This window comes from Sorangium sp. So ce836 (assembly GCF_028553905.1).
Classification (GTDB): domain Bacteria; phylum Myxococcota_A; class Polyangia; order Polyangiales; family Polyangiaceae; genus Sorangium; species Sorangium cellulosum_D.
The window spans coordinates 11,438,546-11,494,531 of sequence record NZ_CP102233.1 but is presented as its reverse complement, the minus strand read 5'-3'; the positions used below and the strand labels follow the sequence as shown (position 1 = coordinate 11,494,531).

The following is a 55,986-nucleotide window of genomic DNA, read 5'->3' as shown; positions in this document are numbered from 1 at the left end:
GTCTTTTGGGATAGGCTGCCGGCCGCAGGAGACGCAATATGATTTATCCCTCTCGCCGGTCTCCACATTGCTTGGTCGGCATGGTCGCTCTGCTGCTGTCGCTGCCGGGCTGCGCCCTCGACGCGAGGGGCACACGCCAGCCAGCGCGAGCCGAGCCTCGACCGGAGCAACCCGCCGAGGAGCCCGCCGGAGACATCGGTGAAGCCCCCGCCGAGGCGCCGGTGGACGCGCCCGCCGAAGACCCCGTCGAGGTCCCTGAAGAGGAGCCCGCGGAAGAACCCGTCGACGAGCCCGCGGAGGAGCCGGCCGCGCTGTGCGACGCGGCGGATCCGTCGCTGATCGCGTGCTTCGCGTTCGAGGGGGACCCCGGCGACGGCTCGCTGCATCGCTTCAAGCCGGAGCAGGCGAAGAACTTGAGTTACGAGCCCGGCAAGGGCGGCCAGGCGCTCCGGGTGACGCGGGGGAGCCGCCTCCGATTCCGCCACGACGCCGCGTGGACCGCCCCGGCGATGACCATCGATGTCTGGATCAACCCGGCCTCCCTGCCGAAGAGCGGGCGATACGCCGTGATCGACAGCGGCGGGAAGCCCTCGATCTTCCTGATGCCGAGCGGGGAGATCCGCTGCACCATGGGGGTCGAGCGGAACGTGCCTTATCCCATCGTTCCCGGGACGTGGACGCACATCGCGTGTCTCTCCGACGGCCAGACGCAGCGCCTCTACGTGAACGGCGTCGAGATCGACCGGAGCTCCTCCGGCGCGGTGCTCGCCTCGGGCGAACAGCCCATCTTCATCGGCTCGGAAGAGCCCTCGGGCGGAGACGAGTTCGACGGCCTGCTCGACAGCCTCCGCATCTTTGGCCGCACGCTCGCGCCCGAGGAGATCTGCGCGGCCGCCGGCGGCAACGCCTGCTGAGCGGCGCGGGCCGCGCGCCCGGGGGGAGCAGCGGCGCGGGGAGCAGCGTCGATGGGGGGAGCAGCGGCCCGCGCCCGCGGACCGAGGTGCCGAGCCCCGGCCGATGAGTGGCCAGGGCCGGACGAGCGGCGTTTCGGCCGACAGCGGTTGCGGCGCGCCCTGGCGAGCGGTTGCGGCCAGGGCGGCCAGGAGAGCGCGCTGGGCGCGAGGGGTAGAGGAGGGAGGGGCGAGGGAAGGAGGAGAGAGACGCCTCAGAAGGCGGCGTCGCGGAGCTTCGCCTTATACTCCGCCTTGTACAGATCGTGGCAGGACTTGCAGCTCGCCTTGGCGCCGTCGATGTCGCCCTTCTTGGCCTTCTCCGCGCCGTCCTTCGAGATGGCGACCCACTTGGGCATCCCGGGCGGCGGCTTCGACGCGACGTATTCCAGCGCCGACGCGATCTTTGCGCCGTCGCCGCTCGTGGTCGCGGACTGCATGACCGTCTTCATCCAGCCCTGCATCGGACAGGCCTTCTGTCCCTTTGCACCGCAACCGAAATCCTTCCCCTCGGCAACAGAAGCGGGGACATCCGCAGCCCCACCCGCGGCCCACGCAGCGCCCGCAAAGCCAATGCCGACGGTCATCAACACGGCACTCATCAGCTTCATGCTCATCGACATCCGACGTCTCCTGTCAGGTAAGGGCAAGCTCCGCCCATTCATCGCAGCTCCATGGCTGGATGTCAATACACACCCTAGCCGCCGAGCGAGCCTGCGAACACCAACGGGGCGCAGACGAGGTCAGGGGGCAAAAACTTCAATCGCCGATCGAGTTCGCAAGCACCACCGGTGCAGATAACGCCTCTGGGGGAAAACTTCATCCATGACGTTCGCCGCGCCATCTCACCCAGGCCGTCAGCGCGGCGCGATTGTGAAATATTTTGCTAAACATGCAACCGTCGCGGCGGCGCCCGCGGGTGCGCCCGGCCGCCGCCCTCGATGCACTCGAGGCGCCTGCTCGAGAGGTCGCCGAGCGGCGGTACCGCCCGGAGGGCGCGTCCGAGCGCTCCGGTGAGCTCGTCCGCCAGGGGCGGCCAGGGGGCCGTCCGCGACGCGGAGCGCGGTCCAGGGCGCCGACGGAGGCCGGCCCGCCAACGAGCAGGCACGCAACAGGTTGAGGTGACGCCAACGAGCAGGCACGCAACCAGGTTGAGGTGACGCAACCAGGTTGAGGTGACGGAGGTGACGCGACGTTGAGGTGACGCGTGGACCGTGCATGAAAAATTCGCTGCAGCTGGAACCTGCGGCCGCCGCCGGCGCGCGCGTCCCTGCCGCCGAGCGGAGCACCAGGAGGTGGATGGCCCCCGCGCGGCGCCGCCGGCGATCCAGCAGCAGCCCCGGCGACCGCTCACCGGCGCTTTTATTGGAAAACCGTGCCACACGAACGGAATGCCGCCTCCCGGGCGCGCGCTCCTCGCGACGAGGGCGTCTCGCGACATGGCGCGAGGTCACCCGACTCCGTCGCGTTCGCAGCGCGATGGCGCCGTCCACGGGACGCGACGGCGGGAAGGTAGGGAGAAAACCCGAATCATCGTCTCGCCTTCCCACCTGGGTAAGCGACCTCTCTGGCCAATGACCGCTTCACCCTGGCTGTGATCGCGGGAGGAACCATGAGCTGTCTTACGTAACGAGGCGCACCGGGGTCGTGATGACGCTCCGCGCCGGGCAGACGCGCTGACTCCGCATGTCGGTCGCTCGCCCACCCGCCATCGCGAAAGCAGGAATGCCCTACAGCGAAGCGAGCCTCGCGCGTGATATCGCTGGATCCACGGCCGCTGATGCGCGTGGGAGAGATCGTCGACGAGCGGTTCGAGATCGAGGGCCTCGCCGGCTCGGGTGGGATGGGCCACGTCTACCGGGCGCGCGACCTGGCGAGCGGCGACACGGTGGCTCTCAAGGTGCTTCGCCGCGCCGGCAAGGGCGAGCAGCGCCGCTTCTCCTGCGAGGTGGAGGCGCTCTCGGCGCTGCGCGTCCCCGGTGTGGTCCGGTACATCGCTCACGGCCTCACGGCCGGCGGCAAGCCGTATCTGGTGATGGAGTGGCTCTCCGGCGAGACGCTCGCCGAGCGCATGGTGCAGCGGGGGCTCACCGCCGCCGAGAGCGTCGATGTGGTCGCGCGGGTCGCCGGGACGCTCGGCGCCCTCCACCGGCAGGGCGTCGTGCACCGCGATCTCAAGCCGAGCAACCTGCTCCTCGCCGACGGGCGGCTCGACCGGGTGATGGTGCTCGATTTCGGGATCGCGCGCTTCCGCTTCGACCAGCAGATCACGATGCCGGGCACCGTCCTCGGGACCCCGGAGTACATGGCGCCCGAGCAGGCGCGCGGCGAGCGGAGCGTCGACGCCCGCGCCGACGTGTTCGCGCTCGGCTGCGTGCTCTTCAAGTGCCTCACCGGGCGCGCCGCGTTCCAGGGCGTCGGCGCGCTCGCCGTGCTGGTCAAGGTGCTCCTCGACGAGCCGCCGCACCTCCGCGAGCTCCGCCCCGAGCTGCCGGAGCCGCTCGACGCGCTGGTCGCCAGCATGCTCGCGAAGCAGCCGGACCATCGGCCGCGCGACGGCGCGGCCGTGGCCGAGGCGCTCGGCGCGATCGATCTCCGCAGCGCCGGCGCGGCGGCCGGGGGCGAGCCCGCCGCGCCGGTGCGCGTGCTGGAGCTCACGAGCAGCGAGCGGCGCGTCACGTGCCTCGTGCTCGCGCACGAGCGCTCGGAGCCCGACGAGGAGACGCGCTCGCACGAGGAGGAGCAGGCGCGGGCCCTGGAGCGCGCCGAGGAGGTGCGCGCGCTCGCGTCGCGCTACCAGGGCCAGATCGAGCTCATCGACGCGCGCTCGCCGCTCGTGGTGCTGACGAGCGCCGAGGCGGCCACCGATCTCGCGGCGCAGGCGGCCCGCTGCGCGCTCGCGCTGCGCGCGCTGCTCGGCGGCGCGCCGGTCTCGCTCGTCACGGGGCGGGCGGAGCTCACGTCGCGCATCCCGATGGGGGAGCTCATCGACCGGGCGGTGCAGCTGCTGCCCGCGCGGGGCGAGCCGGCGCCCGCGGCCGCGGTGCGCATCGACGACGTGACGGCCGGGCTGCTCGGCGGGCGGTTCGAGACGAGCTGCGAGGGGGGCGCGCGCTTCCTGCACGGGGCGCGCGACGACCACAAGGTGGCGACCGCGCCGGCGCTGCTGGGCAAGCCGGTGGCGTGCGTCGGGCGGGAGCGGGAGCTCGCGGTGCTGACCGCGGAGCTCGACCGGAGCATCGAGGAGTCGACCGCGGGCGCGATGCTGGTGGTCGCGGCGGCGGGGATGGGCAAATCGCGCCTGCGGCAGGAGTTCCTCGCCAAGGTGTCGGCGCGCGGCGCGAGCGGCGAGCGCGGGGCCGACGGCGCGAACGGCGCCCACGGCCCCAGCGGAGCCCACGGCCGCGACGGCGCCCACGGTCCCAGCGGAGCCCACGGCGGAAGCGCAGCGCAGGTGGAGGTGTGGTTCGGGCAGGGCGACCCGATGAGCTCGGGCTCGGCGTTCGGGCTGCTCTCGCGCGCGCTGCGGGGCGTGATGGGCATCGTCGACGGCGAGCCGCTCGAGGAGCGGCGGCGCAAGGTGCGGGCGCGGGTCGAGCGCCACCCTGAGCTCGACGTGGGGCGGGTCAGCGCCTTCCTCGGCGAGCTCGTGGGCGCGCCGTTCCCGGACGACGACATCCAGGTCGGCGCCGCGCGGCGCAACCGGCTGCTGATGGGCGATCAGCTGCGGCTGTCGTGGGAGGAGTTCATCCGGGCCGAGTGCGCGAAGCAGCCGGTGATGCTCATCCTCGAGGACCTCCAGTGGGGCGACCTGCCCACGCTGACGATGGTGGAGGCGGCGCTCCGGAGCCTGAAGGACCTGCCGTTCCTCGTGCTCGGGCTGGGGCGCCCCGAGGTGCACGAGATCTTCCCCGCGCTCGCGAAGGGGAGGTTCGGCAACCAGCTGATGCTGCCGCCGCTCACGCGGCGGGCGAGCGAGCGGCTCGTGCGCGCGGCGCTCGGCGACGAGGTGCGCGCGGAGCTCGTGGCCACGCTGGTGGACCGGGCCGACGGCAACCCGTTCTACCTCGAAGAGCAGGTCCGGGCGGTGGCGGCCGGCCACGGCGCGGACCTGCCCGAGACGGTGCTGGCGATGGTGCAGGCGCGCATCGAGGCGCTCGACGCGGACGCGCGGCGCGTGCTGCGGGCGGCGAGCGTCTTCGGCCAGGCGTTCTGGCCGAGCGGGGTGAGCGCGCTGCTCGGCGGCGCCGGGGTCACGCGCTGGCTCTCCGAGCTGGAGAAGCGCGAGGTGATCCACCGGCGCGGCCCCGGGCGGCTGCGGGGCGAGGTCGAGTACCGCTTCCGCCACGCGCTCGTGCGCGAGGCGGCGTACGGCATGCTGACCGAGGCCGACCGGCGGCTCGGCCACGCGCTGGCGGGCGACTGGCTGGAGGGCGCGGGCGAGCCCGACGCCATGGCGCTCGCCGAGCACTTCGAGCGCGGCGCCGTGCCCGCGCGCGCCGCGGCGGCGTACCTGCGCGCGGCGCAGCACGCCCTGGAGGGCAACGATCTCGGCGCGGCGATCGCGCGGGCCGAGCGCGGGCTCGCGTGCGCGCCGGAGCCCGCGGTGGTGGGGGCGCTCCGGCTGATCCAGGCCGAGGCGCACGTGTGGCGGGGCGACCTCGCGCTCGCCGAGGAGCGGGGCACGGCGGCGGTGGAGCACCTCACCCCCGGGTCGGCGCCGTGGTTCACAGCCGTCGCGCAGGTGGTCGCGCCGGCGAGCAAGCTGGGCGGCTTCGACCGCGTGGAGCGCTGGATGGGCGCGGCGATCGGCGCGCCCGCGCTCCCGGGCGCGGAGAGCGCGAGGAGCACGTGCCTCTGCGCGGGCGCCTCGACGCTGGCCTTCGCCGGGCGGCCCGCGGTGGTCGACGCGCTCATCGCGGAGGTGGAGCGGGCGCTCTCCGACGGCGCGTCGACCGGCGCCGGGACGGGCGCCGAGGTGGTCGCGGGGCTCCATCAGGCGCGCGCCTTCCGCGCCATGAGCGGGGGCGATCCCGGCGCCTGCGCCACCGGCCTGGAGGCCGCGCTCGCGGCGTTCGAGCAGGTCGGCGACCGGCGCAACGCGTGCATGACCCGCGCGAACCTGGGCTACTGCTACGGCGAGCTCGGCGACTTCGGCGGCGCCGAGGCGGCGCTCCGCTCCGTGATGGAGGCCGCGGAGCGGATGGGCCTCCACGAGGTGGCGGCGGCGGCGCAGGCCAGCCTCGGGCAGGTCCTCGCCTACCGCGGCAGGCTCGCCGAGGCGCGGGCCGTCGAGGAGGCGGCCCTCGCGTCGAGCCAGCGGCTCGGCGACCCGCGCGCCGAGGTGGTGTCGCGCTCCTACCTGGCGAAGATCGCCCTGCTCGCCGGCGATTTCGCGGGCGCGGAGCGCGAGGCGCGCCACGCCGAGGCGCTGGAGAGCGCGTCGCCGCTGCGCGTCGCGGCCACGGCGATCCGCGCCCGGGCGCTGATCGGGCTGGGGCGCGCGGCCGAGGCGCTCGCGGCCGCCGGCGAGGCCCTGGCGGCGCTCGAGTCGCTCGGCGGGCTCGAGGAGGGCGAGTCGATGATCCGGCTGGTCCACGCCGAGGCGTTCTCCGCGGTCGGCGACGCGGCCCGGGCCGCGGAGGCCATCTCCTCGGCGCGCGACAGGCTGCTCGGCCGGGCCGAGAGCGTCCGCGACCCCGAGTGGCGCAGGCGCTTTCTCTCCCACGTCCCGGACAACGCCCGCACCCTGGAGCTCGCGGCGCAGTGGGTCGGGGCGGGTCGGAACTGAGCGCAGCTGAACGGAACTACGCGGAACTACGCGGAACTGCGCGGAACTACGCTCAACTGCGCTCAACTGCGCTCAAACAAGCGCCGCTTTCCTACGGGTGAATCTGCACGGGACGTCGATTTAAGGGCTGACAGACGACGTGAATCGCCGTACGATGTCCATAGACGTGGAGAGTTCCCGGTCGTCGTTGGGTTGAGCGACGGCCGGAGGGCGTGCTGCGATCGGGGAGCGTGAGCGCTCCCCTTGGCCCGCTACCGAGGTCTCATCACGTGAACATCAAAGCGGTACTTGGATGCGCTGGCGTCCTTCTCGTGGCGAATGGCTGCGTCGCGCCCGAGCTGGCGTTTGAAGAGGATGGTGAAACAGAGCAGCTCGGCTCGAGCGCTGACGCGATCGAGAGCGGCAATGCGCTGAGCTACAATGCGCTGAGCTACAACGCGCTCAGCTACAATGCGCTGAGCTACAACGCGCTCAGCTACAACGCGTTGAGGCCGGAGGCGGCCTCCGCCCTCAGGGCTCCCGGCGTGGGCGGCGATCTCTTTCGGACGCTGGTGAAGTACACGGTCAGCTGCGCCTTCAACGAGTCCCAGTCGTTCCGCTTCTCGTGGACCGACGCCGCGGGCGCGATCCACAACGAGGTCTACCCCGGGCACCTCGGCCTCGCCGACAGGTGGGACAGGCGCCCGCTCGACGAGGACGGCAAGCAGATGGTCTCCGCGTGCCTCGCGGCCCACACGAACCGTTACGGCGTATCGGTCCTCATCTCGATGCGCTCCCCGCAGAACCCGCTGCGCCACGAGGTCGAGTCGGGCGAGCTCGCCGAGTACCCGCATGTCGAGGGCGCCTTCTGGGGGAACCTCTTCGCGAAGACGCCCTACCTGAGCGCCTGTTACAACGACGCGAACGTCGGTGTCGCGCGCGCGGCGCGGCGCGACTGCGCCGCCGGCCACCCGGGCGCGGACGGGGATCTCGAGGGCTGCGGGATGATCGAGATCGTCGGGAGCTGCCAGGACACCTGCGGGAAGCTCCACCGGCCCGGACAGTATTACAAGCACTGCGATGATCCGGAGTCGGGCAAGACGCGGTATGTGATCACCACCGGGCTGAGGTGACTCCCGCCGTCGCGACGAGAGGGCGGTCGCGACGGATGGCGCGGGCGGCGTCGCCGGGCGAAGATGCGCGGCCATGGAGATCCATCAGGTCCGGTACTTCCTGGCGGTGACCGAGACGCGCAGCTTCACGCGCGCGGCCGAGCGGTGCGCGGTCTCGCAACCCGCGCTCACGGCCGCCATCAAGAAGCTCGAGGAGGAGCTCGGCGGGCCGCTCATCCTGCGCGAGCGCGGCGGCGCCAAGCTCACCGCGCTGGGGCAGGGCGTGCTGCCGCGGTTTCTGCGGCTGCGGGACGAGCTGCAGGCCGTGCAGGTGCTCGCGGAGAACCACCGGCGCCTCAAGCAGGTGCCGCTCCGGGTGGGCATCCTCTGCACCATCGGGCCCGCGCGGCTCGCGGGCTCGCTGGCGGCGTTCCGCGCGGAGGCGCCGGGGGTGGAGCTGGAGATCGCGGTGACCACGCAGGGCGAGCTCCTGCGGCGGCTGGAGGAGGCCGAGGTCGACGTCATCGTCTCGAACCTCGGCGACGCTGTCCCGGACTGGTGCGTGGTGGCGCCGCTCTACGAGGAGCGCTACGTCGTGGTCCTCCCGCCCGGCCACCGCCTGACCGCGCGCGACGGCGTGCGGATCGAGGATTTGCACGGCGAGCCCTACCTCGATCGGCTTGCCTGCGAGATGCGCGAGCAGGTCGCGGGCGCGTGCGCCGCGCGGCGCGTGGACCTGTATGCGGCATACCGGACCGATCGGGAGGACTGGGTCCAGAGCCTGGTGCACGCGGGGCTGGGCTTCGCCTTCATGCCGGAGCACTCGCTGCTCCTGGCGGAGGCGTCGCAGCGCCCGCTCGTGGACCCCGCCCTGAGGCGCACCATCGCGCTGGTGCGCTCGGGCGATCGCACGCCGGCGCCGGTCTTGCAGCTCTTCTGGGACGCGCTGCTGGCGCGCGCTGCCCGGCCGCGGCCGGTCAAACCTTCGCGGCGATGATGTCGACGTGCTCGATGACGGGCGCAGCGGCGAGCAGCTCCGGCGCCTTGGCCATGAGCGCGGCCGCGATGCGGCCCTCGAGGTGCTCCTTGCGCCCCACCTCGTCCGCGAAGGTGTCGAAGACGCCGAACGTCGACGGCCCGATGCGCAGCGCGAACCAGTGCACCGTCCGCGGCTCCTCGGCCGCGAGGCCGACGGCGGAGCGGAGGAGCGCCTCGACCTCGGCCTCCTTGCCGGGCCTGGCCTCGATGCGGGCCAGGAGGGAGAGTGTCACGGCCTTGGTGGGGTGAGCGGTCATGGGATCCTCCTCTTCGGCGGCGCACGGCGCGCCGCGCTTCGGTGAGGAGAGATATAACGGCGCGTCTCCGTCCGACCATTCGATGCTCTGGATGGATCCATCAGCGCCGTGGATGGTGCTCCCGGCCATCCCGCGCCGGCCACCGCCGGACGGCGCCTCCGCCACCTCCGGCGTACGCGCCGGAACCACAGCCCGGGATGCGCCAGCGCTGCAGTACATCGTCGATGGTCGCCGTGTGCCGGGCGATGGAGTCGATGTCCAGCATGACGGCGACTCGATGCATGCATATCGTGAGGGATTACCAGTGAGGGGATTACGGCGCTGCCGTGCGCGACGCGATCACTCCTGCGCTCAGAGCGACCCGTGACGCTCGCAGCGCACCCGCCGGAGGAGCGCGTCGCGCTCCGCGGCGTGCTCTCCGCGACCACGACGCTCGCGGTGCTCGTGCAGGAGACGGCATGCCGAGAGCTGCCCCTCGGTGGTCCCGAGCTCGAGCATCGCTCGCGCGCGCTCGAGCCTCGGGTCGATCCGAGCGTGCTCCGCGCCGGTGCCTCCCCGGGACGACCTCTCGGCTGCGGCGGATGCCGCGCGGGCCGTCGTGGAGCTGCCCTGAGGGGCGGATACGACGGAGGCCGTGACGGCCTCTCGCCCGATCGCGCTCTCGGGCCCTCCCGGCCCCACGCCGCGCGCGTCAGCAGGCCCTGCCGGGATCTCGATCGCGGGCTGTGCGCGTCCCGAGGCGGCGAGCAAGGGCGCTTCGGCGGAGCCAGCCGCCGGGCCGGGCCAGGCGGCGCCCGCCCCGAGCACGAGCGCCGCTGCCGCCGCCCCATGCAGCTTGAATCGGCCAAGCCCGCGCAAGGCGTCGTGAAGCCAGGTACCGGAGAAGAACGGCACCAGGCACGGCACTGTGGCCTGCCCGCGCCACCGCTGCTCTGCCTGCCAGCGCGCCCTCTCCTGCTCGACGCTATCCCATGCGGCGGTGAGCCGTGACTTGACGGTGTTCTCCGAGAGCGCGTGCGCCAAGGCGATCTCGGCGAGCGTCCGGCCCAGGAGCTCGTGCTCGATGAAGACCGTGCGGCGCGCGTCGTCGAGCTTGTCGATGAAGCGCCAGAGGACGAAAGCTCGCTGGCGGGCGATCACCGAGGCTTCCGGGCCCGGCCGCTCGTCCGAAGGCTCCTCGTCCTGGAGCGGCGCGATCACCTCTTCCCGGCGGCGCGCTCGCCGCCGGCTGGTGCGCGCCTCATTTCTGACGATCTGGTCCGCATACGCCGCGGCGTCCCTCGCCAGGCCGACGCGCGCGCGGTTCTCCAGGATGCGAAGCCACGCCTGCTGGACGACGTCGTCGATGTCCTGAGCCGGCACGCGCATGGCGCGCGCGAGCCGGCGAAAGCGATCCGAACCGAGCGGACAAGGGGCTGTGACGTCCAGGCTCGTCGAGGTGGTCACGTCCATGCACGTCCAGATGCTTCAGGCCCGAAAACGGGTGACCCGATCGACCGGCGCGACGAGGAACGGTGCGCGAAGGTGCGCCCACACGGGGGTGACGATCGGGCGGCGTCTCGGTGGAATACGTTACGAGCGTGGCGTCGGATTTGTCATGCAAAGCGGAGCGCTCGGCGTGCAAGCGCGGTTGCTGGGCAGGCGGCTTCGTCGGTAGAGTCGGCCGCATGATGCGCTTGCGCTCGGTCGTGGGCGGGATTTGCTTTCTCGTCGCGCTGGGCAGCGGCGTCGGGCTCGCGCGCGCGGAGCCGGAGCCCGAGGGGTCGAGGGCGGCGGAGAGCGCGGCGACGAACGCGCACCAGCAGGCCCGGCGTGCCTTCTTCGCGCGGCGGTGGGCCGAGGCGGAGGCGAGCTTCGAGGCCGTCCTGGCGGTGCCCGGCGCGGCCTGGATGCCCGCGGCGCAGCGGGCCGAGGTGCTCGGGTATCTGGGGCTCTGCGAGCTGGAGCAGGGCAAGCACCGGGAGGCCGCCGAGCACCTCGGGCAGAGCCTCGAGCACGACGCCGCCCTGGATCAGGCGCTCCTTCGCAGGTTCACGCGCGCGTTCAACGGGGCCGTCGAGCGCGTCGGGAGGATCTACGTGGCGGCCTCCCCGCCGGACGCCGAGCTCCTCGTGGACGGGAAGCCCATCGGCACGGGCGCCGCGGCCCACGAGCTGTTCGTCGAGCCGGGGGCGTACACGCTCCGGGCCCGGCTGTCGGGCTATGGGGAGGCCTCGCAACGGGTCGAGGTCGCTGCGGGGTTGACGGTCGGCGCGGCGCTGCAGCTCGCGCGCGCGGCCGATGCGCCCGCGCGCGCACCGGATCCGGTCGCGGCGCGGAGCGCACCGGCCGCGCCGGCGGCCCCGCCGGACGCGCCGCCGGCGGCGCCGGGGCCGTGGGCGTCGTGGCCGGGGGCGCTGCGGATCGCGGGGATCGCCGTCGCGGCGGCCACCGTGTCGACGGGGGCGGTGTTCATGCTCCGGGCGAACCGCCTCGACGGGAGCCTCGACGAGCGCATCGACGGCCTCCACCGGGATCCGGCGTGGACCTCGGGCGCGTGCAGCGCAGCGCCGCAGCCCTCGGCGTGCCCGGAGCTCCGCCGCATGCGGGAGCAGCGCGATCTGTCCGGCGCCGTCGGAACGGCCCTCGTCGCGACGGGGGCCGTGGTCGGCGCGGTGACCGCCGCGTCGTTCTTCGTGGACTTCTCGTGGCTGCGATCGACGCCGGCGCGGAGCGGTTTTCAGGTCGTCCCGGCGATGGCGGCGCAGCAGGTCGGCCTGGTGGCGGTGGGGGTGTGGTGAGGGGCTTGGAGACCGGCATGGATGGCGAGGCGAGCGTGAGGCGGGCCAGGGCGGCGCGGAGGGCCGCGGTGTCGCTCGCGATCGCCGCGCTGGGCGCGTGCGGCGGGAGCGTGGTCTCGGGGTGCATGTACCTGGGGAACCACTGCTGGGAAGAGCAGACCTGCGACGAGCCCGCCCCCCCGGCGCCGCCGCCCGCGGCCTCGCCGTGCGACGGCGATCCAGGGAGGGCGCCGGCGCTGGACGCCTGCGGGGTGTTCGTGCGCGCGCAGGGCGACGACCGCAACTCGGGTACGCGGGAGAGGCCCGTGAAGACCTTGCGGCGCGCCATCGTGCTCGCCGCGGGCGGGCGGCGCGACGGGGAGGCGCCGACCCGGCGCGTGTACGCGTGCGGCGAGACGTTCGAGGAGGCGGTCGTGCTGCCCTCGGGCGTGGACCTCTGTGGAGGGGGCCGCTGCGCCGACGGGGACTGGTCGTTCGGGGGGCCGGACCAGCTGACCACCATCGCCCCGGGGCCGGCGGGGGTTCCGGTCCGGGTCCTCGACGGGGGAGGGGCGAGGTCGACGGTGTTCGGGGTCCGGGTCGTGGCCGCCGAAGGGTCGGCGAGCGACGGGAAGTCGTCGATCGGGATGATCTTGAGCCAGGGGGCGAAGCTCCGGGTGGTGGAGAGCCGGATCCACGCGGCCGACGGGAGGGACGGGGAGCCGGGCGAGGACGCTCCGCGCATCCGGGCGAAAGACGGGGAGTACGGGAATGACGGGGTGAACGCGTGCACGGAAGACGTCGCGACGGGCGCCCCCCCGGTGGTCACCGAGTGCGATGGGGGTATCGAGTCCATCGGCGGACAGGGGGGCGATGGGTACGTCGAGGAAGGTGGCGACGGCGAGCCGGGCGCGCCTTTCTCGGCGGCGAATCCGATGTCCGGCGAGGGGGGGCTCGGCGCGGGCAGCGGCGAGTGCGAGGCCGGAACGGAGGGCGCGGACGGTGAGCCCGGCCGGCATGGCCCCAGTGCGAGCGGCCTCGGCAGCCTCGACGCGACCGGGTGGGTGGGCGTTCGAGGCGCCGATGGCGCCCCCGGGGGCATCGGCCGGGGCGGCGGGGGCGGCGGCGGGAGTCGATCGAGGGTCGGCATGATCCAGTGCCGTCCCGGAGCGCCTCGGGGCGGCGCTGCCGGCGGCTCCGGGGGCAGCGGCGGCTGCGGTGGAAAGGCGGGCCAGGGAGGGGGCTACGGGGGCTCGAGCATCGGGATCGTGGCGCTGGGGGGCGCCGAGATCACGGTCGAGGCCAGTACGGTGGTGACCGGCCGAGGTGGCAATGGCGGGGCCGGCGGGACAGGCCAGCTGGGTGGCAGGGGCGCGGCGGGTGGCGACGGTGGGAACTATCTAAACTATACGGCTTGGCATGCATGCGACGGCGGCGACGGCGGCGACGGCGGCAAAGGCGGCAACGGTGGGGGTGGCCTGGGTGGACATTCGATCGGCGTCGCCACCGTCGGTGTCACAAAGGTGAGCTTTGAACGAGGTGCGGAGTTCTGGCTCGGGGGTGCTGGCAACGGCGGCCCCGGGGGAGGTGTCCGCGAGGACGAGGGCGGGGGTGAGCACGGCAAATCGGAAACCTGGGTCGTGTTCGCTGCGGCGGCCCAGGCCGAGGAGCCACCGCGATGAAGATTCCCACGCACGGCGCACGACATCGAGAGGCACCATGAGGATGGTTGAAGCCCAACGACTGCTTCTGCTGGTGCCGCTCGCGGCGGCGGCGTGCGGGATCGATCTCGGTCCCTATGAGGACGAGGAGCGCCCTCCGCCGTGCGGCGGCGCGACGTCGTGCGCGCCTGCTCCTCCGCCGGAGTCGGTCTGTCGCGCGTACCTCACCGCCGACCAGGCGGAGGCCGGCTGCGGCGTGTTCGTCCACTTTTTCGTGGGCGACGATGCCCATCCCGGCACGCGGGACGCGCCGGTGCGGACCCTGCCGCGCGGCATCGAGCTCGCGCGCACGGGGAGCGGGCGCGTGTTCTTCTGCGGCGCGCATGACGGCGAGATCAAGCTGCCCTCCGGCGTCGATATCGTGGGGGGCTTCAACTGCTTGAACGACTGGAAGCGGGGGACCGCGATCCCCGGTACCCGCGACCTCAACGATGCAATCCTCCAGACGACGCGCAAGGGGATCATCGCGCTGACCATCGAGCCCGCGAGCCCCGGCGACACAGGGGCCGCCGACGGCGTGTCCACGCTCGCCGACGTCCGATTGGACAGCGGAAACGAGGTCGGGCTCTTCGTTCGGTCCGGTACCGCCGTGGAGATCGTTCGTGGCGGGATCGAGGGGAATTACAGCTTCAGGACGGAGGGCGGGGAGGACGCGCCGCAGTTTCCGGTGGCGCCCGACGGCGCGGACGGCAATGGCGGTGTGGAGGGCTGCGCCGCGACCCCCGCGGCCGGCGGGGCGCCGGTGACGAGCCCATGCGAGGACGGCGCCGTGTCGATGGGCGGCAAGGGAGGCGACGGCGGGATCGCCAGAGGCGGCGACGGCGGCGACGGTGCGCCCGCGCCGAGCCCCGATCCCGAGGATCCCTATCCCCGGGGTGCCGGGGGCATCGGAGACGGCGGCGATGGCCGCTGCGGGGACGGGGAGCAGGGGCGAAGCGGCGCGCCGGGCGTCGACGGGGCGCCGGGCCAGGGCATCGGGCGTCTCGGCGAGGAGGGCTGGATAGGCGCCCGGGCCGGGGACGGACGCAGGGGGGCGCCGGGCCAGGGGGGCGGCGGCGGCGGCGGTCTTCGCGGGAGTGCCGCCCTCTGCGGCGCGGCCTCCCGATCGGGGCCGTCCGGAGGCTCGGGCGGCGGCGGCGGCTGCGGCGGCAAGGGCGGGAAGGGCGGCGGCAATGGCACGCCGAGCATCGGGATCCTCGCGCTCCACGCCAAGGTCACGGTGCGCGACAGCCGGATCGTCACGGCTCCGGCCATGCCTGGCGCGGACGGCGGGGAGCCTCGGAGCGGCGGCCGCGGGGGGCGCGGCGGGGGCGGCGCCTACTCGCCCAATGGGTACGACCGCGCGTGCAACGGCGGCGCCGGCGGCTTGGGGGGCCCGGGCGGTTATGGCGGCGGCGGGCGCGGCGGGGACTCCATCGGCATCGCCCACCTCGACGATACCGAGATCGTGCTGGAGAACGTCACGTTCGAGCTCGGCGAGCCCGGCAAGGGCGGCATCGGCAACCCCGCGGATCCCGCGACGTGGGGCGAGGACGGCATCGCGGTCGAGACATTGCGCTTCCCGGAGTGAGCCGCACGCACCGCCTGGGCGCGCGCGTCCAGCACGCGGGCCAGGGGCGGGCGCTCGGATAGAGCGACGCCCTCGATTCCTGGACGAGGCGGATCGGTTCCTGGACGAGGCGGATCGGTTCCTGGACGAGGCGGATCGGTTCCTGGACGGGGCGGATCGGTTCCTGGACGGGGCGGATCGGTTCCTGGACGGGGCGGATCGGTTCCTGGACGGGGCGGATCGGTTCCTGGACGGGGCGGATCGGTTCCTGGACGGGGCGGATCGGTTCCTGGACGAGGTGGATCGGTTCCTGGACGCCGCCGCGAGATTCCTGGACACCATCGCTGGATTCCTTCGTCGCTCCTTCACATTGCCACGCTCGCCAACTTCTTGCTTTGCTCGCGCCACCCCGTCTCGACCTCTTGTCGCTCCTCGCGAACGTCGTTAACCGAGGAACGCTCGGGGAGGACGTCACTCCCCATGAACAACCCTCTCGGTACATCAGGAGATTCCGATGCCCAAAGCCAAGACCGATCTGGACCTGTGGATGAACGAGGCGCTCGCCGCTCCGGGGAACGGCGAGCTCTCCCTCTCCGTGCCCCTTCACGTGCTGTTTGGCGAGGCGGTCGACGTCGCGAGGTTCCACAAGACCTACTGGAAGCCGGAGCTGAAGGACGGAAAGGTGGTGCGCCGCGGCCTCGAAATGGCCGCGAGCAAGAAGAAGAGCGCAAACACCCTGACCGCGAAGACCGGCGAGGAGATCCTCTCGCTCCAGCGCGCCGCCGTGGAGGCGGGCACGCGCTACCTGCTCGCCGTGGACCCGAAGAAGGCGAGCCCCTTCGAGCGCGGGCAGGTCGTCCTCGACGAGATCACAGCGACGCTCGAATGGCTGTTCGACGACGGCGTCGAGGACGAGAACGACAGGAGGCTCGCCAAGCTCGGACAGGCCCACGCGGACGACCCCGCCACCGCCGACGCGCTCGCGCTGGCCCTCGACGACTACGCCGCCCTCGCGGCGCCCCACCGCGAGGCGATGAACGGCCTCGGCGGGTTCGACGCGGCCATGCTCGACGAGGCCAAGGAGCTCGCGGCCGCGCTCCGGGCGCACGTCACCCAGAGCGCCGGGCTCGGTGAAAAGGCGCGCGACGCGCTCGTCCTCCGCAACAAGGTGATCGGGCTCCTGAACGCGCGGATATCGACGGTGCGCGCGGCGGCGCGGTTCGTGTTCCGGGACCGGCCGGACATCGTGCGCGAGTCGACGAGCGCCTACGAGCGGCGGCGCCGGGCCGAGGCCAAGCGCCGCGCGACGAAGGCCGACGCGCCCGTGCCCCTGTGAGCCCGACCTGAGCCGCCGTAACACCGCCTCGTCCCGCGCGCGCCCGGCGGCGTTAGCGATGTGACGGTCCCGCCGAGAACCGCCAGATTTCCTGTACTTCCGTGCTGGTACCTCTCTTGCTTGCGCCTCGAGCACGGCGGGCGAGCACCCGCGAGCATGGCGCGCTCGCCGGAAACGACGTGGGTCGTCCACCCACGCTGCGTGGAGAGCGAGGAGCACCAATGAAAATATCCGCAATGGTTTCCACCCTCGTCGCGGTGTCCCTGTGCGCCGGGGTGGCGTTCGCCGAGGGCAGCCGCGCTCCGCGCGAGCCGCGGCACCTCCAGGTCCTCAGGTCGCGCGGCGACCTGGTCGATCGGGTCTATCACCACCGCGCGCCGCGGGAGCAGGCCGCCGGGCGGCACGCGCGCGCCGAGCGCCCCGAGCCGGTCCGCGTCGCCCGTGGGCATGCGCAGGAGCGGATCCGCTGCTCGGACACCGGCGTGGACTGCCCCTCCCGCGCGGCGATCCACAGGAGCCGCGCGGAGGCGCGCGCCGATGCGGCGGGGCGCAGGGCGGCGCAGCCGTCGCCGCTCAGGAGCAAGGCCGAGTCGCGCATGCGCTGCAGCGACGCGGGGGAGTGCTCCGCCTCGAGCGCCGGGGCGCGCCGCGCCTGGGCCGGTCGGTCGGCCGGGGCGCCGGCCGCGCAGGGGAAGGAGCGCGCGGCCGCGCCGCGGGACGCCGCGCAGCGGCAGAGCCCCCGCATGGCCTGCAACGAGGGCGAGGAGTGCGCCATGTCCAGCAAGGAGGCGGCGAAGTTCTGGGCCGCCCAGTCCATCAAGGCGGGCACCAAGTCCCCGAGCCAGATCGCCTCGGAGCGGTCCGAGCGGGCGCGCCGGGTCGCCGAGCGGCAGCGCGAGCGCGACGCGCAGCGCGCGACGAGCGACGCCGCCGCGAAGTGAGCCCTCCGTCAGGCCGTGCGGCCGGGCGTCATGCCCCGCCGCCGGCCGCTCGCCGCCATAGGCCGTCGCGGCGCGCGGCCCGACCCTCGCGCTCCAGCTTGATCAGGTGCGCCTCGAGGCTCAGCCGCGCGATCGGCCAGGCGAGGGGCGCCGTGTCCGCGTAGGCGACCGGCAGGAGCGCCTCGAGCGACGCGCCGCCCTCGCCGGCCGCCGCCTCGAGCGCCTCGAGCACCCGCTGCTCGCGCATGTGCCGGTGCGCGACGTAGCGCCGGAACAGCGCCTCGGGCGCGTCGATCGGCTCGCCGTGCGCCGGCAGGGCGACCCGGGCGCCGAGCGCCGCGAGCCGCTCGAGCTGCGCGAGGTACTCCGCCATGTCGCCCTCTCGGGGGTCGATCAGGATGGTCCCCACGCCGGCCACCATGTCGCCGCAGACCAGGATGCCCTGCGCCTCGTCGAGGAAGCAGAGGTGATCCGGCGCGTGCCCCGGCGTGTGGAGCACGCGCAGCGCCGTCGGCGCCGGCCCGTCGAGCCGCACGACCTCCCCGTCCGAGAGGCGGCGCGCGACCGGGACGCCAGGCAGGCGCGGCGCCGCCTCGGCGTGCGCCCAGATCGGCACCCCGAGCTCGGCCGCGAAGAAGCGCGCGCCCCCCACATGGTCGGCGTGGTGGTGGGTCACCGCGATCGCCACGATCGACCGCCCCTGGCCGGCGAGGCCGCGCGCCCACGCGAGCCACGCGCGGCGCTCGTCCTCGTACGGCGTGGCCGGCTCGACGAGCAGCACCTCGCGGCCGCCGAGCGCGTAGCTGTTCGTGTGGGTCGCCGGCGGCAGCGTCGGCGTGCGCGCGGCGAACGCCTCCGCGCCCGCCGCGATGGCCCGCGGCCGGATCACCGCTCCACGACGACCGCGAGCGCCTCGCCGCCGCCGATGCAGAGCGTGGCGAGCCCGCGCTTCGCGCCCCGATCCTTCATCGCGAAGAGCAGCGTGGTCAGGATGCGCGCCCCGCTCGCGCCGATCGGGTGGCCGAGCGCGACCGCGCCGCCGCGGACGTTGACCCGCTGGGCGTCGATCCCGGCGAGCTTGTTCACGGCGAGCGCCACCACCGCGAACGCCTCGTTCACCTCGTAGAGGTCGATCTGGTCCGTCGTCAGGCCGAGCTTCTTCGTGGTGTTCGCGATCGCCGCGGCCGGCGCCGTGGTGAACCACTCGGGCGCCTGCGCGGCGCCGCCGTAGCCGACGATCCGCGCGAGCGGCGTGAGCTTGTGCTCCTTCACGGCCCGCTCGCTCGCCAGGACGAGCGCGCTCGCGCCGTCGTTGATCGACGAGGCGTTGGCCGCGGTGATCGTCCCGTCCTTCTGGAAGGCGGGCTTCAGCGACGCGAACTTCTCGGGCTTGCCGGCCGGCGGGCCCTCGTCGTCCTTCACGACCACCGCGTCGCCCTTCTTCTGCGGGACGGAGACCGGCGCGATCTCCGCGGCGAAGAGCCCCTCGCGCTGCGCCGCGAGCGCCCGGCGGAAGCTCTCCCTCGCGTACTCGTCCTGCGCCTCGCGCGAGAAGCCGTGCTCCTTGGCGCACGCCTCGCCCGCCGTGCCCATGTGGAAGTTGCCGTACGGGTCCCAGAGGCCGTCGTGGATCATCCCGTCCACGAGCTTGCCGTCGCCCATGCGGTAGCCGGAGCGCGCCTGCGGGAGGTAGTAAGGCACGTTCGACATCGACTCCATGCCGCCGGCGACCACCACGTCGGCGTCGCCGAGCGCCACCGTCTTCGCGCCGAAGATGACCGCCTGGAGCCCCGAGCCGCACACCTTGCTCACCGTGGTGGCCGGGACCTTGCTCGGGATGCCGGCATAGATGGCGGCCTGCCGGGCCGGAGCCTGCCCGATGCCGGCGGACAGGACATTGCCCAGGAAGACCTCCCCGACGGCGTCGGGGGAGAGGCTCGCCCGCTCGAGGGCCGCCCGGATGGCGACCTCGCCCAGGCGCGGGGCGGGCAAGGGCGAGAGCGCTCCCTGGAACGCGCCGATCGGCGTCCGGGCCGCTGCCACGATGTACACGGGGACGGGTAGGGTCATGATCTCCTCCGGCGGCGCTGGTGTCGTCTCGTTCGACGTCGCGTTCGACGACGCGCGATGACGCGGTCCGGCGCGTCGTGCGAACGTGCCTGTTGGTACCTCGGCTGCCGCTCTGCGGCAAGCCGGCCCAGGGCGCTCCTCCGCCGCGCCCCCAGGCGGCGTTCGCATCGTCACATCGGTTCGTCCTCCGCCACCCTCCGCCGCCCTCCGCGCTCCCCGCCGGCGCGCTCCCCGCCGGCCGGGCTCTTCCCTCCGTCGTCGACGCCGCGGGAAATCCGGAAAGCCGCGAAGTCGACGTGGCCGGCCTCATGCAGAGAGCCCGGCATGGTCGAGACGGTGTGCTCGGAAGCGTCGGGCCGCATCGGCACAGCGCGCCTCGCGGCGCTGCTCGACGAGCTCGACGCGCGAAACGTCGACAACGTGGCGCGCACGGAGAGCTACCTGGAGCTCTACGCGCTCACCCGCGCCCATCCGCCGGATCTGCCCTGGCTGCTCATGGCGCACCTCGTGTCGCGCAACGCAGGCGCCCTGATGACCGAGATCGCGGCGGCCCTGGACCGCGGCGACGGCGCGATCGCCCCGTCGGCGCTGCGGGAGAGCTTCCTCTTCCTGGAGCGCGCCAATCACCTCATCTTCTTCGACGCCTGGTATCATGTGCTCCACCACCTGCTCGGGCAGAGCGCCGAGCTCCGGCCGGGCCGGTGCTCGCAGTTCGTCCGCGACGCGTGGGCCAGGCACGAGGCCGCGCGGGGGGCCGGCCAGCCGCACCTCGCGCTCGAGCGCGCCCTCGTGCGAGATCTCGTGACCAACGAGCAGAACGTCATCGAGCGCCGCGTCGTGCACCACCCCCGGTTCTCCAACGCGCGGGCGCTCCTCGCGCTCGCCGAGGCGCTGGGGCAGGAGACCCCGGTCGTGCTGCCGTGCGCGCGGGCGCCGATCCGGGTCGGCGGCTTCGCGTTCCTCGACCGGCGCATCGCCGCCGGGATGCGCATCTACGGCGCCATGGCGGACCGCGCCGCGCGCGACGCGATGTACGAGTGGGCGCGGCGGCACCCGCACGACGGCTCGTGGGCGCCGTGGGGCGGCCCGCCGCGGCCGCGGCTCCGGGAGGCGTGGCCCGCGCCGGCCGTGCGGGCGCTCTGGGACGGAATTCACGCGCCGCCCGAGCCGGACCCGGGCTGGCCCTGACGCCCGCGCCTCGGGGGCCGAGGCCTCGCCGACTCGCCGCCTCGGACCGGCCGCGGGCGCGGCCCCGGGGCAGCTCTGTGGTGCGCCGGCGACGTCGCGTGTATCGTGCCCGCCGCGGGGCCGGAGGGGGTCAGTCCCCCCTGCGCCCGATCAGACAAGGAGCGAGCGAGCGATGGTGAATGTAGGCGACCGTGCCCCGGATTTCTCCCTCGAAAGCGACAGCGGCAAGAAGGTAGGCCTCGCGGATTTCCCGGGCAAGACGGTCGTCCTCTACTTCTATCCGAAGGACGACACGCCCGGCTGCACGCGGGAGGCCCAGGCCTTCTCCGCCGGGCTCGACGCGTTCGCCGAGGCCGGCGCCGTCGTGCTCGGCGTCTCCCGCGACTCCGTCGCTCGCCACCGGAAGTTCAGGGACAAATACGATCTCGGGGTGACGCTCCTCAGCGATCCGGACCTCGTCGCGCACAACGCCTACGGCGCCTACGGCGAGAAGACGATGTACGGCAAGAAGGTGACGGGCACGATCCGGAGCACGTTCATCATCGGCCCCGACCGCGAGGTGAAGCACGTCTTCAGCGCCGTGAAGGTCGACGGCCACGCCGACGCCGTGCTCGCGCTCGTGCGCGGCGGCGACGCGCACGAGGCGCCGCCCGCGCCCGCGCGCCGCGGCGCCACGAAGGGCGCGGCCGCGAACGGCGCCGCCAAGGCGCCCGCGAAGAAGGCCGCCGAAAAGGCGCCCGCGAAGAAGGCCGCCGAAAAGGCGCCCGCAAAGCCCGCTGCCAAGCCCCGATGACGCGCCGCCCGGCGCGGGCGGGGACACGAGGGCGGGGATGTGCGATGAAATATCAATAAACTTGCCAGTTTACCGCCTTCATGCGAGCTGCCCTCCGGGCAGGCGCGATCGCGACCGTCGGACAATGACGTAGCGATTGGCGGCCTGTGGGACGGCGATCGCCTGATTGATGAGGTCGCGACGGCTTCCCGCGCGGCGTCCGCCGCGCGCGCCAAGCTGGACGGGCCCCGCGCTTCGTGAAAGAATCTTGCTCCGTTGCTTGCAGATCGATGAAATTACCACGACACCAGGGCTCATCTCTCGATCCGCTTCGCATCAGGTGGAGCGATGAGCGCTGGAGCGAGGGAGCAAGAGAATGATGTTGAAGCATCCGATGCTACGGACTTTCACGTTGCTGAGCTGCCTGTGCGCCATCGCCGCCTGCGGCGACGACGATCCGCCGCCGCCCCCGCCGGCCAGCAATGACGGCGGCGGAGGCGGCGGAGGGGGCGACGGCGGCGCCGGCGGCGTGGTGATCGAGACGTGGGAGCTCGACCGCGACAAGCCGCTGTCGAAGGTCGAGCCGGAGTTCGAGCAGTCGGCGCACCCGCTCGAGCCGATCGACGCCCTGTCCCGCCTGAAGGCCCCGCTCCCCACGAACGCCACCTGGATGAACTTCGTGCTCGGCGCCGGCGATCAGCGGATCAACGCCGCGCCGTACGACCTCAAGGCGCTCGGACAGGGGCTGTCGATCGCCCGGCCGGACGTCGCGGTGGCGAGCAAGGCTGTCACGACGGCGGACGTCTCGCACCTCGGCCTCAGCGCGCGCGAGGCCTTCTCCGGCCACGCGGTCACGTCGTCCGACCTGCTCTCGGTCACCGTGGAGTGGAAGGCGCAGGGCGGCACCATGACCGCGCCCATCGTCTACGGGATGCCCTATGTCACGACCACCTACGCCGGGCTCCGCCCGTCCGTGCGCGCCGGCGACGGCGTGGCGATCACCTCGGTGAACGGCGAGTCGACGAGCCCGACCGAGGTCACGGGCGATCGATTCGAGATCTCGCTCAACAACGGTCAGACGTGGGTCCTCTACGCGTTCCCCGAGATCACCCTCGAGTGGGACGCGCTCTCCATGGTGGCGCGCGCGCCGTACGAGGGCTCGCTCCGCCTCGCGCTCGTGCCGGGGCCGAACGCGGAGGTCGAGCTCGACAAGCACGCCGCCGTCATCCCGGTCGGCGGCGACGTCGAGGCGACGGTCACCGAGGACACCGCCTCGGTGCGCTTCGTCTGGAAGACGGAGGGCGAGGGCGATCTCCTGACCATGGCCCTCCCGCACCACCTGGAGCGGCTCGAGATGGCGAAGGGCGCGGACATCGCGTATCCGACCGTGATCGGCAAGATGAAGGGCATCTCCGGGGCGAGCTGGGAGCTCGTGTACCCGCTCAGCACGATCGGCTGGGACTCGCCGCGCCGCGTCTCGGACGACTGGAGCGAGGCCGTCGTGGACGCTCTGGAGGACGAGAGGTCGTTCACGCCCGCTCAGGACGTCGCCGGCGTGGACCCCTATTTCGGGGGCAAGCAGATCGCGAAGCTGGCGCGCCTCGCGCAGATCGCCGAGGCGGTCGAGAAGGAGGATCTCGCCGAGGAGCTCAGGGCGCGGCTCAAGTCGAAGCTCAACCCGTGGCTCAACGGCACGAACGAGAACCCCTTCGTCTACGACACGTCCTGGGGCGGCATCGTGACGACCAAGGGCCTGGAGAGCGAGACCGCCGACTTCGGCCAGGGGTATTACAACGATCACCACTTCCACTACGGCTACTTCCTCTATGCCGCGGCCGTCCTGGCGAAGGCCGACGCGGACTGGCGCGACGAGTACGGCGACAAGGTGCTCTGGCTCGTCCGCGACATCGCGAACCCGAGCGCGAAGGATCCGCATTTCACGCCGTTCCGCAACATGGATTGGTTCAGGGGGCACTCGTGGGCTTCGGGGCTGTTCCCGTTCGCGGACGGCCGCAACCAGGAGTCGACGTCCGAGGCCGTCAACGCCTGGTACAGCATGAAGCTGCTCGGCGAGGCGCTCGAGAACGACGACGTGAAGAACATCGGCCGGGTGCTCCTCGCCATGGAGACGGCCTCCGCGCAGACGTACTGGCAGATCACCTCGAACGGCACCGTCTACGACGTGCCCTTCAAGGAGAACGGCGCCGTCGGCGTCCTCTGGTCCACGAAGGCCGACTTCGGGACGTGGTTCGGGGAGAACCCGGAGTACGTCTATGGCATCCAGCTGCTCCCGATCACGCCGATCTCGGAGTCGCTGATCTCGAAGGCGTGGATCAGCTACGCGTGGCCGGCGATGGAGGCTGTCTCGAAGGGCGCGGAGGACCCGTGGAACGCCTTCCTCGTCGCGGCGCACGCGACCGTCGACAAGGAGGCGGCCTGGGAGGAGGCGCAGGAGCAGACCGCGCTCGACGACGGCCTCAGCCGGACGGCGCTCCTCTACTGGATCGCCACGCGGCCCTGAGCCGCGCCCTCTCAGAGCGGCCGTGAGCCGCGCTCTCCCTCAGCGGCCGTGAGCCGCGCCCTCCCTCAGCGGCCGTGAGCCGCGCCCTCCCTCAATCGATCGGCTCGACCCGCACGTCGACCTCGAGGCGCTCCGCACCACCCCCGACGAAGATGGTGCCCGAGGTCGGCGTCGCGTCCATGTAGTTGCGCCCGACCGCGACGCGGATGTGCTCGGTCTGGGTGAGGATCCCGTTCGTCGGGTCGAAGCCCTTCCAGCCGATCTCCGGCAGGTACACCTGCACCCAGGCGTGCGACGCCTCGCTCTGCCGGTGGTTCTCGTGCTTCGGCCCCGTGTAGATGTACCCGCACACGTAGCGCGACGGCACGCCGAGCAGCCGCGTCAAGCAGATGAACAGGTTCGCGAAGTCCTGGCACACGCCGCGGCGGTTCGCGTACACGTCGAACGCCGTCGTGAACACGTTCGTCGCGCCCTGCTTGTACTCGTATTCGTCGAAGATCGACGCGTTCAGGTCGAGCAGCGTGTCGAGCAGGTCGTAGTCGTTCCGCTCGACGAACGTCATCGCGTACTCGCTGAGCTCCGCGAGCTCGCTCTCCGCCAGCTCCGGCGGCAGGAGGAACGGCTGCAGGATCTGCCGCTGCCACGGCATCCACACGAGCGGGATCGTCGAGCGGGCGCGCAGCGGGCGGAAGCTCAGCGGATCTGTGTCGAGGAGCTCCAGCCGCGACTTCGACTCGATGATGAGCTCCTTGAACGGCGTGTCGAGCAGCACCCGCCGCGCGCGGTTGCCGAAGACGTCGTCGTAATCGCGCTGCTGGCCCTCGACCGACAGGTTGATCTCGTTGTGGAGCAGCGTCTGCAGCCGGTCGTGCGCCGGCGTCAGCCGCAGGAGGTGCGTGCTGCGCTCGACCGCGGTCGCGTAGTGGTACGCCGTGCGGTGCACCACCTGGAAGCGGCGGATCGGCGCGTGCGTCGGGCGGCGGACCGGGCGCGACGAGAGCGGCGGCGTCGACGGCGCCGGCCGGCGGCGATCGACGTGCGGCGTCGCCGTGGCCCGCAGCGCGCCCTGCCGCAGCACCACGAGGTGGCCCGGAGGGACGCGCTTCCAGGTCGCGGGCTGCGCCCCCGCGTGGACCTTGAGCTCCTCCGACGAGACGATGACGCCCTTGCGGCTCTTGACCCCCCGGCGGGTGAGATCGACCTCGAGGTCCTCGTCCCCGAACGCGAGCCGCTCGTACGGCGGCAGCACCTCCCACAGGAACGCGTCCCCCTCGCGATCGCGGTCCGCGTAGACGACGAGGTCGCGGCCGTCGGCCAGCACCGACGTGAGCGGGCCGTGCTCGTTCATCTCGTCGAACCAGTCGCGCAGGACCGCCGGATCGATGTCGCCGAGGCTCCGGAGTCCCTCCGACGCCATCCAGCGGAGCAGCTCGCACAGGATGAGCTCCGTGTCCGTCGACCCGACCGGCTGGAAGAGCGACTTCGGATCGACCTCGATCCGGTCGACCAGGCTGCCGCTGTGCGCGAACAGCCAGTCGCGCCCGCCCCAGCTCCGGCTGAACGGCTGCGTGTTCGCGTCGTTGATGCTGCCCCACGTCGCCGTGCGGATGTGCAGCACGAGCAGCGACGACTCGAGGTGCTCCCACGCCTTCACGAGCTCGCTGCGGATGCTCCCCTGCGGCGGCGCCGGCTCCTTGAGCACCGTGGCGCTCGGCTCGCCGCCCGGGTAGTAGCCGATGCCCCAGCCGTCGGGCAGCTTGCCCCCGGGGCGCAGGCACGTGAGATCGAAGCACGGGGCGAGCTCGCCCTCGAACGACATCGCGAGGAGATTCGGCATGGATACGTCGGCGGGTCTTGGCTACTGGCTCGTGGCGGAGGGACTGCTGTCGGGCGGCCCGTAACCGAGCAGCTCGCGACCGATACCGTCGCAGATCGTGGCTGTCTCGTCGACCACATGGGTGAGCGCCGCGTGGACCGTGAGCGGATCGAACGGCTCGGCCGCCCTGTCGGCGACCCACTGGTGCAGGAGGTGCAGCCGCGTGACGCTCTCGCCGCCGGGCAGGGTCGCGCTCTCCGGCGGCCGGATCTCGCAGAGCCGGGCGAACGCCGCGTGCACGCAGTGCCGGATCGAGCGCGGGAAGCGGGGCTCGAAGAGGAGGAACTGTGCGACCGCCTGCGCGTTCACCTGACCCTGATGCAGCTTCATGAACGGCTCGAACCCGGAGCAGGCGCGGAGGAGCGAGAGCCAGAGCGCCGTCTCCACCACCCGGTGGCGCCCGGGCACGCCGCCCTGCCCCGCGCCGTTTCCGTCGGACGTCGGCGGCTCCACGGCGGTGAGGGCGTGGTGGTGGACGTCGAGCGTGCGCGCGGTCTGCCCGACGCGCTCGAGCAGCACGCCGAGCCAGATGAAATCGAGCGGCGTGTCGTGGAGCATCGTGCTCTGGGTGAGCCCGAGGCAGAGCTGCGTGAGGTGCCGCACGCGCCGGTAGAAGGCGTAGCGGCTCGACCTGAACTCCTCGAGCGCCTGCTCGCCGTTCATCCAGAGGTGGAGCTCGTTGACGGCCTCCCACGCCTCGACGCTGACGACCTCGCGGATCGACCGCGCATTGAAGCGCGCCGCGGAGCTCGAGATGCGGAGGCTCGTCGGGTTGTCCTCGTCGAGGCTCATGTAGCGCTGCACGAGCTCGCCGTCGGCCGCGGCGTCCTCGCCGTGCACCTCGGCGAAGTGCGCCTTCTGCCCGGCCACGATGATGACCGGCAGCCAGCACTGCTGCGGCGAGAGCTCGGCGTCGAGCGCGAGGTTCTGCGTGACGGCGAGGATCCGGGCCACGCTCTCGATCCGCTCGAGGTAGCGGCCGAACCAGAAACAGTGATCGGCGACGCGGGAGATCACGGGGCCTCCGTGGGGTCGGACGGGGGCGGGGAGGGTGGGGGCCGGGAGGGTGGGGGCCGGGAGGACGGCGTCGGCGCGCTGGACGCGCCGTTGCTCGCGGCCCCGGGCGCCGGGCGCGGGGCGCCGACCGACGGGGGCCGCTCCGCGCCGTCCCCCGGGCCCTTCAGGACCCAGGTGTCCTTCGAGCCCCCGCCCTGGCTGGAGTTGACGACGTACGAGCCGGCCACGAGGGCGACGCGCGTGAGCCCGCCGGGCAGCACCCACGGGCCGTCGCGGCCCGTCAGCACGTACGGGCGGAGGTCGAGCCGGCGCGGGACCGCGACCCTGGCGGCCGGATCCCAGGTGGGGCCGGTCGACAGCTCGACCCGGTGCTGCGCGATGTAGCGGCGCGGCGTCGCCTCGATGCGCGCGCGGAACTCCTCGCGCTGCGCGGCGGTCGACTGCGGGCCCATGAGCATGCCGTAGCCGCCGGCCTCGTCGACCGCCTTGACGACCAGCTCGTGGAGGTGCTCGAGCACGTAGCGGCGATCGTCGTCGCGCATGCACAGGTAGGTGGGGACCTGCTCGAGGATCGGCTCCTCGCCGAGGTAGTAGCGGATCATCTCGGGCACGAAGGGGTACACGGCCTTGTCGTCGGCGACGCCGTTGCCGGGCGCGTTCGCGAGCGCGACGTTGCCGGCGGCGTAGGCGCGCATCAGGCCGCGCACGCCGAGCAGGCTGTCGGGGCGGAAGGCCTCGGGGTCGAGGAACGCCTCGTCGATGCGGCGGTAGATGACGTGGACCCGGCGCGGGCCGCGCGTCGTCCGGACGAAGACCTGATCCTGATCGACGAAGAGGTCGGGCGCCTGGACGAGCTCGAGCCCCATCGTGCGCGCGAGGAAGCTATGCTCGAAATACGCCGAGTTGTACGGCCCCGGCGTGAGCACGACCGCGCTCGTGCCGCCCGGGCTCACGGGGGACACCGAGCGCAGCGTCTCGGCGAGCCGGGCCGGGTAGTGGTCGACCCGCTGGACGCGCGCCTTGTCGAGCAGGTGCGGCAGCACGCGCTTGCTGATGAGCCGGTTCTCCAGGACGTAGGACACGCCGGACGGGGTGCGGAGGTTGTCCTCGAGGACGCGGAAGGTCCCGGCCGGATCGCGGATGATGTCGACGCCCGCGATGTGGATGCGCACCCCGCCCGGGGGCCGCAGGCCGTGGGCCTGCTTCAGGTACTGCCCCGAGCCGAGCACGAGGTCCCGGGGGACGCGCTCGTCCTTCAGGATGCGCTGGTCCCCGTAGACGTCGTCGAGGAACAGGCCGAGCGCGCGGACCCGCTGCTCGAGGCCGCGCTCCATGTGGGCCCAGTCGGCCGCGGAGAGCATCCGGGGGATGAGGCAGAGCGGGAAGATCTTCTCCGCGCCGCGCTGGTCCGCGTAGACCGAGAAGGTGACGCCCTGGTTGAGCAGGGCGAGCTCCGCGAGCTGCTGCGCGCGCGCGAACTCGTTCGGCGCGAGCGCGCCGAGGAGCGTGGCAGTGCGCAGGAACTCGGGTCGTGGGGCGCCGTCTGGGCCAAACAGCTCGTCGTAGGCGCCGGGGAGGGGAGCGTAGCCGGCGAAGAGGCCGGCACCCGGGGTCTCTAACAACACTGGAGTGAAGCTACCGCCGGAGGGCCCTCGAGGTCCATGGGCCATTTGCGGTTTCGATTGGATGGAGCGCGCGCTCGCGAGCGGCGGGAGCTACTCGGCGCTGAGGATCTGACGCTCCCGGCAGTGCGTGAGCTCGTCGACCGCGGCCAGGAAGGCGTCGTAGTCGATCGGCTTGGGGAGCACGCGAGCGACACCGAGGCTCGTCGCGTCATGTTTTGAAGACGCGGATGAAACAATGACTGGTATACGCGCCGTCTTCTCGTTGTGCCGGAGCGCCGTGAGCAGGCCCCAGCCGTCCATCACCGGCATCATGATGTCGACGACGAGCAGGTCCGGCGGCGCGATCTGGTCGAGCAGCGCCAGCGCCTCCTCCCCGTTCGAGGCGCAGCGCACCTCGTAGCCGCCCTCGCTCTCCAGGATCATGCTCACGACCTCCTGGATGCTGGGCTCATCGTCGACGACAACCACGAGCTTGGCGCGGCTGTTGGGCGCGCTCGAGCGTGTTCGTACCTCTGCGTTGCGCCGCACCGTCCGACCTCCGAGCGTATCGACCAGCATGCCCACTCTCCCCTGCGCGCTCTCCGGATCGAATTCCAGGGATGAACCAGAGTATCCCCCACGCCCCTGGTTCCGTCGCTGCGTGGAATCCAAGATTGGTAGCTCAGGAGACTCCCGAAACGGGCCGCGGCCCTGCGCGTGGGCATTGCGCCCGAGACCGCGCTCGGCGGCGCGGCGCGACCAGGACATCCGCCCGCGTGCGCTCGTGAAGCCCGGGCGTTCGCGGCGAGGCCGCGCGGGCGCCGAAAAGTTGCCTTTTCCCGAGGCGCGCGCCCCGGGCGACGCGCGCGAATGACGCCCATGACGCGCGCGGATGACGCCCATGACGCGCGACGCGCGCGGCTCCTACGGCGCCGTACCTTCGAGCTGCGCCGTGGTGTCGTGGTAGGCGCGCGTGATGTCGGACTCGTCCAGGATGCCGACGATCTTGCCGTCGCCGTCGGTGACCAGGAGCTCGCGCACGCGGAGCTCCAGCAGCACCTGGAGCGCGCGGTGCAGGTCCGCGGTCTCGCTGACCGAGGCGGGGCTCGCCATCATGTCGTGCGCGATCGCGAGCCCCGACAGCTCGGGGCTCATCGCGGTGGCGCGGAGGATCTCGGCGTCGATGGTCCCGATGACCTTGCCGTCCTCGGAGAGCACCGGGAAGGTGTCCTGCCACTCGCACGCCGCGATGCGCTCGACCACGACCGACGCGGGCGTCCGCGCCTCGAACGACACGAACGGGCGGCTGCGGATGACGATGTCGGCGACGCGGATGCTGCGGAGCACGTCGACGATGAGCTCGTCGCGGTGCGCCGGGGACTCGCGCTTCGTGGCGACCTGCGCGCGGTACAGGGTGCTGTGCCGCAGCGCCACGAAGGCGATGCCCTCGCACAGCATGAGCGGCACGAGCAGGTCGTAGCTGCCGGCGAGCTCGCAGACCATGACGAGCGAGGCGATCGGCACGTGCGCGATGCCGCCGTAGAACGTGCCCATCCCGACGAGCGCGAACGCGCCGGGATCGATGCGCGGGTCGCCGAGGAGGAGCTCCGCCGCGCGCCCGAACGCCCCGCCGGTGAGCGCGCCGAGCACGAGCGACGGGCCGAAGTCGCCGGCGCTGCCGCCCGAGCCCACCGTCAACGAGGTCGCGACGATCTTCGTGGCGAGCAGCACGAGCAGGAGCTGCACCGCCGTCCACCCGCTGGGCATCCACGAGGCCCCGGTGATCGCGACCTGGGCCGCCCCGTAGCCCGCGCCCAGCAGGCCGAACCCTTGCCCCGGCCGGTCGAAGCGCGGCCCGAGGAGCATCAGCAGCGGGGCCACGATCGCGCCGAGCGCGAGGCCGCCGAGCGCGGGCTTCGCCCAGATCGGCAGCCGGATCTGGTGCATCGTGTGCTCCACCGTGTGCAGCGTCCGGAGGAACACCGTGGCCACGAGCGAGACCACGAGCGCGAGGGCGGCGTAGAGCGGGAGGTGGCTCGGGATGAACGGGTAGCGGGGCGCGTGCGCGAAGAGGGTCGACTCGCCGAAGAAGTAGATGAAGACCGAGTACGAGACGACGCTCGCGAGGATGGACGGCACGAGCGCGTCGGCCTCGAAGTCGTCGCGGTGCAGCACCTCGACGGCGAGGAGCGCAGCCCCGAGCGGCGTCCGGAACACGGCCGACATGCCCGCGGCCGCGCCCGCGATGAGCAGGATCCGCCGCTCGCGCGGGCCCACCCGGAGGGCGCGCCCGATGATCGAGCCGATGGCGCCGCCGATCTGCATGGTCGGCCCCTCGCGCCCGCCGGAGCCGCCCGAGCCGAGCGTGAAGATCGAGGCGATCGCCTTCACCACCGGGACGCGGCGGCGCATGTTGCCGCCCAGCCGGTGGAACGCGTTGATGAACGCGTCGCTGCCGCCGCCGCGGGTCTCGGGCGCGAGCTTGGCCGTGAGCAGCCCGCCGACGAGGGCGCCGAGGGCCGGCACGAGGCAGACGAGCCACGGCCGGAACGGCCCGCTGCGCACGCCGGTGAGCACCGCCTCGCCCTTCGCGCGGAGCGGCCTGTAGCCGGTGATCGCGACGAGGAGCTCGTGCTCGGCGAGCTCGAGGGCGGCGAAGAACAGCGAGCCGGCGATGCCGGCCGTCACGCCGACGAGGATCGCGTGGAGCAGCACCCGACCGACGAGCTGGAACGCGATCAGCCCCTGCGCCCTGGGGATCGGCGTGCGCACCGCCGCTCCCATGCGGCTCGGGCGTGAAGCGTGGTCCTCGGGGGATGACATCGTGATCTCGGGGGCCAGCGCCCCCCCGCCGATGGGCCTGGCAGGGGCGGTAGCTTCCCTGATCTGGCCGCGGGTTGCCGCCTGAAATCGCCGCCGGGAGCGACTTCTCCGGCGGGGACGCCCCGGCGTCGGCTTCCGATCGGCGCTCCCCCGCTCCATAGCGTGGAAGGAAGGCCGTGCGGGTGCGGTCTGCGGACCGTTCCGGGCGCGGACGAGGTGGAGTCATGACGACCGATCGGAGCGCCGTCGAGTACGGCACCCTCATCACCGGAGACGAGAGCGTCGCGATGGGCGACGCGGCGGTCCAGACGACGGATGAGAGCGTCCGCACGACCGCCGAGACCGTGGTCACGCCCGTGGTGGCGCTGGACCTGGCGGCCGAGATCCTGACTGGCGCGCTGGGGCCGCTGATCGACGCGGACTACGTGCAGGGCAAGACGCAGTTCCGCGACGTGCTCTGCGACCGCATCGACATCTCGCAGCTCGAGGCGGAGGAGCTGGTCGACGACATGGAGCGGTCCGGGCGGATCCGCTTCATCGGCGCGGAGGAGGGCCGGGGGTGGCACGTGCATCAGGGGGTCGGCGCGCGCTGAGCGCCGAGGCGCCGCGCCCCGGGCGGCCGCGTCCCGGGCGGCCGCGCGCCGTGGTGTCCGATGAAACAATTCCCTTGCCGGCGTAGTCAAGACATGGCCTACGTTGAGGCGCCTATGGAGGACGGTACGAAGCCGCGCAGAGCCGTGGTGCCGAGCGCTCCGCCCATTCCGCTCGTGATCGTGGCCGGCTGTCCTGCCGAGTTCGTCGCCGTGTGCAGGGAGGTGGGGGCGCAGCTCGGGGTCGCGGTGCGCGAGTGCGATCTTCGCTCGCTCCGGCCGACGATCGCGGCCTCGCAGCCCTACGCGGTCATCGTGACGGAGGATCTGTACCGGTTCGAGCCGGCGTCGTTCGACGCGATCATCCGCCAGGCGCCGGCCTCGCTGGTGCGCATCGATTCCCGGGAAGCGCACGACGATGCGATGCGGCGGCTCCTCATCGACGCCATCTTCGAGTCCGCGGCGGCCGAGCCGGGCAGCGGGATCCGGGCGATCCTCACCTGAGGCCTCACCTGAGGCGCCGGCCGGTCGGGGAGGCCGCGCCGGGGGGCGGCGAGAGAGGAAGTCGCCAAAACGGAGAGGGCGCCAAGCGAGGAGAGACAGAGAAGATCGCTCGTCTCGCTCCGCTCGTGGCGCCCTTTCCGGTCCAGAGGCCCTCGCGCGAGCCGTCGACGTGTGGCCGTCAAGGCCTGCGCTTCATGCCGGGGAGGGTGGCCTTCTCGGTCGGGGGCTCGAGGTACTCGATCTGCTCGGCCGACATGATGCCGTACTTCGGGTTGGCCGCGGCGCCGCCGGTCGACTTCGTGAACGTCACGCCGTAGGTGCCGGTGACCTTCACCTTCGCGCCGACGGCCGGGATCGGGTTCGGCAGATCCTGGCCCCAGAACTCGTCGGTGAGCTTCGCCTCGTTCTCCTTGCCGCGCGGAGCCCGGTCGATCGCCTCGATCAGGCTGTAGATCTGCGCGAAGTTCGAGGCCCAGCCCATCACCTCGATCACGTCCTTCGTCTCGCCCTTCTCGTCGGCGATCGCGAAGCTCGGGACCGGCGCCTTGCAGTCCGGCGGGTCGGCCTTGCCCGTCTTGTGGACGGCGCAGGGCGGGGCCTCCGCGAGGTTCGTCTTGACGATGTAGCCGACGATCGAGAGCTTCTTGCCGTTCACGTCCTCGAAGTGGACGCGGCTCCGGAGGTCGTGCGTGACGCCCCACACCGTGTAGGCGTCGCCCTGCTTCTTGTTCTTCGCGGGGAGCGTCGGCACCGCGGGCAGGCTCGGCTTCTGGCCGCTGAATGCGGGCTTGGCCTGGTAGGGCTGCTCGTCCGTTCCGCACCCTGAAGTGCCCGCGACGAGGAGGATAGCGGCGGCGAGGGTTCGACCGAATCGGGCGTTCATGGCATCTCCAAGGTCAACGTGACGGGGGCATCCGGCAGGAAAGATCCAGCGCTGGAGTAGCCTCCGGACGGCGGTGCGCCGCGTGCGGATCAGGCGCCTCTCGCGTGCGCGCGCGGCGGCGGAAACGGCTAACACGGCCGCGAGCGGATCGTAAAGAGAAACGGAAACGTCCCCCTCTCTTCATCGGGCGGCGACGCGGCGGCGCGCCGCGGCGGAGGTCGACGCTCCCCCCGCCGGAGCGGCCGATCGCGGGCCGGCGAGGGAGCGCGCGGGGCCTCCGACGCGCGCGGGCTGGCCGCAGCGCAGGCCGCGCGGGGGAGGGCAGCCGGCTCGCTCGTTACGCACGTGGGCGCGCTCGTTACGCGGGCCTTCGCGGCGTTCTCCCGGCCCTCGGGTGTCCGTGAAACCGCGGAGGGCGCGTTTCCGCTCTTCGCGCTGGCAACATCGATCGAGTACCCTCTCCGTCCCATGCGCGAGACGACCCTGCGCGCCGCTTTCGAAGCGTCGAAGGTTTTGGTGATGATCCTCGCTGGCGGCGAAGGCCGCCGGCTCGGCCCCCTGACGCACGACCGGGCGAAGCCGGCCGTGCCGTTCGGCGGCCGCTACCGGATCATCGACATCGTCCTCTCGAACTTCGTCAACTCCGGCCTGCACCGAATCAAGATCCTCACGCAGTACAAGAGCGCGTCGCTAGACGAGCACATCGCCCGAGCTTGGCGCCTGTCGCCGATGCTCGACAGCTTCATCGAGACCGTCCCGGCGCAGCAGCGCACGGGCAAGAGCTGGTTCAAGGGATCGGCCGACGCCGTCTACCAGACGCAGCACGTCATCACCGACGAGTCGCCCGAGCACCTCTGCATCTTCGGCGGCGACCACGTCTACAAGATGGACGTGCGCCAGATGCTGCACGATCACCTCGCGCGCGGCGCCGACGTGACCGTGGCCGCCATCCCGGTGTCCAAGGAGGAGGCCCGCGCCTTCGGCGTCATCGAGTGCGACGAGGCGGGGCGCATCATCGCCTTCCACGAGAAGGTGCAGGATCCGCCGAGCATGCCGGGCAGGCCGGGCATGTGCCTCGCCTCGATGGGCAACTACATCTTCAAGACTCCGGCGCTGCTCGACGTCCTCGAGCAGGACGCCGCGACCGAGGACAGCGCGCACGACTTCGGCCGCGACATCATCCCGCGGATGGTGAAGAGCGGCAGCCGCGTCTATGTCTACGATTTCCACGAGAACCGCGTCCCCGGCGAGGACGAGGGCGCGGGGTACTGGCGCGACATCGGGACGATCGACGCCTACTGGGCGGCCCAGATGGATCTCGTCAGCATCCAGCCGGCGTTCAACTTCTACAACCCGCGCTGGCCGATCCGGACGGGCATCAGCCACGATCCGCCCGCCAAGTTCGTCTTCCGCGACGAGGCGAACGCGCGCGTCGGCATCGCGACGGACAGCCTCGTCTCGCTCGGGTGCATCATCTCCGGCGGCCGGATCCACCGGAGCGTGCTCTCGAACCGGGTCCGCGTGAACTCCTTCAGCCACATCGAGGAGTGCGTGCTGTTCGAGGACGTCAAGATCGGGCGCCACGTCAAGCTGCGTCGCTGCATCATCGACAAGGACGTCGAGATCCCCGCCGGCGCCGAGATCGGCTTCAACCTCGAGGAGGACCGCAAGAAGTGGTTCGTCAGCGAGGGCGGGATCGTCGTCATCCCGAAGCGCGCGAAGATCGACTCTCCGTAACGCTCCTGACCGGCGCGCCGCACCGGCGACCGGCGCCGATCCTGGGCCCGCCCGCCCGCCCGGCCGCGGCGGTGGAGGCCGGCGACACCGTCGTAGCTATCCGAAATTCAAGGAAAATGTGGCTCGTGACCCCCGGCGGCGGCGGGCGCTGCCGCTGGGAGGGCGCCGCCGAGCTCGGGGGGTTCCGGGGCCTGGAGGCCCCCTGAGCCGGGCGTCCCTGCTACGTTGGGTGTGCGATGCCGCGCACGATCATCATTGGTGACGTCCACGGCTGCCGGGATGAGCTGGCGCGGCTGATCGAGCACGTCGGCTTCGCGTCGGGCGATCGGGTGGTCATGGTCGGCGATCTGATCGTGCGCGGCCCGGATCCGTGCGGAACGCTCGATCTGCTCCGGGAGCTCGGCGCGATCTCGGTGCGGGGCAACCACGAGGATCGGCTGCTCCGCTGGCGCGCCGGGCGCAGCGATCCGCGCGGCGAGCCGCTGGGGGAGCTCTCGAAGGAGACCGCGCAGCAGCTGCGCAAGCGCGACTGGGCGTGGCTCGAGACGCTGCCGTACTGGCTGGATCTGCCGGAGCACGGGCTCCGCGTCGTCCACGCGGGGCTGATCCCCGGGCTGCCGATCGAGCGGCAGGATCCGCACACGCTGATGTACGTGCGCTGCCTCGGCCGCTACGGCGAGCCGGTCGAGCGCCGCGGGGGCAAGACGCTGTGGGGCCAGACCTACCAGGGCCCGCCGCACGTGGTGTTCGGCCACAACGCGCGCAGCGATCCGCAGATGCACGCGTGGGCGACCGGGATCGACACGGGCGCCGTCTACGGGGGGCGCCTCACCGCGATGGTGCTCCACGACGGCGAGCGCGTGCCGCCGCCGGCGTTGCGCGGCGAGGTGCTCGTCTCGGTCCCCGCGCGCCGCCGCTACGTGGGCCGCTAAAAATGCTCCGTGTCCTCCAGGGCTTCCGCACGATCGGCGGCCCCGCCGCGCGGGATTTTCGTTAGGCTCGCGGCGCGCCGCCGCCGCTCTTCAGGCTGGCGGCCCGTCACGGAGCAAGCCAGGTGGAGCCTCGATACCCGTTCGTTGCAGTCGATGTCCCCGAGCCGGAGGCCGACGAGATCGCCGCCGCGCTCTTCGAGCTGGGCGCCTCGGGCGTCGAGCAGCGCGACGAGCAGACGCTCGTGCGCGGCGCGCGCTCGGGCCAGGTGACGCTCGTCGCGAGCTTCGAGGATCACGGCGAGGCGGAGGCGGCGATCGCGGCGCTCGGGGAGCTCGAGCCGCCGCTCGCCGCGCGGCTGGAGGAGGTGGTGGGCGACGCCTGGCGCGACGCGTGGAAGGAGCACTTCGCGCCGTTCGCGCTGACGCCCACGATCACGGTGGTGCCGCCGTGGGTGGAGCGCGCGCCGGAGCGCGAGGGCGAGCGGCTGCTCCTGCTCGAGCCGGGGAGGGCGTTCGGCACGGGCCTGCACGCGACGACCGGGCTCGTGGCGGAGCTGCTCGACGAGCACGCGGCCGAGCTCCGCGGCCGCGAGATCCTCGACGTGGGCACGGGCAGCGGGATCCTCGCGCTCGTCGCGCTGCTGCTCGGGGCGGAGCGGGCGGTCGCGATCGACAACGACGACGACGTGATCGAGGTGGTCCTCGAGAACGCGGCGCGCAACGGCCTCGAGGGCCGTATCGAGGCGAGCGCCGGCGTGGTCGAGCAGGTGACGCGGCAGTTCCCGTGGGTGGTCGCGAACATCGAGGCGCGGGTGCTCCGGCCGATGGCGCCCGAGCTCGCGCGCGTGCTCGCGCCGGGCGGCTGGCTGATCCTGTCGGGCATCCTCGAGAGCGAGCGGGACGATCTCGTGGCGCGGTACACCTCGCTGCCCGACCCGCTCGCGCACGTGGCGACGCGGCCGGATCCCGCGTCGGGGCGGGGCGAGCGCGCGGCGGGGCGGGGCGACGCGGGCGGCGAGGGCTGGGTGGCGCTCCTGTTCCGCGCGCCGGGCGGCGCGGCGCCCGCGTCGGGATGAGCGGCCAGGGGCTGCTGCGGGTGCCGCTCGGGTCGATCGCGGCGGGCGTGATCGCGCTGCCGCCGGAGGCGGCGAGCTACGTCGTGCGGGTGCACCGCCTCCGCGAGGGGGACCGGTTCGTCGTGTTCGATCCGGAGCTCGGGGTCGAGGCGGACGCCACGCTCGAGTCGATCGGCCGGAAGAGCGCGGCGGCGCGCATCGACGCGCCCCGGCCGGCGGCGCTGCGGCCGGGCCGGCGGGTGACGTGGATCCAGGCGGTCGGCAAGGGCGACAAGATGGACGCGGTGGTGCGCGACGCGACCGAGCTCGGGGCGACGCGGATCATCCCGGCGATCTCGGCGCGCAGCGTGGCGCGCCCGGGCGAGGACAGGAGCCAGCGGTGGCGCCGGATCGCGGTCGAGGCGGCGCGCCAGTGCGGCCGCGGGGACGCGCCGCGCGTCGACGCGCCGATGAGCCTCGCGGCGGCGCTCGAGGCGGCGGGGGCGTCGCGGCCCGGCGAGGGCGGCGCGCTGGGGATGGTGCTGGATCCCTACGCGGAGACGCCGCTCGGCGCGCGGCTCGGCGCGCTCTCGCCGGGGGTGGAGGCGGCGTTCGCGGTCGGTCCGGAGGGCGGGTTCACGCCGGAGGAGCTCGGCGTGTGCGCGGCGCTCGGGTTCGAGCGCGTGCGCCTCGGCGCGCTGACGCTGCGCACCGAGACGGTGTGCGCGGCGGCGCTCGGGGCGCTGATCGCGGTGAGCGACGCGCGCGGGGGGTGATGGGCCGGCCCGCCGCGAGCGGCGCGCTGGCCGGCGTCGGCCCGCGCGTCATGGGGGCCTCTTCCGGCTCGGCCGCGCGGTGGATCGCGCGGCTCGCCGCCGCGCTCGCGGTCGCCCCCTGCGCGTGCAACGGCGCGGCGGACGCGCCGAGGCGTGGGCGCGCGCCGCCGCAGGACGGCGCCGCGCTCGCCCCGCTCCGCGCCGAGGCGCAAGCGGAGCGAGGCCCGGCGCCGCCGCCGATCCCGACGGCCGCCGCGGCGCCCGCGAGCGCGCCGCCCGAGCAGGCGCCGTGGCCTCGAGCGCGCCCGCCGCGGGTCGAGACGGACTGGTGCATCGACGGCGTCGACGCGCTCGACGAGGAGACCTGCTACGTGCTGCCCGACGCGCCGACGCGCGCGCTGCTCATCTACCTCCACGGGATCGTCCCGCCGGGGAAGGAGAGCCAGCAGAAGACCAACTTCGAGACGGTCGTGTCGCGCGCCGCCCGGCGCGCGGGCGTCGCGGCCTTGATGCCGCGCGGCAAGGTCGGCCTCGCGCCGAAGGGGTACGCGCGCTGGTGGGGCTGGCCGACCGGCGGGCCGGCGTACGAGAAGCACGCCGCCGCGTTCGTGGCGACGTTCGCGGAGAAGCGGCGCACGCTCGAGGAGATCGCCGGCGTCGCGTTCTCGCGGGTGTACGTCGCCGGCTCGTCGTCGGGCGCGTTCTTCGCCGCGGCGCTCGCGCTGCGCGGCGGGATCGACGCCGACGGCTTCGGCGCGATGTCCGGCGGCGGAGGCCGGGCGACGCCCGAGCTCGCGACGCTCGCGCCCAGGCCGTTCTACATCGGCTTCGGCGCTCACGATTCGGTGGGCCGCTCGGCCCGCGCCCTCGCCGAGGTCCTGCGCGGCGCGGGATGGCCCGTGCGCGTCGCCGAGCACCCGGTCGGGCACGGCGCCAAGGAAGTCTACCTGGACGAGGCGTTCGCCTTCTGGCGCGAGCACGAGGCGCGGTAGGCGTACGCCGGAGCGGGAGGAACGCGCGCGGACGATCGACTGCTGGGCGTCGAAAGCCGCCGAATGCCGCCGCCGTGCATGCGGTGGCGAAGACCCCGGATGCCTTCTGCCTTCAGAGAAACGCGATCATAGGACCACCGAAGGCGGATCTGGCGGGACGATGATCCTGAGGCTCTCCTTGCCGACCAGCCGGACGAAGTCCGCGTGATTGAAGGTGAGCAGGGCATCTGCGCGTGCTTCTTCCGCGGTCACGACGTGAAGAGCGTCGAACACGACACCAGACGTGAGCTGACGTCCCGTGCATCTGGCCAACGCTGCACGGTAGATGCGCTCCGTCGGCGGTATCAGGTCCAGCATCGTGCGAAGGCGTCGAACGGCCGCCCACGCGGCATGAGGCGCGATCTTTGGCGTTACCGGGAGCCGGGTCAGGACCGACCACGTCTCGCTCATCGCGTGCCAGCTTGCAGTCCCTTGCAGCTGTCCGTTCTCTATCGCTAGGAGCCAGCATCGCGCCCGCGCGTGGTGGCGGTGACCGCCCACGATGGCCGCCACGAGCACGGACGTGTCCAGGGCGACCTTCATCACCGCTCTTCGCCGAGCTTTTCGAGCCGCTCTTCGCGATCGCGTCGATGGTCCAGCTCGTCTTGGAGCTCGGGAGCGAGCTTCGCCTCGAAGACGACGAGCCCGCCGTCCGTGCGGAAACGGCCATCCTGATCGAGCGCCATCTCGGCCTCGGCGTCGAGCAGGCCTTCCTCGGCGGCCAGCCGGTCCGCCGGTGCGTTCGGCAGTGAGACGAGGACGATCACCTCGGCCGGACCCACGGGCAGGTCTTCCGGGAGCTTCAGCTCGACGCGACGATCCACCGGGATCGTGATCTGGATCTTGGTCGCTGCCTGCATCGTGCCCTGAGTGTGCCATGACGGCCGGCGAAAGCCCGATCGAGGAACAGCCACCGGAGCGCCCTCTGCGGGTTGAGCGCGGCGAGCGCCCCCTCGTCTCTTTTTTGAGCCAGCGCGGCCCCCTCGCGACCACCTATTCCTGTTCCCGTGCTCCTGTCCAGCCCAGCCCTCGCTCCCCGGCTCACGCTCGTCCGCGCGAGCCCCCTGGCCGACCTGGATGACGCCGGCCTCGCCCGCGCGGCCGCCGAGGGGCAGCCGGGCGCCGCCGGCGCCGTGTGGGACCGCTACGGCGCGCTCGTGCACGGCCTGCTCCGCCGCGTGCTCGGCCCGGGCGGGGACGTCGAGGACCACGCCCAGGAGACGTTCCTGCAGTTCTTCCGCGAGGTGAAGAACCTGCGCGATCCCGCGGCCTTGCGCCCGTTCCTCCTCGGCATCGCCGTGCGCGTGGCGCGGTCGGCGCTGCGGCGCCGGCGGTTCCGGCGATGGCTCTCGCTCACCGACAGCGGCGTGCTGCCCGACGAGCCCGCCGCGGGCGTCGACGAGGGCGCGCGCGAGGCGGTCGCGCGGCTCTACGCGATGCTCGACGAGCTGGACGACCGGGCGCGGCTGCTCTTCGTGCTGCGCCACATCGAGGGGCTGGAGCTCGCCGAGACCGCGCAGGCGAGCGGGATGTCCCTGGCCACGGCCAAGCGCCACCTGGCCAAGGTGACCGCGCGCGTCCACGCGATGGCCGAGCGAGATCCGCTCCTCGCCGCCTACGTCGTGCCCGCGGAGGAGGCGAGCGATGGCTGAGCCGAAGCCCGAGGTTCCGCCGGAGGTCGCCCTGCAGCGGCTCACGGCGCTGGCGCGAGAGGCGGGGGCGGTCGCGCGGACGGACGCCGCGCTCGCCCGCGGGCGCGCGCGGCTCATCGAGGAGGTCGAGCGGCCCGTGCTGCCGCTCGCGTCGCGGCGGGGCTGGCTCGTCCCCGCCGTGCTCGCGCCGCTGCTCCTGATCCTCGGGCTGGTCTGGCTCCGCCCGGCGGCGCGCCTCAGCTACCGGATCGACGACGCCGCGCCCGCGGACAGCTACGTGCTCGCGGAGGCGAGCGGGGCGACGGCGCGCTTCAGCGAGGGGACGACCATCCGCTTCGCCCCGGGGGCGCGCGGGCGTATCGCCGCCGTGACGGAGCGCGGCGCGCAGATCCACCTCGAGAGCGGCGCCGCGCACTTCCAGGTCGTGCACCTGCCGGAGGCCGAGTGGGTCGCGGAGGCAGGGCCGTTCACCGTCACCGTGACGGGCACGGAGTTCGAGCTGCGCTGGCAGCACGAGCGGATCGAGCTGACCGTGCAGAGCGGCTCGGTCGCGGTCCGCGGTCCGCTCGTCTGGGGCGGCGTCACGCTCCAGGGCGGCCAGCGCCTGGTCGCCGACACCGGCCGCCGCGAGCTCACGATCGCAGGTCCGAGGGCCGACATCGATGCGTCTGCGCCGGAGGCCGGCGATCCCGTCGGCGCTCCAGTCGAGCCCGACGCACCGGCCGGGATCGATGCGCCCGCCATGGCCGATGCGCCCGGGCCCGAGTCGCCCGAGCCCGATGCGCCCGCCAGGGTCGATGCGCCGGCCAGGACCGGCGCGCCGGCGGCGGCCGCGCCGGCCCCGCAGAGCTACCGCGAGCGCGTGGCCCGGGGCGATTTCGCCGGGGCCATCGCGGACGCGGAGGCCCGAGGCATCGACGCGACCATCGACGCGAGCCCGCTGCCCGAGATCGCCGCGCTGGCCGACGCCGCGCGCTACACGGGGCGGAACGACCTGGCCCGGCGCGCGCTGCTCGCCGCGCGTTCGCGCTTCGCCGGCTCGCCCGAGGCGCGCTCGGCCGCGTTCCTCCTCGGCCGCATGGCCGAGGCGGGCTCGCCCGCGGAGGCGATCTCCTGGTATGAGCAGTACCTGTCCGAGTCGCCCGGTGGACCGCTCGCGGCCGAGGCGCTCGGGCGGAAGATGATCGTGACGCGCACCTCTCGTGGCAAAGATGCGGCCCGGCCGATCGCCGAGGAATACCTCGCGCGCCACCCGCACGGGGCGTTCGCGGGCGCCGCGGTGGAGATCCTCGGCCCTCCATGAGGTTGTGCGGGCTCGCGTTCGCCCTGTGCGCGGCGCTCCTCATGCCCTGCGAGGCGAGCGCCGAGGAGGGCTTCCATGTGGTCGTGGTGCGCCCGCGGCGCGCTGGAAAGGTCGTCGAGGAGGCCACCGTCCGCCTGACGGGTGAGCTGCGGGCGGTCGGCTTCTCGGTCCGCTCCGCCGAGGGCACCTCGGGCACCGACGGGCGCGCGCAGGTCGAGGGGGCGGACGGGACGCTCGCGGCGATCGCCATCCTCGAGTCCGATCGCGGCGCGGCGGCCGACATCTGGGTCGCCGACCACGTGATGAAGAAGACGGTCGTCCGGCGCGTGGAGCTCGGCGACCCGGAAGTGACCAACGCCGTGAGCGATCTCGCCGTGCGTTCGGCCGAGCTGCTTCGCGCCAGCCTGGTCGAGGTGATTGGCGCGCGCAGGCGGGAGCTGCCGCCCGAGATCGCGCGGTGGATCGCGCAGGCGTCGCCGCCGGCCGAGCGAGCGCTGTCCGAGCCAGCGAAGGAGGCCGCCGAGCCACCGAAGGAGACCGCCGGGGCGGCGCAGGCCGGTGCCCGGACGGCGCGGGAGGCCGCCGGGGCGGCGAACGGGCCGACCGGGGGCGGACCTGCCTTGCCCGAGCGGCGCGCTCCTCACGAGGCCAACGCGGCGCCCCGCGTGGCCGAGCTACGCCGGGACAGCCTCGAAGCAGGCTCCGCGCACCTCATCGGCGAGCTCGGGGGCGTCTCCTCCGTGTATCTCCGGGTCGAGCACGCCTTGGCGGCGCGCCTCTCGCTGCGAGCGACCTTCGTTCCAGGGATCCTCGAACATCGCCTCGACGCACCGGCCGGCAGCGTGACGCTGCGGCAGACGCTGGCGACGGTGGGGCTCGCCTACGCCTTCGACGCGGAAGCGGCGCGGCTCTATCCCGTGATCGCGCTCGGGGTGGGGGCCTATCACGCCTCGATCGATGGCCAGGCGAGCCTCCCAGCGGAGGGGAGGCACCAGGACTTCGTCACGGCGGGGCTCGCCCTGGGAGGCGGCCTCGGGGTTCGCATCACGCCCGAGCTCACCGCGCTGGCGCAGCTCGACGTGGTCCTGCTCGCGACGGAGCCGGTCCTGGCCGTCGCGGGCACGGAGGTGGGGCGCACCGGCCGCCCCGCGCTGCTCTCCTGCGTCGGGCTCAAGCTGAGCTATTGAGGCGCAGAGCCTTCTTTCACGAGACTCGATTTTCGTGAGCCATCGCGGCGGCGTCACTTCCACTTACCGCTGGACGCCTAAGCAACCTCCACGAGGGGGATTGGACCATGCGCAACTCTGCCTTTGATTTCCTCATGCGGCTCGCCGCGGCCGCGCTGTTCATCACGTCCGCGTGCGACGTCAAGGTGATCGATGTCGTCAATGTCACCGGCGGTGCGGGCACGGGGCCCTGCGTCGACAGCGGCTCATCGAGCGCCGGTTCGTGCTCACCCGACGCAAGTGGCGCCGTTGGATCCAGCGTGGTGAGCGTCGGCGTCGGCGGGTTCGGCGGCGTCGGCGGCGGGGTGGGCGGGTACGGCGGCGTCGGCGGGTACGACGGCGTCGGCGGCGTCGGCGGCGTCGGCGGGTACGACGGCGTCGGTGGCGTCGGCGGGTACGACGGCGTCGGCGGCGTCGGCGGCGTCGGCGGCGGGTTCTACGGCGTCGGCGGCGGCGGCGACGTCGGCGGCGGCGGTGGATGGACGCCCGTGCCGAACTGCGACAGCCATGTTTACTGCGGAGGTGAAGAGAACGGCTGCTATTGCGAGGCCCCCTGCAATGGCCACTTTCTTAGCTTCACTTGCGAGTTCAACTCCGAGGACGTGCTCGAGTGCGAGTGCGTCGTGGATCGCGCCGTGGTCGGCACCTGCGAGGAACCGGGCCAGCTCTGCAGGCTCAGCCTCGGGTGCTGCGCACGGACGTTCCTTCGATGACCCGCTGACGCGAGGCCCAGGCGCGCCGCGCCGGTCGTGACCGGCGCGGCCGGGCACCGTCAGCCGATCACGGGAGCACCGCGCGCCTCGGGCACTCGCCGTCGCCCTGGAAGTCGCCGAGCGTGCGCGCTTGCGCGACCACGTAGTCGTACGCAGTCTCGAGCTGCCCGAGGGCGCCGGCGAGGTTGTACTCCTGGCCGAAGACGTCGGCGACCTTCACCCCCTTGAGCTCCTCGATCGTCGTCTCGCCGTCGCCGTCGAGGTCGCAGTCGGCGATGTACTGCGCGTAGCGCTTCGTGAGCTCCACGCCCGCGGTGATGTTGTCGAAGAACCAGTGATCGCCGTGGATGGTCGGCTTCACCGCGATCGTCCCGCCCGTCGGAACGCTGAACCCGGGCAGCTCGTCCTCGGTCGCGCAGTCGTCGAACGACGTGCCGGCCGAGAGACCCCAGCGGAAGCGCACCTCCTTCGCGGGGACGCACTCCCCGGAAGGCGGGCACGACTCGCCGTCGTCCTTCTCGATGGAGCCCTCGAAGAACACCGAGTAGCCGTTCTCGACCATGAAAGCGACGTCGTCCTCGGTGGTGGGCGCGAGCGTCTTCGCGCCCTCCCGCGCGTTCGGGAGGTCGAACCCGAAGCGGTCCCAGCGCACGGCGCTCACGCCCTCGAACTCCGCGATCACGTACCGCGTGGCCGGAGCGTTCTTGAGGTCGAGCACGAACACCGAGGGATCGCTCAGCGTCTCCTGCGCGTCCGAGCGCGCCGCGCGCACGTTGCCGATGGTCACGAGGAATCGATCGTAGGTGACCCTCCAGCCGTCCGCGATGTTCTCCGCCCCCGTGCCGGGCTCGAGGCCCTCGGGGATGGTGTCCTCCGGCTCCACGAAGATCTGCACGGTGCCGGTCCCGGACCCCGCGCCGCCGTCGTCGCCTCCGCACCCCGGGATGAGCGCGAGCGCGCACGCCGCGACCGCGATCGTTGCCTGTTCCATTCTCCGCATGATCCAGCTCCTCACTCGTTGAAAGTCCGAACGAGCGCGCACGGGCGCGCCCGGCGAGCGCAGCCCCGCGCCCCCCGCGCGCGCCGCGCCCGCATCACCCTGTCGCCTCGCCGATCAGGCCGCGGGCGGAGAGCTCTTCGGCGCCAGGATCAACAAGGGGATCGGGCGGACCTCCGGCGAGGGCCGGAGCGCGTCGAGGCAGAGCACCTCGAGCAGGGTGGCCTCCGCCACCCGGTGAACCGGCGCGCCGAGCTGGCCCCGCAGCGCGAACGCGTCGCAGTGATCGTGGTCGACGTGGCGCAGCGCGCCTTCCTCGGCGACCTCATCGCCGGGGCCGGGCGCCCGCCCGTCTGCCGGCTGCGGCGCCGCGGTCTCGGCGCGCGGCGCGGCGCGGGCGGCGCCCACCGCGTGGCCGGCGTGGACCAGCGCGCCCACGTGGACCAGCTCGCCGTGCTCGCAGCGGGCGTGCCGGACGAAGAGCGCGTGCGTCAGGCCGCAGAGCTGCGCGAGCAGCGCGAGCAGCACCAGGCAGAGCGCGCTGGAGCCCGCGCGAGGGCGCGCCCGTCGTGGGAGCGGCCGCGGCGGCGCCGGCGCGAAGGCGCGCGCGCCGGCGCCGCGGCGACCCCTCACGGCGACCTCGACCAGACGAGCTCGGGCGGGCTCTGCGCCGTCATGGCGATCACCAGCGCGTTGTGCGCGCGCGACCCCGGCGCGATCGCCGCACGGAGTGTCCTGCCGTCACCGCCAGCGCCGTCACCGCCAGCGCCGTCACCGCCAGCGCGCTCGGCCAGCGCGTCGAAGTCGACCCGCGCGACCCACGCGCCCACGTCGAAGCGGACCGCGAGGCGCACCGGCTCGGCGCCGACGGTCGCCGCGGCCGCGACGCTCGGGACCGCGCGCTGCCCCTGGAACTGCGGCACCGCGTCGACGTCGGCCACGAAGTCGAGCACGTCCGCGCCCCGCGTCGCGCGCCCGCGCAGGCGCGCCGAGTGGCCGCCGGGCGCCTCGGGCGACCGCACCGGCGCGGCCTCGGTCAGGAACCAGTGGATCCCATAGTCGAACGACGCGCTCCGGATCTCCCCCTCGAAGCCGCGGACCCGACCGAGCCGCTGCGGCCCGGGATCGAGCAGGTCGACGCGCGCGATCGAGAGCAGCTCGGCGATGGCGGTGCCGCAGAGCGTCGCCGAGCCCGACGCGGCCGCGCAGAACTGCACCGGCCCGAAGGCGACCGACGCCTCGTCGAGCACCACCGTCCAGGCGCCGGCGGCGATCTCGCCGGGCGGCGCGGGCTCGGCGACCGCGAGGTACGAGACCTCCGGCTGGCCCGTGCCCGCGCAGCCGAGCGCCGGCGCCGCGGAGAGCGCGAGGGCGAGCATGCAGCGGGCGGACAGGCGGTCGTTGCGGGCGTTCATAGCGAGAGCGTCACGTTGCCGAGAATGGTGAGCGGCGGCCCGGCGCTGATGTGCCGCGCCGGCAGCGACGACGGCAGCGGCGTGGTCTGCCAGTTCGAGACGAACGAGTACTCCGTGTCCGCGTGCTCGGCGTCGAGGAGGTTCTGCGCCTCCACGCCGACCTCGATCCAGGGGCCCTCCTGCGCCGGGTCGCCGCCCGCGCGCAGGCGGAGGCTGCGGCGAAGCGAGAGCGACGCGTCCATCACGAGGAGCGGCGCGGCGGTCTGCGCGTACGGCAGCGGCCGCGGCGAGAGGAACGTCGCGCCGTAGCCGAGCCGCCCCACGATCGGCCGGCCGGCGATCGTGACGAGCGGCCGCTTCACCGAGAGGTCGGCGCGCACCACCACGGGCGGCACGAACGGCAGCTGCTGCCCCTCGACGTACGGCGGCGTCGGGTTCTCGGGCGTCGGCGGCGGCGGCGCGTCCAGCGTGGCGTGGGCGAAGGTCGCGCTCACGCCCGCGGTCAGCGCCGGGCTCGGCGCCGCCTGCAGGTAGACGACGAGCCCGCGGCGGGTCGTCGGGCCGATGCGCGCGAGGCCGCCCTCCGCCGCGTCGAACGCGAGATCGTAGGAGAGGCGCGTCTCGTAGGCGGCCGCGGTCGCGCTCAGGCCGCCGCCGGGGCGCAGCGTCGCGCCGACCTCGTAGCTCCGCACGGTCGCGAACGGCGCGTTCTCGCCCTCCTCGAGCTGCCGCGCCTGCGGGGAGCGGTAGCCGTGGCCGTACGCGGCGGAGAGCCGCAGCTCGGGCAGCGGGTCGACCTCCAGCGTCACCCGCGGGCCGAGCGCGACGCCCGCCGCCGTGCGCCGGAACCCCTCGATGTGCGTCTCCTTCTGGAACGCCGGGATGAAGTTGCCGAGGCGGTCGTCCACGTCGAAGACGAGTACGTCCGCGCGCGCGCCGCCGCGCAGGCGCGCCCACCGCGACAGCTCGAGCAGCGCGTCGGCGTGGACGCCGATCCCGGTCAGCCGGATCGACGCGTCGACGCGCCGGTCCCACGTCTCGTTCTGCGGCGGCTGGAGGAGGTTCTGTGCCTGGTCGATGCCGTCGGTCTGCGCCTCGACCCCGACGGCGACCTGGCCGGTGAGCCAGGAGGCGAGCGGGACCCGCGGCGTGCGGTAGGCGAGGCCGCCGCCGAGCGCGGCGTCCTCGTTCGACTGCTCGATGAGATCGCCGCGGCCGGCCCACGCGGGATGCACGCGCGAGCGCTGCGTGTAGCCGGTGAAGTTCATCCGGCTCCGGTACCCGGACGTCATCGCCCAGAGCCAGGCGCTCTTCTGCGAGCCGTCGTCGTCCGCCCGCTCGGCTAGGAGCGCGACCTGGAGCCGCGTCGACGCGGCCGACTGCGAGCGGGCCGACGGGTCGCTGTAGGTGTCGTAGAAGCCGACGCGCCCCGCCGCGATGTCGTCCCGCCGGAGCACGCCCGCGAGGTTCGCGCGGCTGCCGTGAGCCGCCACGTGGAGCAGCAGCGAGAACTCGTCGGGCAGGACCATCCGGTACTGGCCCACGGCGGCGCCCGAGACCGCCCCGCGCGTGCCGTCGCCGAAGCCGTCCGTGGCGCGCACCGCCGCGGCCCCGAACGTGTCCTCCGACTGCGCCTCCGGCGCCCAGATCGCGAGCAGCCGCCGCGTGCCGAACGAGCCGAGCGTGCCCTTGAGCGTGAGCCCGCGCTCCTCGACGCCGAGGTCGAAGTACGCGCTGCCCGCGACCGCGAAGTCGCCCTGCTGCGGGTCGTAGACGCCCTCGACGACGCGCAGCGACCGCACCACCTCCGGGATGATCACGTTGAGGTCCGCGTACCCCTGCCCGTGGAGGTGCGAGCGCTGGTTCAGCGGGATCGGCCCGACCCGGAGCTCGATGTCCTGGCCGTGCTCGGCGTCGAAGCCGCGGAGGAAGATGCGCTGCGCGACCGCCTCGCCCTCGGGGTGCGCGACGTGGACGCCGGGCGCGGTGCGGAGCAGGTCGGCGGCGCTCGCGTGCGGCGCGGCGGTGAGCGCCGCGCGGCCGATCCGGAAGTCGCTCGTCGCGCGCCGCGGCGGGTTCGGGCGGCCCTGCACGTGGATCTCGATCGGCTTGCCGGGCTCGGCCACGGCGTGCGGGCCCGCGACGCCCCCGGAGAACTCCACCGGCTTCGGCGCGGGCGGCGCGGGCGGCGGGGGCGCCGCCGGAGCGTCGGGCGTCGCGGGCGCCGGCTCGGGCGGCGCCTCGTGGGGGCCGGGCGCGAAGTGGAACGGCACCCGGATCCGCGCCCGCACCGGCGCGCCGCCGCGCATGGCCGGCGAGAAGCGCCACCGCCGCACGGCGCTCATGGCCGCCTCGTCGAACCCGGCGCCGCCGGACTCGGCCACGGCCGCGTCGCTGACGGTGCCGTCCTTCTCGACCGTGACGAACAGCGTGACCGTCGTGTCGACGCCCTCGGCGAGCCGCTCGGGCGGGTACACCGGGTCCACGTGCTCGAGGATCTGCGGTGCCATGGCCGCGTCGGGCGGCGGCGCGGGCTGCGCGAGCGCCGCCGGCGCGGCCAGCGCGTTGGTCGACAGGCAGCAGGCGAAGAGCCAGCGGGGCGCGCGCATGGGCAATTGAGCCCCAGGCGACTACCACGGCACACAGCGGTGCCGCAAGCGACGCCCCGCTGCGCGCGGCGCCTCGGAGCGGGCGCGAGCGACGGCGACGGACGCGCACGGAAGAGGCCGCGAACGACCGCGACACGACGGCGACGAAGTCGCCCACGGGCGCGCGTGTGCGAGCGACGGCGACGGGCGCGCGTGTGCGAGCGACGGCGACGGACGCGCGCGGCGCGCCGGCGGTGCAGCGGCGGCCTCCCCGCGGGGCGCCGGCCCGTGTATCGTCTCGTCATGGCGAATGAGGCGCTCGTTCAGGCGGTCAAGTCCATCGTCACCCACGCGCGCGGGGGCAATCTCGACGCCGCCTACCGGGGTTACCGCGATCTCTTCCAGAAGCCGGAGTTTCTCAAGCACCGGCCCGAGGACCAGCGGCAGGTCCTGCGGCTCATGATCCTCGCCAAGGGCGTCCCGTCGACGCCGACCGAGGCGATGATCGAGGCCCACCGCGCCGCGGTGCCCGCGCTGACCGAGCTCGTCTCGATCCACGGCGATCCCGGCGATCACGAGCTCCTCGGGCTCTGCCACGTGGTGCTCGGCAACCTCGAGAGCGCCGACAAGATCTTCCGCGCCGGCCTCGCGATCGAGCGCGAGCGGAACCCGCAGAGCGATCTGTGCGGCACGCTGATGAAGCGGATCTCGCTGCTCTAGCCCCTGGCGGCGTCCGTCCTGTTAGGATGCTCTCCGGCGCCGGCACTGCGCGCCGTCGGGGAGCCCATGTACGTCATTGCGGTCGCGAGCCAGAAGGGCGGCGTGGGGAAGACCACGATTTCCCTCAACCTGGGGCTCGCCCTTGCGCGCGCGGGTCACCGCGCGCTGATCCTCGAGCTCGACGCCCAGGGCAGCCTCGGGCTGTCGCTGGGCCTCGCCGACCGCGCGCGGCCGGGCGTGGCCGAGCTGCTCACGGGCACCGAGCGCCTCGAGTCGGTGCTGCTCCGGACGCGCGATCCGCAGCTCCAGGTGCTCACGGTCGGCCGGGTCGACCCCACGACGGTCCCGGGCTTCGAGGACGCGCTCGCCCGCGGGCCCGTGCTCCCGAGCGTGCTCGCGAGGATCGCGCCGGACTTCGACCTCGTGGTCGTGGACTGCCCCGCGGGGCTCGGCAAGGTCACGACGCGCGCGCTCGAGGTCGCGACGCACGCGCTCCTGCCGCTCCAGGCCGAGCCGCTCGCGCTCCGGTCGGTCGGCCAGCTGCTCGCGGTGATCGACCGCGTCCGCGCCGAGAAGAACCCGCGGCTCTCGCTGCTCGGCATGGTGCTGTCGATGTTCGATCGGCAGGCGCCCGCGTCGCTCGACGTCGCCGAGGCGCTCTGGACCCGGTTCCCCGACGGGATCATCCTCGATACCGTCATCCCGCGCGACGAGGCGTTCCTCGAGGCGTCTCTGCGCGGGGCGCCGCTCCTGCTCATGCAGAAGCGGCCTCCGCCGCTCGCGCGCGTCTTCGACCAGCTCGCGAACGACGTGCTGGTTCGCCTGGAGCCCACCTCGCCGGACGATGACGATGGCCCGATCTCGCTCCTCCTTTGACCTCGACGGCGCCGTCCTCACCGCGGCGGGGCTCGTCAAGCAGCCGAAGCCGCGGAAGCGGCAGGCGCCGTCGATCGCGCCCGCGGGCGCGCCGCTCGTGTCGTTCGACTCGCGGCCGCCGCCGACCGCGCGGGCGGACGTGGAGCCGGTGTCCGCGGCGCCGCTGTCGCCGTCGTTCGAGGAGCTCGCGCCCTCGAGCGACCTCTCGCCGATGTCGAGCGTGGGCGCCGGCGGCGAGCTCGGCCTGCGCAGCGCGCTGCCCCCGTCGGCCGACGACGGCGACGCGCGGCAGGCGCTCGACCTGCCGTCGCCCGCCTCGTCGGCCTCGTTCGCGGCGGCGCGCGAGCCGCTCGCGGATCGGCTCGACGTCGCCGTCGAGGCGCTCGCGGCGGGGCGCGCGGCGCCGCGCTTCCCGGACCTCGCCGCGGCGGGCGGGCCGGTCGCGCGCTGCGAGAAGGTGATCGAGTGGATCGCCGAGGCGACCGGCGCCGCCGACGTCTTCCTCGCGGACGCGGCCGGCCTCCCGTTCGCCGGCGCGATCCGCGACACCGAGGCGCGGCTCGCCGCCTCGGGCCTCATCGCGTCGGCGATCGGCTCGCTCGTGGCGGCGCTGCCGGGCGCGCCGTCGCAGCGGTTCGAGCTGTGCGTCGGCGACGGGCCGTTCTTCCAGCTCATCGGGTTCCAGGTGCGCTCGGCCGCGTACATCGTCGGTTTGATGCGCCCGGTCCCGCTCATGCCGCGCGAGGCGCACGCCGTCCGCATCGCGTGCCGGCACGCGCTCGACGCCGCGGTCGGGGTCGTCGGGTGAGCGAGGAGTACGGCGAGGCCTCGCTCGACCGTGAGATCGCGGCCGTCGCCGGCGCGCTGGACGACGACGATCCGCTCGCGCCGATCGCGCTCGACAGCATCGGCTACGGCGTCGACGGCCTCGACGGGATCGTCGTGTTCCACCTCAGCGACGCGCGCGTCCACGCCCTGTTCGTCCGCGAGGGCGCGGCCCTCTCGCCGGGCGACGTCGCCGCGGGGCTCCGCGACGCGTACCTCGGGAGCCAGCTCGCCGCGCAGCGGCTCGTCCCGGAGCGCGAGGCGTCGGCCCGCTCGAGCCGCGGCCGCGGCGCGCGGTCGTCGAGCAAGCCGCCGGGCTCGCACGGCCGCGGGGAGGAGCTGCCGGACCCGGTGGTCACCCTGGAGCTGAGCGGCCGGACCGTCCTCCTGCGCCGCGTCCGCGCGTGCGTGGTCGCGAGCCTGTTCGACGCCACGATGCCGCTCGGCATGGCGCGGCTCGTGGCGCAGCGGCTGGCCGCGGCGCTCGCGCCCGAGCTGCCGCTCGAGGAGCCGCCCGAGGAGATGCTGAGCGACCCGCCGGGGCTGTTCGAGGAGGCGCTCAGCGCGGACACGGTGGACGATCTCGTGCGGGGCGTCGCGCGCTCCGCGCCGCCGCGGGGCTCGTCGAGCATCCCGGCGCGCCGGACCGGGGGCACGCCGCCGCCGGCGGACCCGCCGTCGGCCGAGGTCGCGCGGATCGAGCGGCTGCTCGCGCTGCTCGAGGCCCGCGCGCCGGAGCCGCACGTCGCGCGGCTGCGGCTCGCCCTGCGCGCCGGGCTGACGCCGCTCGCGCTCGATCACCCTGGCGAGCTCGGGGCGGAGGCGACGGTGCTCATCGAGACGGCGGTGGCGGACATCCTGGGCCTGGAGCGCGCCGCGCTGCGGAGGCTCCTGTGACGGCGCTCCGGCGCGGCCTGCGGGGCCGCATCGACGGGCCGCTCGGCGATCTGCTCGGGCCGATCGCGCCGCACTGCCTGCTCCACGTGGCGGACCAGCTGGTGATCGCGCACTCGCACCACTTCTCGCTCTTCCTGGAGCAGACGATCTTCGACGCGCTCGGCGGCGAGAGCCGCGGCGTGCGCCGGCAGGCGGCGTTCGAGGCGGCGCACGCGCTGCTCGGCCCGCTGTACGCGGCGCGCCACGGCGCCTCGCCCGAGGAGAAGCTCGAGCTCGCGGCCGAGCTGTTCGCCGCGATGGGGCAGGGGCGGCTGCGCTTCGAGCTGAGCGCCGAGGGCGGCGCGGTGCAGGCGGAGGCGCTCTTCCACGGCACGAGCTTCCTCGCGAAGTACGGCGGCCTTATCCAGAACCGGATGGTCGTGGACGCGTTCGCGTCCGGCTACTGCTCGGCGGCGGCGAGCCTCGCGTTCCCGTCGGACTGGGGTCGGCTCGACGCCGACGAGGTGACGTGCGTCGCGCGGGGCGATGCGGTCTGCACCTTCCTGCTGGCGCGGCGCTCCGAGCGGCCGCGCTTCGGCGAGGCGCTGACGCGCAAGGGGGTCGAGTCGGCGCGGGTGAGCTGGGAGCCCGAGAGCGGCCCCGAGGCGCGGGCGCAGCGCACGGGGGACGCGATGCTGGAGGAGCTCGGGGTGCTCCGGTCGGACGAGCGCGGGCTCATCTCGGCGTACGGCGTGAACCTGGCGCTCTTGCCGGTGGGGTACATCGATCAGAAGACGTTCGACACGGTGCACCTCATCGAGCGGCGGACTCCGGAGCTGGTCCCGGTGTTCGAGGCGCTGGTGCGGGAGGCGGCGCAGACGGGCGCGTTCCATCTGCTCGGGGGGATGCTCGCGTCCGCGTCGTTCGAGGCGGTGTGCGGTCCGGTGGGCAGGGATCAGCACGGGCGGCTCGAGCAGCTGCTCGGGCTCGCCCGCGCGCTCGGGTGGGGGGCGCTCTCTGCGCCCGAGTTCCAGCCGGGCCGGGTGCTGGTGCTGCGGGCGCCGATCACGCACGAGAGCGCGTATTACGCGATGAAGCACGGGTCCACGGCGCGGCCGCGGCTCCTGTTCCAGCAGGGGACGGCGCTCGCGATCATGCAGCTGCTCCACCGCGTGGATTTCGGGACGGAGCGGCCGATCGACGCGGAGACGTACGGGGGGCTGTTCAAGATCGGGACGCGGTTCCGGGTGCAGGAGACGAAGTCGCCGCTGCGGGGGGACGACGCGTGCGAGGTGCGGGTGGAGGCGATCGAGGACCGGTGGTGATGGCGGCGTTGCCGAGTATCTCGGTTGTGAGCAGCACGATTCCGTGACTGGCGTTCGTGCTGCCGCTCGCTCTGCGAGCCGTTGCGCACAGGCGAGCGCGGATCGGCAAGCATCGCGTTGCGGCAGCTGGACCTACTTTGGGCGACTGCCGGAGCGCTTGGTGGTGCTCGGCGACGCTCGTTTTCGGCCAGTCCGGCGCTGGGTCGACGCGTCCTGCTCGGATTTCGTGCTCCGGGACGGCTCGGATTCCTGCTCAGGCAGATGAGCCTGGAGGGCCGGGGCGTCAACTCCGCTCTGCATCCAGGGACTGAGCTCCAGGAGTGCCACCGCGGCGACCTTTTCAACTTCCGCGTGTCCGGTCTCGCGCGCGGTAGCCATGAGTAGGCGAGAAGCTTCAGCGCCACGCTCTTTCATACCCAACCTATAAGCCCCGTGGACTATGGTGAAAAGAATCGGGATGTGGAGCGAATCGCCTGGACTGAGGCGTGATCTGATTGCATCCAGGTCGAGGAGTAAGTCCGCCGCTTCTCGCGTGGCACCTCGATGGGCTCGCAGCATCAAAAGTGAAAGAAGCGCGCGAGACTCGGTGAGCTTCTCGTCGATTTGTCGTGCGATTATCGCGCTTTTTCTCAGTGCCTCTTCGGCTTCGTCTAGGCGTCCAGTCCCGATCAACAGCTCGCCGACTTTGTGCAAAACGCGCGCGTGCTCCGCGTACGCTCCTCGCGACATGAAAATGCCGATCGCCTGTTCGAGCTTGCGGATTCCCTCCTCGTATCTCTTCGCCTTTCCCAGCTCCTCCGCCAGCTCGTGAAGGGTGATGGCGAGACCCAGGAGGTCTCCTCTGCGCTCTGCTGCCGCAGCCTCCGCCTGGAGAGCTGCAATGTCCTTCGGGTGAGATGACTCGGATGGAACTGTGAGGGGTGGGGTGAGCGGGACCGACTCCTTCCGGAGCCATCGCAGGAGCGTCGCGGTGAGCTGTTCATACGCGAGCACCAGCGGATCCTTCGGATCTACCAGGCCCCCCTCGCGTAGAACCCTCTCTTCAAAGCCCCAGCGTGCTCTGTGCGGGAGCACGTATGTCCGGATCCCGTCAGGATGGTTTTCCCTGAGCCACAAGCCCTCCTGAAGGCCTTTTTCGAATAGCTTGGCATGCTCGCGGAACCACCCGTCAGCGAGGTAGCTCTCCTCTACGAGCGGCACACGGCTTACGGCGAGCCATACGCGGGGTTTGTCGCGGCTTGCCCGCTCCCTCTCCGGCGCCCGGGCGATGGCACGCGCAACGCGCTCGGTGCCCTCGAACGACTGATGATTCGGCGCGGTCAACAGCACCACTCCGTCGGGGAGCTGGATGGTGCAGATCCCGCCGATGTCCGTCAGGCCCGTGCGGCTGTCGATGAGCACGACGTCGGCGTTCTCGACGAGCCTTTCGCGCAGAGTCTCCACGGCCGCGGAACCTTCTGCCCGGGAGTAAAAATCCTGCCAGTGAAGCCCCGCGAGACGATCGCCGTAGGTCGTGTCGAGCCGACCGGCGAGCAGCACCCGGAGCGAGCCGAACTTGGGGGCGTGGTCCTCATCGGTGATGGGGATAAGCCAGTCGAGCACGCGCTCCACTTCGGGCGGCGGCTCGGGGTCGTTTCGCGCCACGGCATCGCGCCAAGCGACGAAGTAGTCGAGGATCCCGCCGGTCGAGCCAGCGACATCCGGCGAGACGCCGAAGAAGCGGTGAAGTCCGGGTGCTTCCAGGTCCCAGTCGACGGCGATCACCCTCAGCCCGTGTGTGTTCGCCAGGCGGTAGGCGACGTTGGCGAGCGCCATGGTCCGCCCGACGCCACCCTTGTAGGAGTAGAACGTGAGCACCCGGCGGTTGGGTTCAGTGAAGATCATGCTGCTGCCTTGTCATAGAGGCGCGGAGGCAGATCCGGCCCTTTCTTGAGGCGTGCCCAGGCCGGCGTCGTGGAGCCCTCGGGGCCGCGGTCGGGCAACCACGCATCGAGCTCGTTCTTCTCGGCGCCGAGCGCCGCCAGCGCATCGCGGCATTGCCGGCGCACTTCGCTCGAAAGACCTGCCAGCGCGCCGGCGATGGCGCCCGGCTTGTAGATCGGATCCGTGGCGAATGCCCAGAGGACGTCGCCCAGCGGGAAGTCATGATATGAGCGAGCGCGCTCGACGGCTTCGGGGAGGATCCCGAGGGCCCGCTCCGGGTCGGAGATGCGCAGTCCGGCCGTGACTACCGGCCACAGGCGGGGCAGCTCGCGCTGCCAGACAGCGAGCCACTTCAAATAGAGCTCGCCCGGCGTCTGGAGCCCTGCGAGCGCGAAGAGGACGAGCTCCTCCGCGTCGTGGTCGAGCGCGCCGTCATGCCCGCCGAACGCGCCCCGTTCCGCGATTTCTCGGAGCGAGCTCTCGGCCGCGCGTAGATCGAGCGTGTCCACGAGCTCGGCCAGATAGCGCACGGCACGCGCGTCAGGCCCTTCGCGCAGGTTTCCCTGGGCTGCTTCCGCGAGCGCGGCGACAGCGGCCTTCTCCAGGCGCGCGCGGAACGCCTTATCGCGCGACTGCTCGTGGAGGGTGGCCACGTAGTCGTCCGGGCTCTCCATGTGGAGCTCGGAGACGGGCGGGTCCACCTCCTTCCCGCGCATCCGCGCGAGCAGCCACGCG

At 73.0% G+C, this 55,986-nt stretch carries 47 protein-coding genes; 28 read left to right on the top strand and 19 right to left on the bottom strand.

All coding sequences use genetic code 11. The annotated features are described in order from the left end of the window. The first annotated feature begins 80 nt into the window (after window positions 1-80). Window positions 81-914, top strand: coding sequence for a LamG domain-containing protein (locus tag NQZ70_RS41945; RefSeq protein ID WP_237244540.1), 834 nt, complete (start codon window positions 81-83; stop codon window positions 912-914). 251 nt (window positions 915-1,165) lie between these two features. Here the strand turns inward: NQZ70_RS41945 and NQZ70_RS41940 are convergent, their stop codons facing one another. Then, window positions 1,166-1,573, bottom strand: a complete 408-nt coding sequence (locus tag NQZ70_RS41940) for a hypothetical protein (RefSeq protein WP_129579231.1) — start codon at window positions 1,571-1,573, stop codon at window positions 1,166-1,168. Between the two features lie 1,157 nt (window positions 1,574-2,730). On the opposite strand from NQZ70_RS41940, the gene NQZ70_RS41935 reads away from it, so the two are divergent. From NQZ70_RS41935 to NQZ70_RS41925, 3 genes are all read left to right on the top strand, one after another. Next, window positions 2,731-6,741 carry a serine/threonine-protein kinase PknK gene (locus tag NQZ70_RS41935; protein ID WP_237244539.1) on the top strand — a complete coding sequence of 1,337 codons (4,011 nt, stop codon included), beginning with the start codon at window positions 2,731-2,733 and terminating at the stop codon, window positions 6,739-6,741. A gap of 269 nt (window positions 6,742-7,010) precedes the next feature. Next, window positions 7,011-7,853, top strand: a complete 843-nt coding sequence (locus NQZ70_RS41930; RefSeq protein ID WP_237244538.1) for a hypothetical protein — start codon at window positions 7,011-7,013, stop codon at window positions 7,851-7,853. A 73-nt stretch (window positions 7,854-7,926) separates the two neighbouring features. Next, the gene (locus NQZ70_RS41925; protein WP_129579228.1) at window positions 7,927-8,829 is read left to right on the top strand and encodes a LysR family transcriptional regulator; all 903 of its coding nucleotides are present in this window, start codon (window positions 7,927-7,929) and stop codon (window positions 8,827-8,829) included. On the opposite strand, the gene NQZ70_RS41920 is transcribed toward NQZ70_RS41925, so the two are convergent. Next, window positions 8,810-9,127 carry a putative quinol monooxygenase gene (locus tag NQZ70_RS41920; protein ID WP_129579227.1) on the bottom strand — a complete coding sequence of 106 codons (318 nt, stop codon included), beginning with the start codon at window positions 9,125-9,127 and terminating at the stop codon, window positions 8,810-8,812. The genes NQZ70_RS41925 and NQZ70_RS41920 overlap by 20 nt on opposite strands. 351 nt (window positions 9,128-9,478) lie before the next feature. Next, entirely contained in the window at window positions 9,479-10,579 is a 1,101-nt protein-coding gene (locus NQZ70_RS41915) for an RNA polymerase sigma factor (protein ID WP_129579226.1), read from the bottom strand. Window positions 10,580-10,794: 215 nt separating this feature from the next. On the opposite strand from NQZ70_RS41915, the gene NQZ70_RS41910 reads away from it, so the two are divergent. The 5 genes from NQZ70_RS41910 (at window position 10,795) to NQZ70_RS41890 (ending at window position 17,433) form a co-directional block, all read left to right on the top strand. Further along, on the top strand, window positions 10,795-11,907 hold the full coding sequence (locus NQZ70_RS41910; RefSeq protein WP_129579225.1) for a PEGA domain-containing protein: 1,113 nt from the start codon (window positions 10,795-10,797) through the stop codon (window positions 11,905-11,907). Between the two features lie 17 nt (window positions 11,908-11,924). Beyond that, complete coding sequence (locus tag NQZ70_RS41905) at window positions 11,925-13,568, top strand: DUF1565 domain-containing protein (RefSeq protein WP_261344326.1); 1,644 nt, start codon at window positions 11,925-11,927, stop codon at window positions 13,566-13,568. A 37-nt stretch (window positions 13,569-13,605) separates the two neighbouring features. Continuing rightward, window positions 13,606-15,177: a hypothetical protein gene (locus NQZ70_RS41900; RefSeq protein WP_129579224.1), complete on the top strand. Its 1,572-nt coding sequence runs from the start codon at window positions 13,606-13,608 to the stop codon at window positions 15,175-15,177. Between the two features lie 493 nt (window positions 15,178-15,670). Continuing rightward, on the top strand, window positions 15,671-16,492 hold the full coding sequence (locus NQZ70_RS41895) for a hypothetical protein (RefSeq protein WP_237244537.1): 822 nt from the start codon (window positions 15,671-15,673) through the stop codon (window positions 16,490-16,492). Window positions 16,493-16,713: 221 nt separating this feature from the next. Beyond that, window positions 16,714-17,433 (top strand): hypothetical protein, encoded by a 720-nt coding sequence (locus tag NQZ70_RS41890; RefSeq protein ID WP_129579222.1) that lies wholly within the window; start codon window positions 16,714-16,716, stop codon window positions 17,431-17,433. A 28-nt stretch (window positions 17,434-17,461) separates the two neighbouring features. Here NQZ70_RS41890 and NQZ70_RS41885 read toward each other — a convergent pair whose 3' ends face one another. Both NQZ70_RS41885 and NQZ70_RS41880 read right to left on the bottom strand, forming a co-directional pair. Continuing rightward, complete coding sequence (locus tag NQZ70_RS41885) at window positions 17,462-18,322, bottom strand: MBL fold metallo-hydrolase (RefSeq protein WP_129579221.1); 861 nt, start codon at window positions 18,320-18,322, stop codon at window positions 17,462-17,464. Continuing rightward, window positions 18,319-19,503 carry an acetyl-CoA C-acyltransferase gene (locus NQZ70_RS41880; RefSeq protein ID WP_129579220.1) on the bottom strand — a complete coding sequence of 395 codons (1,185 nt, stop codon included), beginning with the start codon at window positions 19,501-19,503 and terminating at the stop codon, window positions 18,319-18,321. The genes NQZ70_RS41885 and NQZ70_RS41880 overlap by 4 nt, the downstream gene beginning before the upstream one ends. A gap of 324 nt (window positions 19,504-19,827) precedes the next feature. Here NQZ70_RS41880 and NQZ70_RS41875 point away from each other — a divergent pair, with 324 nt between their 5' ends. The 3 genes from NQZ70_RS41875 (at window position 19,828) to NQZ70_RS41865 (ending at window position 23,984) form a co-directional block, all read left to right on the top strand. Beyond that, entirely contained in the window at window positions 19,828-20,691 is an 864-nt protein-coding gene (locus NQZ70_RS41875; protein WP_165374431.1) for a DUF2515 family protein, read from the top strand. Between the two features lie 172 nt (window positions 20,692-20,863). Continuing rightward, window positions 20,864-21,484, top strand: a complete 621-nt coding sequence (locus tag NQZ70_RS41870; RefSeq protein WP_129579218.1) for a peroxiredoxin — start codon at window positions 20,864-20,866, stop codon at window positions 21,482-21,484. A gap of 373 nt (window positions 21,485-21,857) precedes the next feature. Further along, window positions 21,858-23,984: a glycosyl hydrolase gene (locus NQZ70_RS41865; protein WP_237244536.1), complete on the top strand. Its 2,127-nt coding sequence runs from the start codon at window positions 21,858-21,860 to the stop codon at window positions 23,982-23,984. 91 nt (window positions 23,985-24,075) lie between these two features. Here NQZ70_RS41865 and NQZ70_RS41860 read toward each other — a convergent pair whose 3' ends face one another. From NQZ70_RS41860 to NQZ70_RS41840, 5 genes are all read right to left on the bottom strand, one after another. Next, window positions 24,076-25,821, bottom strand: a complete 1,746-nt coding sequence (locus NQZ70_RS41860) for a class II glutamine amidotransferase (RefSeq protein ID WP_129579217.1) — start codon at window positions 25,819-25,821, stop codon at window positions 24,076-24,078. Window positions 25,822-25,842: 21 nt separating this feature from the next. Further along, window positions 25,843-26,877 carry an alpha-E domain-containing protein gene (locus tag NQZ70_RS41855; RefSeq protein ID WP_129579216.1) on the bottom strand — a complete coding sequence of 345 codons (1,035 nt, stop codon included), beginning with the start codon at window positions 26,875-26,877 and terminating at the stop codon, window positions 25,843-25,845. Beyond that, window positions 26,874-28,547 carry a circularly permuted type 2 ATP-grasp protein gene (locus tag NQZ70_RS41850; protein ID WP_237244535.1) on the bottom strand — a complete coding sequence of 558 codons (1,674 nt, stop codon included), beginning with the start codon at window positions 28,545-28,547 and terminating at the stop codon, window positions 26,874-26,876. The genes NQZ70_RS41855 and NQZ70_RS41850 overlap by 4 nt, the downstream gene beginning before the upstream one ends. Window positions 28,548-28,592: 45 nt before the next feature. Next, window positions 28,593-29,060, bottom strand: coding sequence for a response regulator (locus NQZ70_RS41845; protein ID WP_129579215.1), 468 nt, complete (start codon window positions 29,058-29,060; stop codon window positions 28,593-28,595). 345 nt (window positions 29,061-29,405) lie between these two features. Next, the gene (locus NQZ70_RS41840; RefSeq protein WP_129579214.1) at window positions 29,406-31,253 is read right to left on the bottom strand and encodes a chloride channel protein; all 1,848 of its coding nucleotides are present in this window, start codon (window positions 31,251-31,253) and stop codon (window positions 29,406-29,408) included. Between the two features lie 275 nt (window positions 31,254-31,528). On the opposite strand from NQZ70_RS41840, the gene NQZ70_RS41835 reads away from it, so the two are divergent. Both NQZ70_RS41835 and NQZ70_RS41830 read left to right on the top strand, forming a co-directional pair. After that, window positions 31,529-31,897: a hypothetical protein gene (locus NQZ70_RS41835; RefSeq protein WP_129579213.1), complete on the top strand. Its 369-nt coding sequence runs from the start codon at window positions 31,529-31,531 to the stop codon at window positions 31,895-31,897. A 114-nt stretch (window positions 31,898-32,011) separates the two neighbouring features. Further along, window positions 32,012-32,398 (top strand): hypothetical protein, encoded by a 387-nt coding sequence (locus tag NQZ70_RS41830; RefSeq protein ID WP_129579212.1) that lies wholly within the window; start codon window positions 32,012-32,014, stop codon window positions 32,396-32,398. Between the two features lie 178 nt (window positions 32,399-32,576). Here the strand turns inward: NQZ70_RS41830 and NQZ70_RS41825 are convergent, their stop codons facing one another. Further along, on the bottom strand, window positions 32,577-33,281 hold the full coding sequence (locus NQZ70_RS41825; protein ID WP_129579211.1) for a hypothetical protein: 705 nt from the start codon (window positions 33,279-33,281) through the stop codon (window positions 32,577-32,579). A 468-nt stretch (window positions 33,282-33,749) separates the two neighbouring features. On the opposite strand from NQZ70_RS41825, the gene glgC reads away from it, so the two are divergent. From glgC to NQZ70_RS41800, 5 genes are all read left to right on the top strand, one after another. Then, window positions 33,750-35,018, top strand: a complete 1,269-nt coding sequence (gene glgC, locus NQZ70_RS41820; protein ID WP_061621780.1) for a glucose-1-phosphate adenylyltransferase — start codon at window positions 33,750-33,752, stop codon at window positions 35,016-35,018. Between the two features lie 236 nt (window positions 35,019-35,254). Continuing rightward, window positions 35,255-35,950, top strand: coding sequence for a metallophosphoesterase (locus NQZ70_RS41815; protein ID WP_129579210.1), 696 nt, complete (start codon window positions 35,255-35,257; stop codon window positions 35,948-35,950). Between the two features lie 122 nt (window positions 35,951-36,072). Further along, complete coding sequence (locus NQZ70_RS41810; RefSeq protein ID WP_129579209.1) at window positions 36,073-37,026, top strand: 50S ribosomal protein L11 methyltransferase; 954 nt, start codon at window positions 36,073-36,075, stop codon at window positions 37,024-37,026. Then, a complete protein-coding gene (locus NQZ70_RS41805; RefSeq protein WP_129579208.1) occupies window positions 37,023-37,781 on the top strand; it encodes a 16S rRNA (uracil(1498)-N(3))-methyltransferase in 759 nt (252 codons plus the stop codon). Before NQZ70_RS41810 ends, NQZ70_RS41805 begins: the two co-directional genes overlap by 4 nt. Further along, window positions 37,781-38,773 carry a hypothetical protein gene (locus NQZ70_RS41800; RefSeq protein WP_129579207.1) on the top strand — a complete coding sequence of 331 codons (993 nt, stop codon included), beginning with the start codon at window positions 37,781-37,783 and terminating at the stop codon, window positions 38,771-38,773. Before NQZ70_RS41805 ends, NQZ70_RS41800 begins: the two co-directional genes overlap by 1 nt. Window positions 38,774-38,899: 126 nt before the next feature. Here the strand turns inward: NQZ70_RS41800 and NQZ70_RS41795 are convergent, their stop codons facing one another. Next, entirely contained in the window at window positions 38,900-39,355 is a 456-nt protein-coding gene (locus tag NQZ70_RS41795; protein WP_165374429.1) for a type II toxin-antitoxin system VapC family toxin, read from the bottom strand. Then, the gene (locus tag NQZ70_RS41790) at window positions 39,355-39,594 is read right to left on the bottom strand and encodes a hypothetical protein (protein WP_207217617.1); all 240 of its coding nucleotides are present in this window, start codon (window positions 39,592-39,594) and stop codon (window positions 39,355-39,357) included. The genes NQZ70_RS41795 and NQZ70_RS41790 overlap by 1 nt, the downstream gene beginning before the upstream one ends. A gap of 225 nt (window positions 39,595-39,819) precedes the next feature. Here NQZ70_RS41790 and NQZ70_RS41785 point away from each other — a divergent pair, with 225 nt between their 5' ends. The 4 genes from NQZ70_RS41785 (at window position 39,820) to NQZ70_RS41770 (ending at window position 43,706) form a co-directional block, all read left to right on the top strand. Then, window positions 39,820-40,464 (top strand): RNA polymerase sigma factor, encoded by a 645-nt coding sequence (locus tag NQZ70_RS41785; protein ID WP_129579205.1) that lies wholly within the window; start codon window positions 39,820-39,822, stop codon window positions 40,462-40,464. Then, window positions 40,457-41,767, top strand: a complete 1,311-nt coding sequence (locus NQZ70_RS41780) for a FecR family protein (protein ID WP_129579204.1) — start codon at window positions 40,457-40,459, stop codon at window positions 41,765-41,767. The genes NQZ70_RS41785 and NQZ70_RS41780 overlap by 8 nt, the downstream gene beginning before the upstream one ends. Continuing rightward, a complete protein-coding gene (locus NQZ70_RS41775; protein WP_129579203.1) occupies window positions 41,764-42,954 on the top strand; it encodes a hypothetical protein in 1,191 nt (396 codons plus the stop codon). Before NQZ70_RS41780 ends, NQZ70_RS41775 begins: the two co-directional genes overlap by 4 nt. Before the next feature lie 107 nt (window positions 42,955-43,061). Next, entirely contained in the window at window positions 43,062-43,706 is a 645-nt protein-coding gene (locus tag NQZ70_RS41770) for a hypothetical protein (RefSeq protein ID WP_165374427.1), read from the top strand. A 67-nt stretch (window positions 43,707-43,773) separates the two neighbouring features. Here NQZ70_RS41770 and NQZ70_RS41765 read toward each other — a convergent pair whose 3' ends face one another. The 4 genes from NQZ70_RS41765 to NQZ70_RS41750 form a co-directional block, all read right to left on the bottom strand. Beyond that, window positions 43,774-44,697: a hypothetical protein gene (locus tag NQZ70_RS41765; protein WP_237244534.1), complete on the bottom strand. Its 924-nt coding sequence runs from the start codon at window positions 44,695-44,697 to the stop codon at window positions 43,774-43,776. Window positions 44,698-44,820: 123 nt separating this feature from the next. Further along, the gene (locus NQZ70_RS41760; protein WP_129579201.1) at window positions 44,821-45,336 is read right to left on the bottom strand and encodes a hypothetical protein; all 516 of its coding nucleotides are present in this window, start codon (window positions 45,334-45,336) and stop codon (window positions 44,821-44,823) included. After that, window positions 45,333-46,118 carry a hypothetical protein gene (locus tag NQZ70_RS41755; RefSeq protein ID WP_129579200.1) on the bottom strand — a complete coding sequence of 262 codons (786 nt, stop codon included), beginning with the start codon at window positions 46,116-46,118 and terminating at the stop codon, window positions 45,333-45,335. The genes NQZ70_RS41760 and NQZ70_RS41755 overlap by 4 nt, the downstream gene beginning before the upstream one ends. After that, window positions 46,115-48,727: a TonB family protein gene (locus tag NQZ70_RS41750; RefSeq protein WP_129579199.1), complete on the bottom strand. Its 2,613-nt coding sequence runs from the start codon at window positions 48,725-48,727 to the stop codon at window positions 46,115-46,117. The genes NQZ70_RS41755 and NQZ70_RS41750 overlap by 4 nt, the downstream gene beginning before the upstream one ends. A 282-nt stretch (window positions 48,728-49,009) precedes the next feature. On the opposite strand from NQZ70_RS41750, the gene NQZ70_RS41745 reads away from it, so the two are divergent. From NQZ70_RS41745 to NQZ70_RS41725, 5 genes are all read left to right on the top strand, one after another. Beyond that, window positions 49,010-49,426 carry a hypothetical protein gene (locus NQZ70_RS41745; protein WP_129579198.1) on the top strand — a complete coding sequence of 139 codons (417 nt, stop codon included), beginning with the start codon at window positions 49,010-49,012 and terminating at the stop codon, window positions 49,424-49,426. A 66-nt stretch (window positions 49,427-49,492) separates the two neighbouring features. Then, the gene (locus NQZ70_RS41740) at window positions 49,493-50,302 is read left to right on the top strand and encodes a ParA family protein (protein WP_129579197.1); all 810 of its coding nucleotides are present in this window, start codon (window positions 49,493-49,495) and stop codon (window positions 50,300-50,302) included. Continuing rightward, window positions 50,277-51,110, top strand: a complete 834-nt coding sequence (locus tag NQZ70_RS41735; RefSeq protein ID WP_129579196.1) for a hypothetical protein — start codon at window positions 50,277-50,279, stop codon at window positions 51,108-51,110. The genes NQZ70_RS41740 and NQZ70_RS41735 overlap by 26 nt, the downstream gene beginning before the upstream one ends. Beyond that, window positions 51,107-52,024 (top strand): hypothetical protein, encoded by a 918-nt coding sequence (locus NQZ70_RS41730; RefSeq protein WP_129579195.1) that lies wholly within the window; start codon window positions 51,107-51,109, stop codon window positions 52,022-52,024. Before NQZ70_RS41735 ends, NQZ70_RS41730 begins: the two co-directional genes overlap by 4 nt. Further along, window positions 52,021-53,328, top strand: a complete 1,308-nt coding sequence (locus NQZ70_RS41725; RefSeq protein ID WP_129579194.1) for a hypothetical protein — start codon at window positions 52,021-52,023, stop codon at window positions 53,326-53,328. The genes NQZ70_RS41730 and NQZ70_RS41725 overlap by 4 nt, the downstream gene beginning before the upstream one ends. A gap of 132 nt (window positions 53,329-53,460) precedes the next feature. On the opposite strand, the gene NQZ70_RS41720 is transcribed toward NQZ70_RS41725, so the two are convergent. Continuing rightward, a complete protein-coding gene (locus NQZ70_RS41720; protein WP_129579193.1) occupies window positions 53,461-55,212 on the bottom strand; it encodes a KGGVGR-motif variant AAA ATPase in 1,752 nt (583 codons plus the stop codon). After that, window positions 55,209-55,925 carry a hypothetical protein gene (locus NQZ70_RS41715; RefSeq protein ID WP_129579192.1) on the bottom strand — a complete coding sequence of 239 codons (717 nt, stop codon included), beginning with the start codon at window positions 55,923-55,925 and terminating at the stop codon, window positions 55,209-55,211. The genes NQZ70_RS41720 and NQZ70_RS41715 overlap by 4 nt, the downstream gene beginning before the upstream one ends. Window positions 55,926-55,986: the final 61 nt, after the last annotated feature.

Excerpts from the sequence above, each read along its gene's own strand:
- NQZ70_RS41720 (WP_129579193.1), bottom strand. The coding sequence starts at position 55,212 with ATGATCTTCACTGAACCCAACCGCCGGGTGCTCACGTTCTACTCCTAC.
- NQZ70_RS41905 (WP_261344326.1), top strand. The coding sequence starts at position 11,925 with ATGGATGGCGAGGCGAGCGTGAGGCGGGCCAGGGCGGCGCGGAGGGCC.
- NQZ70_RS41880 (WP_129579220.1), bottom strand. The coding sequence starts at position 19,503 with ATGACCCTACCCGTCCCCGTGTACATCGTGGCAGCGGCCCGGACGCCG.
- NQZ70_RS41765 (WP_237244534.1), bottom strand. The coding sequence starts at position 44,697 with ATGGAACAGGCAACGATCGCGGTCGCGGCGTGCGCGCTCGCGCTCATC.
- NQZ70_RS41735 (WP_129579196.1), top strand. The coding sequence starts at position 50,277 with ATGGCCCGATCTCGCTCCTCCTTTGACCTCGACGGCGCCGTCCTCACC.
- NQZ70_RS41925 (WP_129579228.1), top strand. The coding sequence starts at position 7,927 with ATGGAGATCCATCAGGTCCGGTACTTCCTGGCGGTGACCGAGACGCGC.
- NQZ70_RS41845 (WP_129579215.1), bottom strand. The coding sequence starts at position 29,060 with ATGCTGGTCGATACGCTCGGAGGTCGGACGGTGCGGCGCAACGCAGAG.
- NQZ70_RS41825 (WP_129579211.1), bottom strand. The coding sequence starts at position 33,281 with ATGAACGCCCGATTCGGTCGAACCCTCGCCGCCGCTATCCTCCTCGTC.
- NQZ70_RS41910 (WP_129579225.1), top strand. The coding sequence starts at position 10,795 with ATGATGCGCTTGCGCTCGGTCGTGGGCGGGATTTGCTTTCTCGTCGCG.
- NQZ70_RS41935 (WP_237244539.1), top strand. The coding sequence starts at position 2,731 with ATGCGCGTGGGAGAGATCGTCGACGAGCGGTTCGAGATCGAGGGCCTC.
- NQZ70_RS41715 (WP_129579192.1), bottom strand. The coding sequence starts at position 55,925 with ATGGAGAGCCCGGACGACTACGTGGCCACCCTCCACGAGCAGTCGCGC.
- NQZ70_RS41745 (WP_129579198.1), top strand. The coding sequence starts at position 49,010 with ATGGCGAATGAGGCGCTCGTTCAGGCGGTCAAGTCCATCGTCACCCAC.
- NQZ70_RS41805 (WP_129579208.1), top strand. The coding sequence starts at position 37,023 with ATGAGCGGCCAGGGGCTGCTGCGGGTGCCGCTCGGGTCGATCGCGGCG.
- NQZ70_RS41850 (WP_237244535.1), bottom strand. The coding sequence starts at position 28,547 with ATGGCCCATGGACCTCGAGGGCCCTCCGGCGGTAGCTTCACTCCAGTG.
- NQZ70_RS41875 (WP_165374431.1), top strand. The coding sequence starts at position 19,828 with ATGGTCGAGACGGTGTGCTCGGAAGCGTCGGGCCGCATCGGCACAGCG.
- NQZ70_RS41795 (WP_165374429.1), bottom strand. The coding sequence starts at position 39,355 with ATGAAGGTCGCCCTGGACACGTCCGTGCTCGTGGCGGCCATCGTGGGC.
- NQZ70_RS41830 (WP_129579212.1), top strand. The coding sequence starts at position 32,012 with ATGGAGGACGGTACGAAGCCGCGCAGAGCCGTGGTGCCGAGCGCTCCG.
- NQZ70_RS41915 (WP_129579226.1), bottom strand. The coding sequence starts at position 10,579 with ATGGACGTGACCACCTCGACGAGCCTGGACGTCACAGCCCCTTGTCCG.
- NQZ70_RS41750 (WP_129579199.1), bottom strand. The coding sequence starts at position 48,727 with ATGCGCGCGCCCCGCTGGCTCTTCGCCTGCTGCCTGTCGACCAACGCG.
- NQZ70_RS41860 (WP_129579217.1), bottom strand. The coding sequence starts at position 25,821 with ATGCCGAATCTCCTCGCGATGTCGTTCGAGGGCGAGCTCGCCCCGTGC.
- NQZ70_RS41740 (WP_129579197.1), top strand. The coding sequence starts at position 49,493 with ATGTACGTCATTGCGGTCGCGAGCCAGAAGGGCGGCGTGGGGAAGACC.
- NQZ70_RS41770 (WP_165374427.1), top strand. The coding sequence starts at position 43,062 with ATGCGCAACTCTGCCTTTGATTTCCTCATGCGGCTCGCCGCGGCCGCG.
- NQZ70_RS41940 (WP_129579231.1), bottom strand. The coding sequence starts at position 1,573 with ATGTCGATGAGCATGAAGCTGATGAGTGCCGTGTTGATGACCGTCGGC.
- NQZ70_RS41755 (WP_129579200.1), bottom strand. The coding sequence starts at position 46,118 with ATGAACGCCCGCAACGACCGCCTGTCCGCCCGCTGCATGCTCGCCCTC.
- NQZ70_RS41815 (WP_129579210.1), top strand. The coding sequence starts at position 35,255 with ATGCCGCGCACGATCATCATTGGTGACGTCCACGGCTGCCGGGATGAG.
- NQZ70_RS41835 (WP_129579213.1), top strand. The coding sequence starts at position 31,529 with ATGACGACCGATCGGAGCGCCGTCGAGTACGGCACCCTCATCACCGGA.
- NQZ70_RS41890 (WP_129579222.1), top strand. The coding sequence starts at position 16,714 with ATGAAAATATCCGCAATGGTTTCCACCCTCGTCGCGGTGTCCCTGTGC.
- NQZ70_RS41800 (WP_129579207.1), top strand. The coding sequence starts at position 37,781 with ATGGGCCGGCCCGCCGCGAGCGGCGCGCTGGCCGGCGTCGGCCCGCGC.
- NQZ70_RS41780 (WP_129579204.1), top strand. The coding sequence starts at position 40,457 with ATGGCTGAGCCGAAGCCCGAGGTTCCGCCGGAGGTCGCCCTGCAGCGG.
- NQZ70_RS41895 (WP_237244537.1), top strand. The coding sequence starts at position 15,671 with ATGCCCAAAGCCAAGACCGATCTGGACCTGTGGATGAACGAGGCGCTC.
- NQZ70_RS41870 (WP_129579218.1), top strand. The coding sequence starts at position 20,864 with ATGGTGAATGTAGGCGACCGTGCCCCGGATTTCTCCCTCGAAAGCGAC.
- NQZ70_RS41775 (WP_129579203.1), top strand. The coding sequence starts at position 41,764 with ATGAGGTTGTGCGGGCTCGCGTTCGCCCTGTGCGCGGCGCTCCTCATG.
- glgC (WP_061621780.1), top strand. The coding sequence starts at position 33,750 with ATGCGCGAGACGACCCTGCGCGCCGCTTTCGAAGCGTCGAAGGTTTTG.
- NQZ70_RS41920 (WP_129579227.1), bottom strand. The coding sequence starts at position 9,127 with ATGACCGCTCACCCCACCAAGGCCGTGACACTCTCCCTCCTGGCCCGC.
- NQZ70_RS41865 (WP_237244536.1), top strand. The coding sequence starts at position 21,858 with ATGCTACGGACTTTCACGTTGCTGAGCTGCCTGTGCGCCATCGCCGCC.
- NQZ70_RS41945 (WP_237244540.1), top strand. The coding sequence starts at position 81 with ATGGTCGCTCTGCTGCTGTCGCTGCCGGGCTGCGCCCTCGACGCGAGG.
- NQZ70_RS41900 (WP_129579224.1), top strand. The coding sequence starts at position 13,606 with ATGAGGATGGTTGAAGCCCAACGACTGCTTCTGCTGGTGCCGCTCGCG.